At 68.5% G+C, this 57,671-nt stretch carries 44 protein-coding genes (2 of these 44 cut by a window edge); 25 read left to right on the top strand and 19 right to left on the bottom strand.

Going from position 1 to position 57,671, the window contains the following annotated elements:
* From AB8P05_RS29770 to AB8P05_RS29755, 4 genes are all read left to right on the top strand, one after another.
* Nucleotides 1–1,676 carry the 3' portion of a methyl-accepting chemotaxis protein gene (locus tag AB8P05_RS29770; RefSeq protein WP_472761991.1) on the top strand. 13 nt of this gene lie to the left of the window's left edge, so only the last 1,676 of its 1,689 coding nucleotides appear in the window; its start codon lies off the left edge, out of view; the stop codon is at nt 1,674–1,676.
* Nucleotides 1,677–1,778: 102 nt separating this feature from the next.
* The gene (locus AB8P05_RS29765) at nt 1,779–1,934 is read left to right on the top strand and encodes a MerR family DNA-binding transcriptional regulator (protein ID WP_472761990.1); all 156 of its coding nucleotides are present in this window, start codon (nt 1,779–1,781) and stop codon (nt 1,932–1,934) included.
* Nucleotides 1,931–2,239 (top strand): MerR family DNA-binding protein, encoded by a 309-nt coding sequence (locus tag AB8P05_RS29760; RefSeq protein WP_472762008.1) that lies wholly within the window; start codon nt 1,931–1,933, stop codon nt 2,237–2,239. Before AB8P05_RS29765 ends, AB8P05_RS29760 begins: the two co-directional genes overlap by 4 nt.
* Nucleotides 2,224–3,849, top strand: a complete 1,626-nt coding sequence (locus AB8P05_RS29755) for a 3-(methylthio)propionyl-CoA ligase (protein WP_455175764.1) — start codon at nt 2,224–2,226, stop codon at nt 3,847–3,849. Before AB8P05_RS29760 ends, AB8P05_RS29755 begins: the two co-directional genes overlap by 16 nt.
* A gap of 53 nt (nt 3,850–3,902) precedes the next feature.
* Here the strand turns inward: AB8P05_RS29755 and AB8P05_RS29750 are convergent, their stop codons facing one another.
* The 10 genes from AB8P05_RS29750 to AB8P05_RS29705 all read right to left on the bottom strand — a co-directional run bounded on the left by AB8P05_RS29750 (nt 3,903) and on the right by AB8P05_RS29705 (nt 16,834).
* Nucleotides 3,903–4,418, bottom strand: a complete 516-nt coding sequence (locus AB8P05_RS29750; protein WP_472761989.1) for a hypothetical protein — start codon at nt 4,416–4,418, stop codon at nt 3,903–3,905.
* A gap of 588 nt (nt 4,419–5,006) precedes the next feature.
* Entirely contained in the window at nt 5,007–6,500 is a 1,494-nt protein-coding gene (glpK, locus tag AB8P05_RS29745; RefSeq protein WP_472761988.1) for a glycerol kinase GlpK, read from the bottom strand.
* Nucleotides 6,501–6,785: 285 nt separating this feature from the next.
* Nucleotides 6,786–8,549, bottom strand: a complete 1,764-nt coding sequence (locus AB8P05_RS29740) for an ABC transporter substrate-binding protein (RefSeq protein ID WP_472761987.1) — start codon at nt 8,547–8,549, stop codon at nt 6,786–6,788.
* Between the two features lie 107 nt (nt 8,550–8,656).
* Nucleotides 8,657–8,929, bottom strand: coding sequence for a DUF2160 domain-containing protein (locus AB8P05_RS29735; RefSeq protein ID WP_455176064.1), 273 nt, complete (start codon nt 8,927–8,929; stop codon nt 8,657–8,659).
* A gap of 21 nt (nt 8,930–8,950) precedes the next feature.
* Nucleotides 8,951–9,703 (bottom strand): carbohydrate ABC transporter permease, encoded by a 753-nt coding sequence (locus AB8P05_RS29730; RefSeq protein WP_149201473.1) that lies wholly within the window; start codon nt 9,701–9,703, stop codon nt 8,951–8,953.
* A 113-nt stretch (nt 9,704–9,816) separates the two neighbouring features.
* The gene (locus AB8P05_RS29725) at nt 9,817–10,692 is read right to left on the bottom strand and encodes a carbohydrate ABC transporter permease (protein ID WP_310119221.1); all 876 of its coding nucleotides are present in this window, start codon (nt 10,690–10,692) and stop codon (nt 9,817–9,819) included.
* Nucleotides 10,693–10,705: 13 nt separating this feature from the next.
* Complete coding sequence (locus tag AB8P05_RS29720; RefSeq protein ID WP_472761986.1) at nt 10,706–11,782, bottom strand: ABC transporter ATP-binding protein; 1,077 nt, start codon at nt 11,780–11,782, stop codon at nt 10,706–10,708.
* 13 nt (nt 11,783–11,795) lie between these two features.
* Nucleotides 11,796–12,899 (bottom strand): ABC transporter ATP-binding protein, encoded by a 1,104-nt coding sequence (locus tag AB8P05_RS29715; protein ID WP_455175768.1) that lies wholly within the window; start codon nt 12,897–12,899, stop codon nt 11,796–11,798.
* The gene (gene glpD / locus AB8P05_RS29710; RefSeq protein ID WP_472761985.1) at nt 12,896–14,467 is read right to left on the bottom strand and encodes a glycerol-3-phosphate dehydrogenase; all 1,572 of its coding nucleotides are present in this window, start codon (nt 14,465–14,467) and stop codon (nt 12,896–12,898) included. The genes AB8P05_RS29715 and glpD overlap by 4 nt, the downstream gene beginning before the upstream one ends.
* 186 nt (nt 14,468–14,653) lie before the next feature.
* The gene (locus AB8P05_RS29705) at nt 14,654–16,834 is read right to left on the bottom strand and encodes a methyl-accepting chemotaxis protein (protein WP_472761984.1); all 2,181 of its coding nucleotides are present in this window, start codon (nt 16,832–16,834) and stop codon (nt 14,654–14,656) included.
* Nucleotides 16,835–17,187: 353 nt separating this feature from the next.
* Here AB8P05_RS29705 and AB8P05_RS29700 point away from each other — a divergent pair, with 353 nt between their 5' ends.
* The 4 genes from AB8P05_RS29700 (at nt 17,188) to AB8P05_RS29685 (ending at nt 23,182) form a co-directional block, all read left to right on the top strand.
* Nucleotides 17,188–18,003 (top strand): DeoR family transcriptional regulator, encoded by an 816-nt coding sequence (locus AB8P05_RS29700; protein WP_472761983.1) that lies wholly within the window; start codon nt 17,188–17,190, stop codon nt 18,001–18,003.
* A gap of 154 nt (nt 18,004–18,157) precedes the next feature.
* Complete coding sequence (locus AB8P05_RS29695) at nt 18,158–19,213, top strand: GMP reductase (protein WP_455175772.1); 1,056 nt, start codon at nt 18,158–18,160, stop codon at nt 19,211–19,213.
* 124 nt (nt 19,214–19,337) lie between these two features.
* Nucleotides 19,338–21,224 carry an excinuclease ABC subunit UvrC gene (gene uvrC, locus AB8P05_RS29690; RefSeq protein ID WP_472761982.1) on the top strand — a complete coding sequence of 629 codons (1,887 nt, stop codon included), beginning with the start codon at nt 19,338–19,340 and terminating at the stop codon, nt 21,222–21,224.
* Nucleotides 21,225–21,490: 266 nt separating this feature from the next.
* Complete coding sequence (locus AB8P05_RS29685; protein ID WP_472761981.1) at nt 21,491–23,182, top strand: methyl-accepting chemotaxis protein; 1,692 nt, start codon at nt 21,491–21,493, stop codon at nt 23,180–23,182.
* A gap of 25 nt (nt 23,183–23,207) precedes the next feature.
* Here AB8P05_RS29685 and AB8P05_RS29680 read toward each other — a convergent pair whose 3' ends face one another.
* The 5 genes from AB8P05_RS29680 to AB8P05_RS29660 all read right to left on the bottom strand — a co-directional run bounded on the left by AB8P05_RS29680 (nt 23,208) and on the right by AB8P05_RS29660 (nt 28,228).
* Nucleotides 23,208–24,497 (bottom strand): hypothetical protein, encoded by a 1,290-nt coding sequence (locus AB8P05_RS29680; protein ID WP_472761980.1) that lies wholly within the window; start codon nt 24,495–24,497, stop codon nt 23,208–23,210.
* A 92-nt stretch (nt 24,498–24,589) separates the two neighbouring features.
* Entirely contained in the window at nt 24,590–25,060 is a 471-nt protein-coding gene (locus tag AB8P05_RS29675; protein WP_455175776.1) for a hemerythrin domain-containing protein, read from the bottom strand.
* Between the two features lie 127 nt (nt 25,061–25,187).
* A complete protein-coding gene (locus AB8P05_RS29670) occupies nt 25,188–25,448 on the bottom strand; it encodes a hypothetical protein (protein WP_472761979.1) in 261 nt (86 codons plus the stop codon).
* A gap of 149 nt (nt 25,449–25,597) precedes the next feature.
* The gene (locus AB8P05_RS29665) at nt 25,598–26,464 is read right to left on the bottom strand and encodes a universal stress protein (RefSeq protein WP_472761978.1); all 867 of its coding nucleotides are present in this window, start codon (nt 26,462–26,464) and stop codon (nt 25,598–25,600) included.
* 186 nt (nt 26,465–26,650) lie between these two features.
* Complete coding sequence (locus AB8P05_RS29660) at nt 26,651–28,228, bottom strand: bifunctional aminoglycoside phosphotransferase/ATP-binding protein (RefSeq protein WP_472761977.1); 1,578 nt, start codon at nt 28,226–28,228, stop codon at nt 26,651–26,653.
* Nucleotides 28,229–28,428: 200 nt separating this feature from the next.
* Here AB8P05_RS29660 and AB8P05_RS29655 point away from each other — a divergent pair, with 200 nt between their 5' ends.
* The 4 genes from AB8P05_RS29655 to AB8P05_RS29640 all read left to right on the top strand — a co-directional run bounded on the left by AB8P05_RS29655 (nt 28,429) and on the right by AB8P05_RS29640 (nt 33,760).
* Nucleotides 28,429–29,082 (top strand): hypothetical protein, encoded by a 654-nt coding sequence (locus AB8P05_RS29655; RefSeq protein ID WP_472761976.1) that lies wholly within the window; start codon nt 28,429–28,431, stop codon nt 29,080–29,082.
* A 135-nt stretch (nt 29,083–29,217) separates the two neighbouring features.
* Complete coding sequence (locus tag AB8P05_RS29650; protein ID WP_455175781.1) at nt 29,218–29,772, top strand: DUF2934 domain-containing protein; 555 nt, start codon at nt 29,218–29,220, stop codon at nt 29,770–29,772.
* 124 nt (nt 29,773–29,896) lie between these two features.
* Entirely contained in the window at nt 29,897–30,835 is a 939-nt protein-coding gene (locus AB8P05_RS29645) for a DMT family transporter (RefSeq protein ID WP_472761975.1), read from the top strand.
* A gap of 180 nt (nt 30,836–31,015) precedes the next feature.
* A complete protein-coding gene (locus AB8P05_RS29640) occupies nt 31,016–33,760 on the top strand; it encodes a TIGR02302 family protein (RefSeq protein WP_472761974.1) in 2,745 nt (914 codons plus the stop codon).
* 90 nt (nt 33,761–33,850) lie between these two features.
* On the opposite strand, the gene AB8P05_RS29635 is transcribed toward AB8P05_RS29640, so the two are convergent.
* The 4 genes from AB8P05_RS29635 to AB8P05_RS29620 all read right to left on the bottom strand — a co-directional run bounded on the left by AB8P05_RS29635 (nt 33,851) and on the right by AB8P05_RS29620 (nt 36,225).
* The gene (locus AB8P05_RS29635) at nt 33,851–34,975 is read right to left on the bottom strand and encodes a DUF3616 domain-containing protein (protein ID WP_472761973.1); all 1,125 of its coding nucleotides are present in this window, start codon (nt 34,973–34,975) and stop codon (nt 33,851–33,853) included.
* Between the two features lie 213 nt (nt 34,976–35,188).
* Complete coding sequence (vapC, locus tag AB8P05_RS29630) at nt 35,189–35,605, bottom strand: type II toxin-antitoxin system tRNA(fMet)-specific endonuclease VapC (RefSeq protein WP_472761972.1); 417 nt, start codon at nt 35,603–35,605, stop codon at nt 35,189–35,191.
* On the bottom strand, nt 35,605–35,829 hold the full coding sequence (vapB, locus tag AB8P05_RS29625; protein WP_472761971.1) for a type II toxin-antitoxin system VapB family antitoxin: 225 nt from the start codon (nt 35,827–35,829) through the stop codon (nt 35,605–35,607). Before vapB ends, vapC begins: the two co-directional genes overlap by 1 nt.
* Nucleotides 35,830–35,832: 3 nt before the next feature.
* Nucleotides 35,833–36,225, bottom strand: coding sequence for a hypothetical protein (locus AB8P05_RS29620; protein WP_472761970.1), 393 nt, complete (start codon nt 36,223–36,225; stop codon nt 35,833–35,835).
* A 218-nt stretch (nt 36,226–36,443) separates the two neighbouring features.
* Between AB8P05_RS29620 and AB8P05_RS29615 the strand changes: the two genes are divergently transcribed.
* The 13 genes from AB8P05_RS29615 to AB8P05_RS29555 form a co-directional block, all read left to right on the top strand.
* Nucleotides 36,444–36,959, top strand: a complete 516-nt coding sequence (locus AB8P05_RS29615) for a Pvc16 family protein (protein ID WP_472761969.1) — start codon at nt 36,444–36,446, stop codon at nt 36,957–36,959.
* Entirely contained in the window at nt 36,956–38,182 is a 1,227-nt protein-coding gene (locus tag AB8P05_RS29610; protein WP_472761968.1) for a hypothetical protein, read from the top strand. Before AB8P05_RS29615 ends, AB8P05_RS29610 begins: the two co-directional genes overlap by 4 nt.
* Nucleotides 38,183–38,236: 54 nt before the next feature.
* The gene (locus AB8P05_RS29605; protein WP_472761967.1) at nt 38,237–40,087 is read left to right on the top strand and encodes a phage tail sheath family protein; all 1,851 of its coding nucleotides are present in this window, start codon (nt 38,237–38,239) and stop codon (nt 40,085–40,087) included.
* A gap of 71 nt (nt 40,088–40,158) precedes the next feature.
* Complete coding sequence (locus AB8P05_RS29600) at nt 40,159–40,608, top strand: phage tail protein (RefSeq protein ID WP_455176298.1); 450 nt, start codon at nt 40,159–40,161, stop codon at nt 40,606–40,608.
* A 9-nt stretch (nt 40,609–40,617) separates the two neighbouring features.
* Nucleotides 40,618–41,130, top strand: a complete 513-nt coding sequence (locus AB8P05_RS29595; protein WP_472761966.1) for a phage tail protein — start codon at nt 40,618–40,620, stop codon at nt 41,128–41,130.
* A gap of 252 nt (nt 41,131–41,382) precedes the next feature.
* On the top strand, nt 41,383–42,084 hold the full coding sequence (locus AB8P05_RS29590; RefSeq protein WP_455176295.1) for a CIS tube protein: 702 nt from the start codon (nt 41,383–41,385) through the stop codon (nt 42,082–42,084).
* Nucleotides 42,081–43,820, top strand: a complete 1,740-nt coding sequence (gene vgrG, locus AB8P05_RS29585; protein ID WP_455176294.1) for a type VI secretion system tip protein VgrG — start codon at nt 42,081–42,083, stop codon at nt 43,818–43,820. Before AB8P05_RS29590 ends, vgrG begins: the two co-directional genes overlap by 4 nt.
* Before the next feature lie 25 nt (nt 43,821–43,845).
* Nucleotides 43,846–44,415 (top strand): GPW/gp25 family protein, encoded by a 570-nt coding sequence (locus tag AB8P05_RS29580; RefSeq protein ID WP_472761965.1) that lies wholly within the window; start codon nt 43,846–43,848, stop codon nt 44,413–44,415.
* Complete coding sequence (locus AB8P05_RS29575; protein ID WP_472761964.1) at nt 44,412–47,375, top strand: hypothetical protein; 2,964 nt, start codon at nt 44,412–44,414, stop codon at nt 47,373–47,375. The genes AB8P05_RS29580 and AB8P05_RS29575 overlap by 4 nt, the downstream gene beginning before the upstream one ends.
* 1,317 nt (nt 47,376–48,692) lie before the next feature.
* Nucleotides 48,693–52,586, top strand: coding sequence for a glycoside hydrolase domain-containing protein (locus tag AB8P05_RS29570; protein WP_472761963.1), 3,894 nt, complete (start codon nt 48,693–48,695; stop codon nt 52,584–52,586).
* Between the two features lie 37 nt (nt 52,587–52,623).
* On the top strand, nt 52,624–53,868 hold the full coding sequence (locus tag AB8P05_RS29565; RefSeq protein ID WP_472761962.1) for a GlcNAc-transferase family protein: 1,245 nt from the start codon (nt 52,624–52,626) through the stop codon (nt 53,866–53,868).
* A complete protein-coding gene (locus AB8P05_RS29560; protein ID WP_472761961.1) occupies nt 53,865–57,023 on the top strand; it encodes a contractile injection system tape measure protein in 3,159 nt (1,052 codons plus the stop codon). The genes AB8P05_RS29565 and AB8P05_RS29560 overlap by 4 nt, the downstream gene beginning before the upstream one ends.
* A protein-coding gene (locus AB8P05_RS29555; protein WP_472761960.1) for an ATP-binding protein crosses the window boundary here: on the top strand, nt 57,010–57,671 show its 5' portion. It continues 763 nt past the right edge of the window; only the first 662 of its 1,425 coding nucleotides appear in the window; its start codon is at nt 57,010–57,012; the stop codon falls past the right edge of the window. The genes AB8P05_RS29560 and AB8P05_RS29555 overlap by 14 nt, the downstream gene beginning before the upstream one ends.

The following is a 57,671-nucleotide window of genomic DNA, read 5'->3' as shown; positions in this document are numbered from 1 at the left end:
CTCTTTCTATCCGCGCGAAGCTGCTGATGCTGGTGGCGACAGCCAGCCTGGCCTGCATGGCAATCGCAGGCGCCGGGCTTTATCTCAGCTACAACCGCATGTACCAGGACCGCGTCGATGCCCTGCGCTTCATGGTCGAGGCCGGGCACAGCATGGCGGCCCGATTCGAAAACGAGGTCGCGGCAGGACGCCTGTCCCGCGACGAGGCGCAGGCCCGCTTCAAGGATGCCTTCCTCGCCATCCGCTACAGCGGCGACGAGTATCTGTTCGCGCACACCTACGACAATGTCGGCTTCGCCCACGTCAACAAGGCACTAATGGGCAAGGACGTGTCGGGGATCAAGGACGCGGCGGGCGTGCCGGTCATCCCGGCGCTGATCGGCATCGTCAGGGCCAGGGGCGAAGGAACCTACGCCTACGACTGGCCGCGCACGGTCGGCGGCAGCGAGACGGCGGTGAAGCTGGCCTATGTGAAGGGGTTCCAGCCCTGGCGGATCTTCATCGGCACCGGCGTCTTCATCGACGACCTGTGGACCGAGTTCCTGTCGCAGCTCTGGACCCTTCTCGGCGTCATCGCGGTGCTGGCCCTGCCGGCCATCGTCCTGCTGGCGCTGGTCGGGCACAACATCAGCGCCACCATCCGCTCCCTGGCCGACCGCATGCGGTCTATGGCCGACGGCGACCTGACCGTCACCTTCCCGGAAATCGGCCGCGGCGACGAGCTTGGCGACATGAGCCGGGCCACGCAGGTGTTCAAGGAGAACGCGCTGGCCAAGCAGCGGCTCGAAGCCGAACAGGCCGAGCAGGCCCGCCGCGCCGAAGCGGACAAGCAGCGCGCCATCGCCGATCTGGCCGACCGGTTCGAGCAGGCGGTGGGCGGCGTCATCCATGCGGTGGTCGAGGAAACAGCGGGCATGGAAAGCCGGGTCGGCGCGGTGACCCAGGCGGCGGACCAGACCGGCCGGCTGGCCAGCGACGTCGCCGTGACGACGGAACAGACCTCCGCCAACGTCCAGACCGTCGCCGCCGCGACGGAGGAGCTGACCAGTTCCATCGGCGAGATCAGCAGGCAGGTCGGCCAGTCGTCCGAGATCGCCCGCGAGGCGGTCGGCATCGCCGAGCGCGCCAACGGCAAGGTCGACGGGCTGGCCCAGGCCGTCCAGCGGATCGGCGCGGTGGTGGAACTGATCAACTCCATCGCCAGCCAGACCAACCTGCTGGCGCTGAACGCCACCATCGAGGCCGCCCGCGCCGGCGATGCCGGCAAGGGATTCGCCGTGGTCGCCAGCGAGGTGAAGGCGCTCGCCAACCAGACGGCGAAGGCCACCGACGACATCGCGGTCCAGGTCGCCGACATCCAGTCGATGACCGGCGAGGCGGTGGGAGAACTGCAGGAGGTGGTCCGGGTCATCGGCCACATCAACGAGGTCGCCACCTCCATCGCGTCCGCCGTCGAGGAGCAGGGGGCCGCGACCCGCGAGATCAGCCGCAACATCCAGCAGGCAGCCCAGGGCACGCAGACCGTCTCCGACAGCATCGGCGGCGTCAACCAGGCCGCCGGCCGGAGCGGCAAGGTCGCCTACGAGGTTCTGACCTCCGTCCGTCAGCTGTCCGGCCACACCGACACGCTGAGCCGCGAGGTGGACCGCTTCCTTTCCCAGGTGCGCGCCGGGTGACGCCCGGTGTGACGCCCGAAACGATCTAAAGCCCGCTTTAGCTCATTGACGTTGACTTCCCCCTGCGCCCGTGGCGAAATCCGCTGGCGCAGGGGATTGTCCATGTCCGAACGGGATCGGGTTTACGGCGTGACGGAACTGGCGGCGGAGTTCGACCTCACGCCGCAGGCGTTGCGCTTTTACGAGGAGAAGGGACTGCTGACGCCGCAGCGGGCGGGGGACGCCGTGTATTCACCTACCGCGACCGCGCGCGGCTGATCCTGATCCTGAAGTTCCGGCGGGTGGGATTCTCGCTGGAGCAGATCGCCGAATATCTCGCCCATTACCGCTCGGGCCGGCCCAGCGCCGGGCAGTACCGCGACGGGCTGAACAAGATCCGGACCCGGCTGGCCGAGCTTGAACGGATGCAATCGGAAATCGCCGAGGTGATCGTCGAGTTGAAGGCGATGGAGGCCGACGCCGAACGGCGGCTCGCCACCTGCGCGCATGACGAAGACCCGAGGCGGAAGACGCCCACACAGAAGAGAAGCGAACCGGGAGTGAAACGATGCTGCGTGGAATGATGATGAACGAGCCGCTGCTGGTGACGTCGATCCTGCGTCATGCGGCGCTCTACCACGCCGACACCGAGATCGTGTCGCGCACCACCGAGGGGCCGATCCACCGCTACACCTATGCCGACGCCTGGGTCCGCGCGCAGAAGCTGGCCAACGCGCTGGCGGCGCTGGGAATGAAGCCGGGCGACCGCATCGGCACGCTGGCCTGGAACGGCTACCGCCACCTGGAATGCTATTACGGCATCGGCGGCTCGGGCATGGTCTGCCACACCATCAACCCGCGCCTGTTCCCGGAACAGATCGCCTACATCGTCAACCACGCCGAAGACCGGCTGCTGTTCACCGACCTGACCTTCGTTCCGCTGCTGGAGGGCATCGCCCATGAGCTGACCGGGCTGAAGGGCATCGTCGTGATGACCGACCGGGCCAACATGCCGCAATCCTCGCTGCCCGGCCTACTGTGCTACGAGGATCTGCTGGCCGACCAGCCCGGCAGCTTCGACTGGCCGGAGTTGGACGAGACCACCGCCTGCGGCATGTGCTACACCTCCGGGACCACGGGCAACCCGAAGGGCGTGCTGTACAGCCACCGCTCCTCCTACCTGCACGCGATGGCCGCCTGCATGCCGGACGTGTTCGGCCTGTCGGCGGCGGACGTGGTTCTGCCGGTGGTGCCGATGTTCCACGTCAACGCCTGGGGCGTTCCCTATGCCGCGCCGATGGTCGGTGCCAAGCTGGTCTTCCCCGGCGGCAAGCTGGACGGCGCCAGCCTGTACGAGCTGTTCGAGGCCGAGAAGGTCACCAACACCGCCGGCGTGCCGACGGTCTGGCTCGCCCTGCTGAACTGGCTGGATGCGAACAAGAAGAAGCTGACCAGCATGCGACGGATCGCCATCGGCGGCTCCGCCTGCCCGCCGGTGATGATCCAGCGCTTCCGCGAGATGGGGGTGGAGGTTCTGCATGCCTGGGGCATGACGGAAACCAGCCCGCTCGGCCTCGCCAACATGCCCAAGGGCAAGCATGCGGGGCTGAGCGCCGACGACGCCCTGGCGCTGGCCTCCAAGCAGGGGCGGCCGATCTGCGGCGTGCAGTTCCGCGTCGTCGACGGCTCCGGCAACGACGTGCCGCGCGACGGGACCAGCTTCGGCCGCCTGCTGGTGCGCGGCTCCACCGTCTGCTCCGGCTATTTCGGCGTGACCGAAAGCCCGGCGCACCAGATGGTGCCGGGATGGTTCGAGACCGGCGACGTGGTGACGATGGACGCCGACGGTTATGTCCAGATCGTCGACCGCACCAAGGACGTCATCAAGTCCGGCGGCGAGTGGATCAGCTCCATCGACCTGGAGAACATCGCCGTCGGCCATCCGGGCGTCCAGGAAGCCGCCGCCGTCGCCGTCCCCGACGAGAAGTGGGGCGAGCGCCCGGTCCTGGTCGTGGTGCGCAAGCCGGACTCGGCCGTCACCCGCGAGGAGCTGCTGGCGGTCTTCGAGGGCAAGGTCGCGAAATGGTGCATCCCCGACGACGTCCGCTTCGTCGACAGCCTGCCCCACACCGCCACCGGCAAGCTGCTGAAGAGCGAGATTCGCCACATGGTGACCAGCCCCGAGGGGGTGTGAGGATAGGCCGGCCGGGAGGGCGGATCCCGTTCCGCCCTCTCCACTCGACCTCTTCACTCGGCGGCGATCAGTCCGGCAAGCCGCCGACGCTGGATTTCGGCGCCGACCTCCGATGCGACGCGCGCAAGCTCGATCATCCGGGGGTCGGGATGAAGGTCGCTGTTGCGCTCGAACCAGACCAGCACCTCGGCCAAGCGCCACAGGCTGGGATTGCCGGTATAGACCGGGTCGGGGAATGCGGCCGTCACCGTCCTGATCTCGCCGGCCGCATATTTCCGGATGTTCTGGCGCGAACAGCCGACGATCTCGGCCAGATCCGCGAGATTCACCAGATCCGGCGCGATTTCGGCCAGTCGGGCACCGGGGATCGCCGACAGCACGTCCGCGATGGCGGAACGGACCGCCGCTTCTGCGGAATCCGCCTCCCGCGAGAAATCCAGCGCGATGGACCCGCGCCGGCCGGTGCCGACCGTGGCGTCGTCGCAGCCCGCTTCGAACAAGGGATCGAGCCATGCCGTCGGCTCTTCCCGGCCCGGCGGCAGGCTGAATTTCAGGACGAATTCCCACATCCTACACCCACTCCCTACGGCTTGCCTGCGACCTGACGGCCCGCATAGATACAGCCATCGACCGCCCTGCGGATCTTGCGCGCCTCGTTCTCCGGCACTCTCGGCGTGCTCCACACCGAGATCTGGCAGAATTCCCCGCACCGGCAGTCGCTCTCGTTGTTCGGGCAGCGCAGCAAGCCCCAGCAGTGCCCATGCCCCTTGAGACAGGTCCAGCCCCGGCTCTCCGCATAGAGGACGGCGTCTTCGATCTCCTTCTTCGGATGCCTGCTCCGCGTCACTGCGATCTCCAACGCATGAGTATGGGACCGCAAAATCAGTTGTCAACCGACAACCCGGTTGTTTCCGCGGCACGTCTCTTCTCTCATTCCATGCCGGGCGGTCATCCTGCAAGCGTATGGTGTTTCAGGCCGTCCGAAAAGAAAACGGGCCGGACGGCATGAACCGTCCGGCCCAGTGTCCTCGCTGGACCGGCGAGGACGACGCACCCGAGGGAGGAGCGCGCAACCGAAATCAGATTAGCGGCGGACGGATGGCTCGACCTGTCCGTCTGCGTCAAAATCTTTGCGAATTCCCACCATCGCGTCCGCCTCAGCGGTCCGACCGCACTCGCGCCACGGCGTCGCGCCAGCCGCCATAGAGGCGGTCGCGCTTGCCCTGCTCCATGCGCGGGTCGAAGCGGCGCTCGCTGCCCCAGGCGGCGGAGACAGACTCCAGCCCGTCGAACACGCCGACCCGCAAGGCCGCAAGGCAGGCGGCGCCCAGCGCCGTGGTCTCGATCACCTTCGGGCGCTCGACCGGCATGTCCAGCAGGTCGGCCAGGAACTGGCAGAGCCAGTCGTTGGCGGCCATGCCGCCGTCGACGCGGAGCGCGTTGATGGTACCGCCCCAGTCGCCGCCCATCGCCTCCATCAAATCGCGGGTCTGGTAGGCGACGGCCTCCAGCGCAGCGCGGGCGATGTGAGCGGGGCCGACGTCCAGCGTCATGCCGAAGATCGCGGCGCGGGCGTCCGAATCCCAGTGCGGCGCGCCCAGGCCGACGAAGGCGGGGACGAAATAGACGCCGTGGCTGTCGGGCACGCGGGTCGCCATGTCGTCGGTCTGGCTGGCATGGGTGATGATGCCGATGCCGTCGCGCAGCCACTTGATCGCGGCACCCGCCACGAAGATCGAACCTTCCTGAGCGTAGGAGGTCTTGCCGTTCAGCCGGTAGGCGACGGTGGTCAGCAGCCGGTTCTTGGACACGACCGGCGTCTCGCCGGTGTTGATCAGCGCGAAGCAGCCGGTGCCATAGGTGGATTTCGCCATGCCCGGCGTCAGGCAGGCCTGCCCGAAGGCCGCCGCCTGCTGGTCGCCCGCCACGCCGGCGATGGGGATCGGCCGGCCGAGCAACTCCGGATCCGTAGCGCCGAAGTCGTCGGAGCTGTCGAGGACCCGCGGCAGCATGGCGCGCGGCACGCGGAACAGCGCCAGCAGCTCGTCGTCCCAATCCTGGGCGTGGATGTCGAACAGCATGGTGCGCGAGGCGTTGGTCGCGTCGGTCGCATGCACCTGCCGGCCGGTCAGGTGGTAGATCAGGAAACTGTCGATGGTGCCGAAGCACAGCTCGCCACGCTCGGCCCGCGCACGGGCGCCCGGCACGTGATCGAGGATCCAGGCGATCTTGGTGGCGGAGAAATAGGCGTCGATCAGCAGGCCGGTCTTGGAGCGCACCAGCTCGGCATGGCCGGCGGCGACCAGATCGTGGCAGAGCGCGGCGGTGCGGCGGTCCTGCCAGACGATGGCGCGGTGGATCGGCTCGCCGGTGGCGCGGTCCCACACCACCGCGGTCTCGCGCTGGTTGGTGATGCCGATGGCGGCGATGGAAGCGACGTCGATCCCCGCCTTCTCCACCGCCTCGCGGGCCACGGTGCGGACGTCGCGCAGGATGTCGGCCGGATCATGCTCCACCCAGCCGTCGCCGGGATAATGTTGGAGAAACTCGCGCCGCGCCTCGGCCAGCGGAGTCCCCCGGCCGTCGAACAGGATCGCCCGCGACGAGGTGGTGCCCTGGTCGATGGCGAGGATGTAGCCGGCCTTGCTCATGGTGCGTGTCCCCCGTGGATTCTCGGACTTTATGCCCTCCCCCGCTCCGGAAGAGGGAGGGACCCGCCGAAGGCGGGAGGGTGAGGGGCGATCCGGACATGGATTTCCGATCCCTGGATCAGCCCTCACCCTTCCCAAGCTTCGCTTGGGCCCCTTCCCTCTCCCGGGACGGGAGAGGGGACCTTCACTGAATAAGAGAGGGGCGACGGCGTGCCGCCGCCCCGAGGTTAACCCCCGACCCAACCAGGACGAAGTGCCGGGAGGAAGAACCGTCCTGCCGGCCCGTTACTGGGCGCGGCCTTCCTTCCAGGCCTTCAGCAGGTCGTCATAGGCGATGGTCTGGCCCTTGGGCTTCTCGTTCTCGAGCTTGGCCTTCGGGGCGCCGGGGGCGGCGAACCACTCCTTGGCGTCCTTCTTCGGGTTCAGCTTGGGCGCGCACTCGCCACCGATGTTGGCGCGCTCCATGCGGGCCAGCACCTGCTCCATCTGCTCGGCCAGATTGTCCATCGCCTGCTGCGGGGTGCGCTCACCCGTCACGGCCTCGGCGATGTTCTGCCACCACAGCGGGGCCAGCTTCGGATAGTCCGGCACGTTGGTGCCGGTCGGGGTCCAGGAAACGCGGGCCGGGCTGCGGTAGAACTCGACCAGACCGCCCAGCTTCGGGGCCACCTGGGTCATCGCCTCGGACCTGATGTCGCTGTCGCGGATCGGCGTCAGGCCGACCAGCGTCTTCTTCAGCGACGCGGTCTTCGACACGGTGAACTGGGCGTAGAGCCAGGCGGCCTTGCGGCGTTCGGCCGGGGTGGACTTCAGCAGCGTCCAGGACCCGACGTCCTGGTAGCCGAGCTTCATGCCCTGTTCCCAGTACGGACCGCGCGGCGAGGGGGCCATGCGCCACTTCGGCGTGCCGTCGGCATTGACCACCGGCAGGCCCGGCTTGGTCATGTCGGCGGTGAAGGCGGTGTACCAGAAGATCTGCTGGGCGACGTTGCCCTGGGCCGGCACCGGGCCGGCTTCGGAGAAGGTCATGCCGGCGGCTTCGGGTGGGGCGTACTTCTTCAGCCAGTCGATGTACTTGGTCAGCGAATAGACGGCGGCCGGACCGTTGGTGTCGCCGCCGCGCGCGACCGAGGCGCCGGACGGACGGCAGCCCTCGACGCGGAGGCCCCACTCGTCCACCGGCTTGCCGTTCGGCAGGCCCTTGTCGCCGGCGCCGGCCATCGACAGCCACGCGTCGGTGAAGCGCCAGCCGAGCGACGGGTCCTTCTTGCCGTAGTCCATGTGGCCGTAGACGCGGACGCCGTCGACTTCCTTCACGTCGTTGGTGAAGAAGTCGGCGATGTCCTCATAGGCCGACCAGTCGAGCGGGACGCCCAGCTCGTACCCGTACTTGGCCTTGAACTTCTCCTTCAGGTCGGGACGGGCGAACCAGTCGGCGCGGAACCAGTAGAGGTTGGCGAACTGCTGGTCGGGCAGCTGGTAGAGCTTGCCGTCCGGGCCGGTGGTGAAGCTGGTGCCGATGAAGTCCTTGATGTCCAGCGTCGGCAGGGTGACGTCCTTGCCCTCGCCCGTCATGAAGTCGGACAGCGGGACCGCCTGGCCGTAGCGCACATGGGTGCCGATCAGGTCGCTGTCGTTGACGTAGGCGTCGTAGACGTTGCGTCCCGACTGCATCTGCGTCTGCAGCTTCTCGATGACGTCGCCTTCCTGGATCAGGTCGTGCTTCAGCTTGATGCCGGTCAGCTCGCTGAACAGGCGGGCCAGCGTCTTCGATTCATATTCGTGCGTGGTGATGGTTTCGGAGACGACGTTGATCTCCATGCCCTTGAAGGGCTCGGCCGCCTTCACGAACCATTCCAGCTCCTTCATCTGCTCGTCCTTGGACAGCGTGGAGGGCTGGAGTTCCTCGATGATCCGCTTGGCGACGGCTTCCTGCTCCGGCGTCATGGCGGCGGACGGCGCGGCCGATCCCATCGCCAGCAGAACGCCGATGCCGCCGGCCATCACCGCGCCGGTCAGACGGCGCCGCAGAGTCTGGTGCTGAAGCATGGTTCCTCCCACTTGATCGACTTGATGTCGGGTTGACGTTTCGTATTGCTCTTACCGCAGTCCCCCGGCTTGGCGGAGGCGGCGGATCCCTTGAAAAGCTGACCTTCTCAGCCGAAGCGGATCACGATCGCGATCCACGCCAGCGAGACTGCGAAGGCGCCCCACAGCGACACGTCGGTCGCGGCGAGCCAGCCGAGATGGATGAAGGCGCTGCCCAGCAGGCCGATGAACAGGCGGTCGCCGCGGGTGGTGCGCATCGGCAGGAAGCCCTTGGCCTCCACCGTCGGCGACACCACCTCCCACACCGTCATGCCGGCCAGCATCAGGGCGATGCAGAGGAAGAAGATCGCGGTCGGCGTGGTCCACGCCATCCATTCCATATCCATGACGCGCGGCCTCCCTTAGACGCGGCCCAGGGCGAAGCCCTTGGCGATGTAGTTGCGGACGAACCAGATCACGAGCGCGCCCGGCAGGATGGTCAGCACGCCGGCCGCGGCCAGCAGGCCCCAGTCCATGCCCGACGCGCTGACGGTGCGGGTCATGGTGGCGGCGATCGGCTTGGCGTCGACCGAGGTCAGCGTGCGGGCCAGCAGCAGCTCCACCCAGCTGAACATGAAGCAGAAGAAGGCGGTGACGCCGACGCCGGCCCGGATCATCGGCAGGAACACCGTGCCGAAGAAGCGCGGGAAGCTGTAGCCGTCGATGTAGGCCATCTCGTCGATCTCGCGCGGCACGCCGGACATGAAGCCTTCCAGGATCCAGACCGCCAGCGGCACGTTGAACAGGCAGTGGGCCAGCGCTACGGCGATGTGCGTGTCGAACAGCCCGACCGTCTGGTAGAGCTGGAAGAAGGGCAGCAGGAACACGGCCGGCGGCGCCATCTTGTTGGTCAGCAGCCAGAAGAAGACGTGCTTGTCACCGATGAAGCGGTAACGCGAGAAGGCGTAGGCCGCCGGCAGCGCCACCGTCAGCGAGATGATGGTGTTCAGCGTCACATAATAGATCGAGTTGATGTAGCCGCTGTACCAGCTGGGATCAGTGAAGATGACGGCATAATTGCGCAGCGTCGGGTTGTGCGGATAGAGCGTCAGCCCCGACAGGATCTCCTCGTTCGTCTTGAAGGACATGTTGACCATCCAGTAGATGGGCAGCATGAGGAAGACGATGTAGCAGACGAGGACAATTGTCCTTTTGGACACCCCTGCGGTGGAGCGGCGGATGTTTGCCGGTGCTGCCAACGAACCGGGGGCGAGAACAGCGGCCTTGCTCATTTCTTCTCTCCCTCGCCGGTGCGGGTGATGATGGTGTAGAAGATGAAGCTGAACAGCAGCACGATCAGGAAGTAGACGATGGAGAAGGCCGCGGCCTTGCCGATGTCGAACTGACCAACTGCCATCTGCGTCAGATACTGGCTGAGGAAGGTGGTGGAGTTGCCGGGACCGCCGCCGGTCAGCACGAAGGGCTCGGTGTAGATCATGAAGCTGTCCATGAAGCGCAGCAGCACCGCGATGATGAGGACGCCGCGCATCTTCGGCAGCTGGATGTAGCGGAACACCGCCCATTTCGACGCGCCGTCGATCTTGGCCGCCTGATAGAAGGCCGGCGGTATCGACTGCAGGCCGGCGTAGCAGAGCAGCGCCACCAGGCTGGTCCAGTGCCAGACGTCCATCACCAGCACGGTCAGCCAGGCATGGACCGAGTTGTTGGTGTAGTTGTAATCGATGCCGATGGCGCGGAAGGTGGCGCCCAGCAGGCCGATGTCGCCGCGGCCGAAGATCTGCCAGATGGTGCCGACCACGTTGAACGGGATCAGCAGCGGCAGTGCCAGCAGCACCAGCGTCAGCGACGTCTTAGCGCTGCGACCGCCGGGCATGCCGAGCGCGATCAGGATGCCGAGCGGGATCTCGATCGCCAGCACCGCCAGCGAATAGATGATCTGGCGGATCAGCGCATCGTGCAGCCGCTCGTCGGCCAGCACCGCGGAGAACCATTCGGTGCCGACGAAGAAGGTCTGGCCGGGGCCGAAGATCTCCTGCACCGAATAATTGACCACCGTCATCAGCGGGATCACCGCGCTGAAGGCGACGATCAGAAAGACCGGGATGATGAGGAACCAAGCCCGGTTGTCCTGGACCTTATCCATGGCTCTTGGCTCCTTAACCGACCAGATGGCTGTCGCGGTAGAGCTTGGTCCACCGGGTGGGGAAACGGATGGCGGCGTCCAGCGCCGGGATTTCCTGCTCCTCGCTCAGCCGGGCCTTCAGCGTATGGCTGCCCAGCCGCACCGTCGCCAGCTTGGAGGTGCCGAGATCGTCCACGCCGGTGACCTGCACCGGGATGGATCCTGCACTGCCGCTGCGCGTCAGCTCCAGGAATTCCGGCCGGATGCCCAGCTCGAACTTGCCACCCACAGCGGGGACGGCGCGGTCGGGCAGCGGGATGGGGATCCCGTCCACCAGCGCATGGTCGTTGCCCAGCGTGCAGGGCATCAGGTTGATGCCGGGGCTGCCGATGAAATAGCCGACGAAGGTGTGCAGCGGGTTCTCGAACAGCTCCTGCGGGGTGCCGAGCTGGACCATGGCGCCTTCGTACATCACCGCGACCTTGTCGGCGAAGGTCAGCGCCTCCACCTGGTCGTGGGTCACGTAGATCATGGTCAGGCGGTATTCCTCATGGATCTGGCGCAGCTTGCGCCGCAGGATCCACTTGGTGTGCGGGTCGATGACGGTCAGCGGCTCGTCGAACAGGATGGCCGCCACGTCGGAGCGCACGAGGCCCCGGCCCATGGAAATCTTCTGCTTGGCGTCCGGCGTCAGCCGCTGGGCGCGCTTCTTCAGGTCGGCGGTCAGGTCCAGCGCCTCGGCCACCTGCCGCACGCGGCGGTCGACGTCGGCAGCCGGAACCTTGCGGTTGCGCAGCGGGAAGGCGAGATTCTCGTACACCGTCATGGTGTCGTAGATCACCGGGAACTGGAACACCTGGGCGATGTTGCGCTCTTCCGGGGTGCAGCGGGTCACGTCCAGCCCGTCGAACAGCACCCGCCCCTCGCTGGGCACCAGCAGGCCGGAGATGATGTTCAGCAGCGTGGACTTGCCGCAGCCAGACGGACCCAGCAGCGCATAGGCCTTGCCGTCCTCCCACTCCTGCGACAGGCGGCGCAGGGCGTAGTCCTCAGGCTTGGACGGGTGCGGGTGATAGGAGTGGCCGAGATTGTCGAATTGGATGGTCGCCATCGCTCCCGCCCCCTTAAGCGATGTTGCGCAGCGCGCCGCGCCGCCAGTTGGGTGCCGCCACCAGTTGCCCGGCGGTGGAGAAGACGAAGATGCGGTCGGGATCGGCATAGACCTGGATCTCGCTGCCGATGGGATGGCTGTGCACCCCGTCCTCGCGCGCGATCAGCGTGGTTCCGCCATGGTGCAGGTGGATGAAGGTCTCCGACCCGCTGATCTCCGACAGCTCCACCCTGCCCTTGATCGGCACCAGCCGTTCGTTCCGGCGCAACACCGTCAGGTGGTTGGCGCGGATGCCGACCTTGCAGGGGCCGGCCGGCAGGTTGCGGTCATGGGCCGACAGCGGCAGGCTGGTGCCGTCGGACAGCGCCACCCGGTCGTTGGTCAGGATCGCGTCCACCACGTTCATCGGCGGGTCGCTGAACACCTCGGCGCAGTCCAGCGTGGCGGGGGCGTGGAACACGTCGCCGGTCGGCCCGGTCTGCAGCATCCGCCCCTCGTGCAGGACCGTGACGTTGCCGCCGAGGATCAGCGCCTCCTGCGGTTCGGTGGTGGCGTAGACGACGGTGGTCTTGCCGTCCGCGAAGATGTCGCGCAGCTCGGCGCGCAGTTCCTCGCGCAGCTTGTAGTCCAGGTTGACCAGCGGCTCGTCCAGCAGAAGCAGGCCGGCGCCCTTCACCAGCGCGCGGGCGATGGCGCAGCGCTGCTGCTGGCCGCCCGACAGTTCGGCCGGAAGCCGCTGTAGATAGGGCTCGATCCGCAGCATGGCGGCGGTGCGGCGCACCTTGGCGTCGATCTCCGCCTTGTCCTTGCCCTGGCGGCGCAGCGGCGAGGCGATGTTCTCGTACACCGTCATCGCCGGGTAGTTGATGAACTGCTGATAGACCATCGCCACGTCGCGATGGCGCACCGACGTGCCGGTGACGTCCTTGCCGTTCTCCAGCACCCGGCCGGCATTGGGCGCGTCCAGCCCGGCCATCAGCCGCATCAGCGTCGTCTTGCCGGCCAGCGTCCGCCCCAGCAGGACATTGAAGCTGCCGGGTTGCAGCTCCAGCGACAGCGGGTGGAGATGCTGCTCGGCGCCGACGCGCTTCGCCACGCCTTCCAGTGTGAGTGTCACCGTAGTCCTCCCATCGACCGCAGGCCGGCGGTATCACCGCTCGTATCCCTGTTGGCCGTAGCTTCGCGGCGCCGGTCGAACCAGCCACCGATGGCGTCCCGGATCGCAGCGTCCAGGTGCAGCCCAAGTTTGGAGCGCCGCCACAGGAAGTCGTCGCCGGTCATGGCGAACTCCTCCCGCATGGCGTAGTCGAGTTCGGCTTCAAAGACGCCGCCCCCGAAATCGATGCCCAGGTCGCCCAGCCCCTTGGCGTCGCCCAGCAGCCGCTCGACCCGCGTGCCGTAGGCGCGCGCCAGCCGATGGGCCATCGCATCGGGCAGCCAGGGCCGGCTGCGCTTCAGCCCGGCCAGGAAGCCGGCGAAATCGGCGTCGGCGATGTCGCCGCCGGGCAGCGGCGCGTCGGCAGTCCAGGTGGCGCCGCCCTTGCCGAGCGCCTTGCCCAGCTTCTCCGTCGCCTCCTCCGCCAGCCGGCGGAAGGTGGTGATCTTGCCGCCGAAGATCGACAGCATCGGCGCCTCGCCGGCCGGCTCGTCCATCTCCAGCACATAGTCGCGGGTGACGGCCGAGGCGTTGCCGCTGGCGTCGTCGAACAGCGGGCGGACGCCGCTGTAGGTCCACACCACGTCGCTCTCGCGCACGGGCTTCGCGAAATAGCGCGAGACCGCCCGGCACATGTAGGTGATTTCCTCAGGAGCGATCGCCACCGCGCCGGGATCGCCAGAATAATCGAGGTCGGTGGTGCCGATCAGGGTGAAATCGCGCTCGTACGGGATGGCGAAGACGATGCGGCGGTCGTCGTTCTGGAAGATGTAGGCGTGGTCGCCGTCGAACATCTTCGGAACGACGATGTGGCTGCCCTTCACCAGACGCACCGACTTGTCGACGGTGACGCCGGTGCGCTTGGCGATCATCTCGCGCACCCAGGGGCCGGCGGCATTCACCAGCGCGCGGGCGCGGACGGTGCGGGTGGCGCCGGTGTTCACGTCGACCAGCGTCGCTTCCCACAGCCCGTCGCGGCGGACCGCCCTGTCGCAGCGGGTGCGGGTCAGGATCTCCGCCCCGCGGGCCCGCGCGTCCATCGCGTTCAGCACGACCAGCCGGCTGTCCTCCACCCAGCAGTCCGAATATTCAAACGCCTTGGTGAAACCGCCCGACAGCGGCCTTCCGGCCGGCGAGCTGGTCAGGTCGACGCCGTGCGAACCCGGCAGAAGCTTGCGCTTTCCCAGATGGTCGTAAAGGAACAGTCCGATGCGCACCATCCAGGCCGGGCGCATGCTGCTGTCATGGGGCAGGACGAAGCGCATCGGCCAGATGATGTGCGGGGCCGCGCGCAGCAGCACCTCGCGCTCCTGCAGCGCCTCGCGCACCAGACGGAATTCGTAATATTCGAGATAGCGCAGGCCGCCATGAATCAGCTTGGTGCTGGCCGACGAGGTGGCGCCCGCAAGGTCGCCCTGTTCGCACAGCACCACCGACATCCCGCGCCCGACCGCGTCGCGGGCGATACCCGCCCCGTTCACGCCGCCGCCGACGATCAGCAGGTCGGTAACCGCGGACTCGTTTGCCATGAGTTCCTCTCCGTACCGCGCCGGTTCCTTGCGAACCCGGCCGCTTTCGTTTCGGAACATATGATGTTCGTTCGCGTTTGAAAAGGAAAATGTTTGTTCAGCGGACCATGTTTCCGAGGCTACGCCGGATCGAGCATCTTTCCTATCGGAAATATGGCCGATCCGGCGCTTTGCGACCCCGGCGGCTCACGCCGCACGAATGCGGCCCAGCAGGCGGTCGATATCGTCGCTCAGGCTTTCGGATCGTTGCGAAAGCGCGCGGGTGGCGTCCACCACCTGGGCGGCGGCGCTGCCGGTGCGGTTCACCGCCTCATCCACTGAAACCACCGTGTCGGCGATGCTGCGCACCGCGTCGGACGCATGGCCGATGCTGCGCGCGATCTCGTCGGTGGCGGCCGACTGCTCCTCCACCGCGGCGGCGACCATGGCGGTGATCTCGTCGATGCGGCCGATGGTGCGGCCGATGTCGTCGATGGCCGAAACCGCCCCCTGCGCCGTCGTCCGCACCGCCTGCACCTGCTGGGCGATCTCCTCCGTCGCCTTGGCGGTCTGGCCGGCGAGGCTGCGCACCTCCTCCGCCACCACGGCGAATCCGCGGCCCGCCTCCCCCGCCCGCGCCGCCTCGATGGTGGCGTTCAAGGCCAGCAGGTTGGTCTGGCCGGCAATGGCGTTGATCATGCCGACCACGTCGCCGATCTTCTGTGCGGCGGTGGCCAGCGCCACCATCAGCTCGTTGGTGCTGCGCGCCTCGTCCACCGCGCTGCGGGCGATCTGGCTGGAATCGCCGACCCGCCGGGTGATCTCGCCGATGGAGGCCGACAGCTGGGTGGCGGTGGCGGCGACGGTCTGCACGTTGGACGCGGTGTCGGCGACCGCGGCGCGCACGTCGGTCATGCGGCGGCAGGTCTGCTCGGCTGTGGCGGACATGCCTTCCGAGGCCGCGCGCATGTCGGCCGACGCGGCGGCGATGTGGCGCGAGGCCTCTTTCACGCTGGCCTCGATGCTGGCGGTGATGGTCTGGACGGTGCGCGACCGCTCGGCATCGGCCGCCTGCTTCATCGCGTCCTGCTCCTCCTGCAGGCGGGCGATCTCGGCGTTCCTGTCGCGGAAGAGGCCGACGATCCCCGCCATCTCGGCGATCTCGTCGCGTCCGCCGACCCTGGCATCGGCCGTCAGGTCGCCGGCGGCGACCGCGCGCATGGCGTCGATCACCCGCAGCAGGCGCCGGGTCAGCCGGTTGCGGACATAGAACCAGGCGATCAGCAGGCTGGACAGCACCACCACCGCCGCGGCACTTCCCTGGACGGCGACGGCCCCGGCAATCGCGGTTTCGGTCCGCGCCACGTCGGCGCCGGTGCGGTCCTGCTGATGGGCGACCACCGCCTCGATGGTGCCGTTCAGGTCCGTGGTCAGCCGCACCGTCTCGGCCAGCGCGCTTTCGATGTCGGCGGTGATGCGCGCCTGCTCGTCGCGCAGGCGGAAGACGCTGCCGGCCCCGCTGCCGAAGGCGGCCAGCCCGTCACGCGCCTTGACCAGCGCCGGCCGGTCCGGACTGTCCTTTGGCATGGCGTTGATGGCGTTGTCGACGCGCAGCAGCGCCCAATTGTACTTGGACCGGATGTTGTTCAGCGTCGCCCCGTGCGGCACGCTGGAGGCGGCGGCGATCATGCCGAAGGCAAGGTTGCCGTTGGCCTGCACGCCCATCAGCTGGGTGATGACCGGCAACTCCTCCTGGGCCAGCCGGCGGCCCAGGCTGGTGGCGGTGTCGACCGCCTGCGCCGCCGCCAGATCGCCCACCACATTGTTCACCGACAGGGTCGACACCTCCAGCAGCGGCGCCACCAGATCGGTGAAGTCCTCATGCGCCATCACCGCGTCGGCGACCAGGGCGTTGAGCTTCTCCTCCATCGCCAGCCGTTCGGCCGTGCGCTTGCCCAGCGTGTCCAGCGCCGCCCCCATGCGCTCCGCCAGACCGGCAACCGCGTCAGCTTCGGCGGACAGGCCGCCCGCATCGCCCCGCATCGCCGCGATGCGGTCGCGCAGGCCCACCAGCCGCCGGGTCAGCCCGGCCATCCGTTCCTCCAGCTCCGCCGCATCGCGCGAGGCGGCCACCGCGGGCGCATCGGCGGCGATGGCCGTGCTGTCCTTCGCCAGATTGAGCGAGCGCACGATGGCCGGCACGCTGCTGCGGCCGATCTGGTCCATCGACCGCCCGGTCTCGGTCAGCGACCACCAGGCCATCAGGCTGGCGAAGGCGGCCAGCAGCGCCACCCCGCCGAAGGCCAGGAACAGACGCCCCTGAATGCCAAGCCGTGTCCGGCCGCCCTGTCCCGGACGGCCGTCCCCTTGCACAGACACCTGCGTCATGTTCCTCTCCCATAGGTTATCTTCTTGTCGGCGGACCGGGCTTCTTGAAAATCCCGGCAATGGTACTGAATGGCGTTGTCGGTGGTGACTCGCGGCAAACCCTGAATTGCCCGCCGACCGGCGGGACGGCAGCGAAACCACGGCTTCATCTCATAGCATGCGCGTTCATTTTCGTAAAGAAACATGCTTGTGTTGCGAACAATATCCAGCGTACGGTGCCGCAGGGTCGCCGAAGCGCGGAATCGGCCGGCTTGCACCGGGTGCACGGCAGGGACGGACGGTTTTCGCTTTGACCCATTCCGCGCATCTGATCCACTGATGCCCCTCACTCAACGACCGGAGACAGCCCCCCGATGGATGCGCGCCTCGACGCCGAACGCCGCCAGCAGGAGATCGTTGCTCTGGTCCATGCCAAGGGCATGGTGCAGATCCAGTGGCTGGCCGAGCATTTCGACGTCACCCCGCAGACCATCCGCCGCGACATCGAATATCTGGCCGGCCAGTCCGCCGTGCGCCGGTTCCGCGGCGGCGTCACCGTGCCGTCCAGCGTGGAGAACATCGCCTACTCCACCCGCCAGACCCTGATGGCGGAGGAAAAGCGCCGCATCGCCGAACTGGTCGCCCGCCATGTGCCGGAGGACGCCTCTCTCTTCCTCAACATCGGCACGACGACGGAGGCGGTGGCCCAGGCCCTGCTCGGCCACAAGCGGCTGCGGGTGCTGACCAACAACCTGAACGTCGCCACCATCCTGCACAAGAACACGAACTTCGCGCTCTCCATCGCCGGCGGCCTCGTGCGCGAGCGCGACGGCGGCATCATTGGCGAGGCGACGGTGGAGTTCATCCGCCGCTACAAGGTCGACATCGGCATCATCGGCATCAGCGGCATCGACTCGGAAGGCGACCTGCTGGATTACGACGAGCAGGAGGTGCGCGTCGCCCGCGCCATCATCGAAAGCTCGCGCCGGGTTTTCCTGGTCACCGACCACACCAAGTTCGGCCGCAACGCCATGATCCGCATGGCCGATGTCAGCGTGCTCGACGCGCTCTTCACCGATCGCCTGCCGCCGTCGGAACTGATGGAGGTGCTGAACAACGCCGACTGCCAGGTGCATGTCGCCGACGGCAGCGAACCCGCCAACGGCGACGGCGAGGATGCGGAGGACTGAGGCGATCCCCCTCGTTTCGGCGAAACAGCTTCAAACGCCGCACCCCTCACCGCGACCCCGATGCCGCTTGCCGAAGCGGGGCATCGCCTCCACTCTGTGTTGTTGGGCCTGATGAAAGCGGTTGGCCCGGCAAACAGAGATGAGTAGGTGTGCGGTGATCATCGAAAGCGACCTCAAGCTCGACTTCAAGGATGTGCTGATCCGGCCGAAACGCAGCACGCTGCAGAGCCGCAACGACGTGGACGTCAACCGGACCTTCACCTTCCTGCACACCAAGCGCGACTGGACCGGCTTCCCGCTGATCGCCGCGAACATGGACGTGACCGGCAGCATGGGCATGGCCCGCGCCCTGTCGCGCTTCGGCGCCATGACCGCCCTGCACAAGCATTACAAGGCGGACGAGCTGGCCGCCTTCTTCCGGGCGGAGGCGGAATCGGCAGTCCTGTCCAACGTCTTCTATTCGATGGGCATCGCCGACGCCGACCATGACAAGTTCCGGGCGGTGAAGGCGCAGGCGCCGGTGGGGAAGATCTGTCTGGACGTCGCCAACGGCTATACCGAGCGCTTCGTCGAGGTGATCGCGCGCCTGCGCGAGGAGAACCCGGACACCGTCATCATGGCCGGCAACGTCGTCACCGGCGACATGACGGAGGCGCTGCTGCTGGCCGGCGCCGACATCGTCAAGGTCGGCATCGGGCCGGGATCGGTCTGCACCACCCGCAAGATGACCGGCGTCGGCTATCCCCAGCTGTCGGCCATCATCGAATGCGCCGACGCGGCGCACGGGCTGAAGGGGCAGGTCTGCGGAGACGGCGGCTGCACCGTGCCGGGCGACATCTCCAAGGCCTATGGCGCCGGCGCCGACTTCGTCATGCTCGGCGGCATGCTGGCCGGCCATGACGAGTGCGAGGGCGAGATCCGCTATGAGGACCGCGACGGCAACCGCGTGCCGGTCGCCATGACCTTCTACGGCATGTCGTCTGACACGGCGATGCACAAGTACTCCGGCGGCGTCGCCTCCTACCGCGCGTCGGAAGGCAAGACGGTCGAGGTCCCCTACCGCGGCCCGGTGGAGAACACGATGCAGGAGATCATGGGCGGCGTGCGCAGCATGATGACCTACATCGGCGCCACCCGGCTGAAGGAAGTGCCGAAGCGCACCACCTTCGTCCGCGTCGGCGCCCAGTTGAACACCGTGTTCGGGGGCTGATCCGCGCCGGTGCCGCATGGCAGATCCCTGCCGTGCACCTCGTCCGATTCTTGTCTCTTGGTCCCGTTCCGTTCTACTGCTTGGGTGAGCGGCGAATCGGATCTTTGCGGGAACGAGAGTGCTTATGGACGGGGTGCCCGGCAGCGGAGCGGACGTCATCCGCGCGCAGTTGCCGACCCTGCCGGACACGCCCGGCGTCTATCGGATGCTGGCGGCCGACGGGTCGGTCCTTTATGTCGGCAAGGCGAAGAACCTGAAGCGCCGGGTGGCCAGCTACACCCGGACCGACGGGCTGCCCAACCGCACCCGGCGGATGGTGGCGCTGACCCGCGCCATGGAATTCGTCACCACCCACACCGAGGCCGAGGCGCTGCTGCTGGAAGCGAACCTGATCCGCAGCCTGCTGCCGCCCTTCAACATCCTGGTGAAGGACGACCGCTCCTTCTCCTACATCGTCATCGGGAAAGGGCACGACTTCCCCCGCCTGATGCATCATCGCGGCAGCGCCGAGCGGCGCGGCACGTCGGGCAAGGGAAACCGCCGGGAGTCCGACCTGTTCGGCCCCTATGCCTCGCCGCATCTGGTCGGCATGACCATCGCCGCCCTGCAGCGCGCCTTCCTGCTGCGGACCTGCGACGACGGCGTGTTCGCCTCGCGCACCCGGCCCTGCCTGCAGCACCAGATCAAGCGCTGCTCCGCCCCCTGCGTCGGCCGCGTCGACGAGGAGGAGTACGCGGCCCAGGTCCAGGGCGTGCGCGACGTGCTGTCCGGCCGCAGTGCCGAAGTGCAGGCGGAGTTCGCCCGCCACATGACCGATTGTTCCGACCGGCTGGAGTATGAGGATGCCGCCCGCTGGCGCGACCGCATCCGCGCGCTGACCGCCCTGCAGAGCCGCCAGGACATCAATCTGGAAGATACGCTGGGCGATGCCGACGTGCTGGCCCTGCATCGCGAGGGGGCGGCGGCCTGCGTCCAGGCCTTCTTCTTCCGTGGCGGGCGCAACCAGGGCACCCGCGCCTTCTTCCCGCGCATCGACGCCGACGAGGAACCGGGCGACATCCTGTCCGCTTTCGCCGCCCAGCTCTATGCCGACACCCCGCCGCCGGCCCTGCTGCTGCTGAGCGACCCGGTCGAGTCACCGGAGCTGCTCGAGGAGGCGCTGGGCCTGTCCGCCGGCCGCCGCGTCATCGTCGAATGCCCGAAGCGCGGGCCGAAGCGCCGTGCGGTGGAGCATGCGCAGACCAATGCCCGCGACGCTCTCGGCCGTCGGCTGGCCGAGCGCTCCACCCAGGCGACCCTGCTGGAGGGGGTGGCGCGTGTCTTCGGCCTGCCCGCCGCCCCGCGCCGCATCGAGATCTACGACACCTCGCACATCCAGGGCTCCTTCCCCGTCGGCGCCATGGTGGTGGCCGGGCCGGAGGGGTTCCAACGAAACGCCTACCGCCGCTTCTACATCCGCGATCCGGAGGCTGCCGGCGACGATTACGCCATGCTGCGCGAGACCTTCACCCGCCGCTTCCACCGCAGCAGCGACGCCGGCCGCGATTCCGGACCCGATTCTGCCCAGCGGCCCGACCTTGTGCTGATCGACGGCGGGCTGGGGCAGTTGAACGCGGTGAAGGACGAACTGGCGATGCTGCAGATCACCGACATCCCGCTGGTCGCCATCGCCAAGGGGCCGGACCGCAATGCCGGACGCGAGCGCTTCTTCCGACCCGGCCAGCCGCCGCTGACGCTGGCGCCCAACGATCCGGTGCTGCATTTCCTGCAAAGGCTGCGCGACGAGGCCCACCGCACCGCCATCGACAGCCATCGCGCCCGGCGCATGAAGGCAATGTCCCACAGCCGGATCGACGGCATTCCCGGCATCGGCCCGGCGCGCAAGAAGGCGCTGCTCCACCATTTCGGCAGCGCCACCGCCGTCGCCTCCGCCGGGCTGAAGGATCTGGAAGCCGCCCCGGGCATCAGCGAGGCCATCGCGCGAAAACTCTACGAACATTTCCACGGTTAAGTGGCGGCGCCGGAACAACCTCCATCCTTGCTTGAGGTAAATCCAAAAGCCCCGCACCCTGGCGCTGATTTTGTTTTCAAAAACATTACATTGCATCGCCGGGATACCGGGAAAGCATCAAGCCGCCTTTTTATAAAAAATAAACTATGCTGTGCTTGGATAATCTTCCGGCGAGCGCCCGGATTCCCGGTGCGCGTGCGTCCACCCTTTCCTATTTCCACTCCCCACCCAGATCTCATTCCCAGATCTCATTTGAGGTGCAGGACATGCTGGCCGACTGGCAAATCCAAACGAAGACAGCGGCGGCCGCCGCGGTGGTCGGGCTCTTTTCCGTGGTCACCGCCGCCGCCGGATTCTATGCGCTGGACCGCACGGAACGGGCCATCGGCGATCTGGTCCGCACCCAGAAGGAACAGCTCAGCGCCTTCGACATGCGCATCGACATCATCGCGCTGAGCCGGATGGAATATGAGCTGGGCAACGATCCCGCCCAGGCCGACAAATTCACAGCGCAGGCAGACAAGCGCATCGGCGAGATGAAGGAACGGCTGGCCGCGATGGCCTCCCCCACCGACAGCGAGCGGACGGCGAAGGTCGATGCGATCCGCTCCGGCTTCGGTCTCTATGAGACGAAGGTCCGCGCCATGCTCGACACCGCCAAGGCGGCGGCGGCCAAGGGCGGCGACGAGGGGCGGCAGATGGTGATCGGCGGGCTGAAGGCCAGCCGCGACGGCCAGATGGCGCTGACCGATGCGGTCAAGGCCTACAACGTCGACGTCTCCAAACGCACCGACGCCGCGGTGCAGGAGGCGACGAAGCTGGCGGAGACGATGAAGATCACGCTGGCGGTCGCCGCGGCGCTGGCGCTCGGCGCCGGGCTTCTGGTCTCCATCCTGATCTCCCGCGCCGGTCTGGTCCTGCCGCTCCGCGCCCTGATGCAGGAGGTCCGGCGGATGACCGGCGGCGCGCTCGACAAGACGGTCGAGGGCATCGGCCGCAAGGACGAGATCGGCGAACTGGCCCGCTCGGTGGAAGGCTTCCGCCTGGAGCTGGTCAAGGGCCGCGAGGTCCAGGCGGAGGTCGACCGCCAGCGCGAACAGGCGCTTGCCCTGGCCAACCGGCGCGAGGGGCTGCTGCGCGCCTTCGACAGCGCCATTTCCGGCATCCTGCGCGGTGTCGCCGCCGCTGCCACGGAACTGGAAAGCACCGCCCGCAGCATGAGCGGCATCTCGCAGAAGTCGATGCAGCAGGCCACCAGCTCCGCCGCCGCGTCGGAGCAGACCTCCTCCAACGTCCAGGCGGTCGCCGCCGCGACGGAGGAGATGAACGCCTCCATCGCCGAGATCGCCCGCCAGGTGAACCAGAGCACCGACGTGGCCGGCGCCGCCATGCGGGAGGCCGAACAGACCAACGCCGTGGTCGGCGACCTTGCCCAGACCGCCCAGCGCATCGGCGAGGTGGTGTCGCTGATCAGCGACATCGCCGCCCAGACCAACCTTCTGGCCCTGAACGCCACCATCGAGGCCGCGCGGGCTGGCGAGGCGGGCAAGGGCTTCGCCGTCGTCGCCAGCGAGGTGAAGAGCCTCGCCAGCCAGACCGCCCGCGCCACCGACGAAATCTCCGCCCAGATCCAGGCGATGCAGACGGTGACCGGCACGGCGGTGAAGGCGATCCAGGGCATCGGCATCACCATCGCCCGCATGAACGAGATCGCCACCGCCATCTCCAGCGCCATCACCGAACAGAACGCGACGACCGAGGAGATCAGCCGCGCCATCCAACAGGCCTCCCACGCCACCGCCAGCGTGTCGGCCAGCCTGTCGGAACTGACGGAGGTCGCAGCCCAGACGGAAAACGCCGGCGGTCAGGTCCTGTCGGCCGCCCGTGAGCTGTCGCAGCAGTCCGAAGCGATGCACCGCGAGGTGGAAGGCTTCCTGTCGCAGATCCGCGTCGGCTGACCCGGCCGGGGGAAGGCGGCGCCCGTTACGGCACCGTCTTCCCCGTGAACGGGTTCCAGCCCAGCGCTGCCAGCGCCGCCCAGGCGGTGGCGCCCAGATGGGGGCGGCGGTAATAGAGGAAGTCGTCGGTCTTGCTGTCCGGCCCGATGGCGAGCCCGGTGGACAGCACCTGCGGCCGGGTGGCGTAGAGATAGCCGCCCGGACTGATCTCCTTCAGCAGTTCGCCGAACAGCCGGTCGGCATCGGCGCGGCGGCCGACGACGCGGTAGGCGAGTGCCGCCTGCGCCGTGCCCTCCACCCACATGCCGTCGCGATCGTCGTTGAAATCGAAGCCGCCGTCGGCGCCATGCGCCCGCTCGGCATAGGACAGCGCGGACCGCCAGGACTCCGGCGCCTTCGGCAGCATCAGCGGCCAGAGCTGGGCGTCGAGGCCGGAAGTGGAGGTGCTGATCGTCACCCCGTCCGGCGCGGTGCCGATGGGGAAATGGTCGCCGCCGGTCGCCCACAGCCTGTCGAGGAAGGCGCGCGCCTCGCGCTCCGGCCCGGCGAAGTCGCCGGAAAGCCAGCCGAACAGGGCGACCAGATCGGTGTTGTGCTCCGTCGATTTCCAGGTCAGCGGCTGCGGCGCGTCGTCGAAGCCTTGCAGGCCGCCGTTGAAGCCGCCGGGACCGCGCGGATCGCGGGTATGCTCGACCACCCAGCGCGCCAGATCCGCCGCACCGTCGCGGAAGCGCTTTTCGCCGGTCGATTCCGCCAGCGTCAGCAGGGCCAGCCCGGCCCAGGCGACGTTGCCGGTGGCGGTGCCGACCTGATAGGGGTCCTCGCCCCAATGGTTGCCGACGGCATCCCACCAGCCGTTGGGCGGGATCGGCCGCTGTTTCTGCGCGCCGGCCCGGTAGGTGTTGCGCAGCCGCCCCTTCCAGCCGGCGCGATCGAGCGACACGGCATCCAGCAGCGCCTCGCCGATGCGCAGGGCCCGGTCCTGCCGGCCGCAGGCGGTCAGCGCCATGATCGCCAGCGCGTTGTCGTAGGTGAAGGCGGCATTGGACAGCGCCGGCTCCGAGGTCGGGCCGGGGGCATAGGCGTTGTCGTAGCTGCGCAGGAACAGCGGTCCGCGTCCCGACACCTCGTCCACGCGGGAGGACAGCGTGGCACAGGTCTTCTGTGCCAGTTCCTTTGCCGGTGCGGGCGGCGCGGCGGAGGCCGGAGCGGTCATGACGGCGGACATCCCGAAAACGACCGCCGCCAGCAGGGTGCCGCGAAACCTTGCGGCCCGCCGCGGGGGCACTCGCTTGACGCAGACACGCTTTGACATCGACACCGCCGGCCAGTTCAAGGAAGCCCCAGATATGGCTCCTTTGCCGGCCGGCGGCAACCGAACGGGAGTGTGTAAGCCCTCTCCCGCCCTTACAGCGGCGCCAGCCCGGCCATGATGTGCTGCTTGCGGTCGGCGTAGACGCTGCCCAGTTCGGCGGCGCGGGAGTCGTCCAGGACGTCCTTGGCTTCCTCGAACAGCTCTTCCTCCTCCTCGTCCAGGTGGTGGCGGACCAGTTCGCCCAGGACCTGCAGCTTTTCCTTCCAGCCGCTGTCGCTGGTCTTCATCGCGTTCAGCTCGTCCAGCAGGCCGTTGATCAGGTGATGTTCGTTCAGCCCCTCGATGGTTTCCGACTTCGCCTCCTTGGCCTTCTTCAGCGAGGCGTAGAACACGCCCTCCTCGACCTTGGAGTGGGCCCACAGCTCGCGCTGCAGTTCCTCGAACACGGCGCGGCCGCTGCCGTTGGCCTTCTCGGTCTGATCGAGAAGGCTGCGGATGGTGTCGTGGTCGGTCTTGATGCGGGCGAAGATGTCGGCCTGGGTACCGGTGGTCTTGCTGGCCATCGTCGGGGTCCTTGGCAATTGTCGGGGGCGGCCGCCGGAGGGCGGCCGCGAAAAGCTTGCCAATAGAACCCCGCCGCGGCCCGACTGTTCCCGGGACCGGTCCCGCCCGCTCGGCCCTGCGGCCCTTTCAGCCCTGCGGATGCGTTTCCACGAACTCCCTCAGGGTGTGCATCAGCTCCACCGCATGATCCACATGCCCGTGGGCACAGGCCTCCGCGATGTCGTCGGCAATGATATGGGCGATGCGGTCGGGGCCGCCGGGGCAGTGGGCAAGGCAATGGCCCAGTTCCACCGCCACCATTTCCGGCAGATGCTCGTGTTCGGCGATCGCGTCGACCTCGGCTTCGGTGAGATCGCTCAGCGCGATGCAGTCCTTGATCGTCAACATGGCGCGTTCCTCCCAGGAACGGCCGGGCCTCCCTGCGGGCAGGGGCGGATCGGTTCGGCTGGAACGCCCGCCTTGAAACGGCCATCGCCGCAGGGCATCCCCGCCCGTATGGGCGGCGGGGATGCCGCACGGCCGAAGACCGGCAAAGATCAGTGAGCCATCAGAACCGGCAGCCCGGCGTGGTTCAGCACGTAGCGCGTGACACCGCCCAGGATCATTTCCCGCATCCGGCTGTGGCCATATCCGCCCATCACAAGCAGGTCGGCGCCCAGCTCCACGGCTTTCTTGGTGACCGTCTCCCCAACGGGTTCCGATCCCGGATGCAATATAGTTAACTCAGGGTTAACACCTTGCCAAGCGAGATAATCGGTGATGCGGCGTCCTGTCGCGGCCTCCGTCACCGAGGTCTCGGCGGTCAGCACGACGGCGCGCTCGGCACTGCGCAGGAAGGGCAGCGCCGCGGCGACGGCGCGGGTCGCCTCCGGCTTGCCGTTCCAGGCGACGGCGACGGTGCGGCCGATCTCCGCCGGCAGGTCCTTCGGCACCAGCAGCACCGGCCGGGCAGAGCCGAGCAGCGCCGTTTCCATGGTGGTGTAGCCCTGGGTATCCGCCTCGATGGAGGTGTGGGCGCAGACGATCAGGTCGGACAGGCGGCCTTCCGCCGGCACCACATCCTCCACCCGGCCGACGACTTCGCGCCAGGCGGCGGACGGCGCCTCGACCCCGCCGGGGACGTCGCGCAGCTCGATTCCCGCTTCGGCGATCACCGTGTCGAAGTGGCGGCGGGCGGCGGCGCGGTGGTTGTTCGATTCCGTCTCCGCCGCGCGCATGATCTCGTCCACCATGGCGCCGGACATGCCCTCGCCCAGCATCGGCACGGCATCGCGCGGGTCAAGGCGGACGAACAGGGCGACCAGATGCGCGTCGAAATCCTTCGCAACCGCGACCGCACCCTTCAGGGCCACCGGATCGTTGTCACTGCCGCACAGCGGCACAAGGATGGTCTTGTAGGTCATGGACTCCTCCCGGACCGGTTCGAGCGGCCCTTCCCGGACGGCTGCGGTCCGCCCGCCGGTGCGGCGGGGCATTCACCGTGCCGTCGTTCGCCCCATCATCATACCGGTATCGCCAGAGCGGTCCACGGCCCGGGGCGGAACCGTCGACCTGCGACATTCGTCCCATAACATGTTGTTCGCCCTGGATTAGGCCAAGCTTGCGCGGGCGTCGTCCAGCACATCCGCTGCAACCCTGCCAGCATCCAGGCGCGTCCAATCGATTGTACCCAAATCATAGCGTTCCTGCCGCTCCGCCACGTCGGCTGTGGCGTCGGACGCGTCGTTGCGACGATTGGCCACACGCTCCACCCGTGCCGACAGCGGCGCGTCCAGCCAGATCCCGTCGAATCGGACGCCGGCCTCCGCGGCTATCGAGGCGAGGCGGCGGCGCTCCTCCGGCCGGGCGCTGACCGCGTCGACCACCACCGCCTGTCCGGCCGACAGCACGGCGGCGGCCTGCCGGTACAGCTCGGCATAGACCCGCTCCGTCACGGCGGGGGCATAGCCGTCGTCCGGCAGCCGATCGGTGTCGGCCACGCCGCACAGCCGCTTGCGCAGGACGTCCGTGCGCAGCACCACCGCGCCGGGCGCCGGTCCCAGACCGGGGGCGAGCCCTTCGGCAAGGCGCGTCTTGCCGGTGCCGGACAGGCCGCCGACCGCGACCAGCCGCGCCGGCACCGGGGAGAGCGCCACCAGCGCATGGTCCAGATAGCGCCGCGCCTCCTCCGCCAGACCGGACGCGCTTCCTCCCAGCCGCAACGCCGCGGCCAGCACCTTGGCCCGCACGGCGGCGCGGACCGACAGGAACAGCGGCAGCGCCGCCAGCCCACCGTAATCCCCCGTCTCCTCCAGATAGCGGTTCAGCACCACGGCGCCGAGCGGCCGCAAGTCCCGGTGATCTAGGTCCATCAGCAGGAAGGCGAGGTCGTAGAAGACGTCGGCGACCGCCAGCGCCTCGTCGAACTCGATGGCGTCGAACAGGGTCGGCTCGCCGTCCAGCAGGACGATGTTGCGCAGATGCAGGTCGCCATGCCCGTGCCGGACGAAGCCGGTCCGCCGCCGCTCCTCCAGCAGCGGCGCCAGCCGGTCGAGCGCCGCGGCGGTGCGCTCCGCCAGCCGTGCCACCGGGGTATCGGGGAACAGGTCCGGGGCCGCACGCAGATCCTCCAGATTGCCGTCGGCGACCGCCCGCATCGCCTCCGCGCCGCCGCCATCGGTCCTGGGAGCGGCTTCGCCATGGAAGGCGGCGATCCGTTCGGCCAGCCGGCGCATCAGGCCGGGGGTCAGCCGGTGCCGCTCCGCCATGCGGTCGAACAGCGCGTCGTCCGGGAAGCGCGCCATAGACACCAGCCAGTCGATGGCCTCCCCCGCGCTTTCGCCGGCATCCAGGAACAGCCGCCCGTCGGTGCCCCGGCGCAGCGCCATCACCTCCAGGTAAAGAGCTGGCGCAGTGCGCCGGTTGATCGCCAGTTCCGCCAGACAGGCGGCGTGGCGCTTCTCCACCGTCGAATAGTCCAGATAGGGATAGCGCACCGCCCGCTTCAGCTTCAGCGCGCGGTCGCCGGCCAGGAAGACCAGGGCGGCGTGGGTGTCGATCCGCTCCACCGCCTGCCCGCCATGGGTGCGCGGATCGCCCAGGAAGGCGATGGCCTCCTCCTGCTGGCCCTCCTGCTGCGTGGGAGCCTTCGGCGTGTCCGGCCGCCGATCGACGGGATGCGCGGTCATGACGCGATGGTAACAGAGCAGGGTCCCGCCCCGCTCCTGCTTTCGTGGTTGAAACCCCGATGCCAATCACGACATCCTAGGGGTAGCACAGATACGCCATGCGACGAACGCCACGCCCCTTCGTTATAGTGGCCGGACCGCATGGCCCGGACGCCTGTGGAGAATTTCTGGTCGAGCCGACGCGTCACCGGAGGGTGCCCGTGAACCGCCTGTTCAGCCGCCTGACGCACAGCATCCCCGCCGCGGCGCGGGCCGGCTTCCTCGCCGGTGCGCTGGCCTGCGCCCTCGCGGGACCGGCCGGAGCGGAGACGATCGATGCCGACGGGCGTTTCGGCAACTGGGCGCTGGGCGGCCTCGCCTACAGCCTGCAGCCGCCGGCGGACAGCAGCCTCACCGTCCTGAACAGCAAGATGCGGCTCGGCGGTTCGCTGATCCCGCAGATCGAACCCTTTGCCAGTGTGCAGCCCTGGATCGGTCCCGGCACCGGAAGCAGCCTGACCCCGCGCGGCGCCGTGACCGGACTGACCGGCGGGTTGCCCGGCACCGCCACGGGAGGCGCCGGCCTCTCCGGCGGGCTGGCCGGCATCATGGGCGGCGTGCTGATCGACGTTCCGCTCGGCTCCTTCGTCTTCACCCCCAGTGTCGGCGCCGGCACCCTGCCCACCGTGCGGCGGGAGGGCGCCCCCACCACCGAATTCCGCTCGCAGCTGGAACTCGGATACCAGTTCGACAACAACTCTCGCTTCAGCCTGGGCTACAGCCGCATCGTCAACGATGCCGCCGCAGGCGATCCGGCGGCCGGCACCAACAACGTCTTCGGCTTTTATTACCGCTTGCCTTTCGGCGGCCCCTGAACCGGTCCGCGCGACAGGACATCGTGTCGCGGCGTCTGACGGCGGGAAAACGCGCGCGTCGGTAGCGTCTTAACCGCATTTTAAACATGGTTGGCTCAAGTGGACGCGGACCGAACGCTCCCCGGGGAACCCACCATGGCCACCAAGCGCAAGACCGCCGCCTCCGCCGCTCCCGCAACCGCTCCCGCCGCCACGGCTGCTGCCGCGCCCGTGTTCGAGGCCCCGGTGGAAAGCTGGGCCGACACCATCCTGCGGACGAACTTCGCGTCGGTGGAGCAGGACAGCATCGTCCTGCTGCAGGCGGCCGGCAGCCTTCTGGAATCGGATTCGCCGGACAAGGTGAGCATCGCGCTGGACCAGAACCTGAAGCTGTGGATCGCGATCAAGACCGTCCTCTTGAACGACGACTGCCCGGTCGAGCCGGAGGTGAAGGCCAACCTGCGCAATCTGGCGCAGTTCGTCGTCTCCACCACCATGCTGGCGACCCAGGGCGCCATCGAAACCCGCAAGCTGGTCTCGCTGGCCCGCCTGAACATGAACATCGCCGAGGGGCTGCTGAGCGGCCAGCGCAACCGGATGATCCAGGAACGCGCCTACCAGATCTGGGAAGAGGAAGGCCGTCCGGAAGGCCGCGAGCAGGAGCACTGGCTGCGTGCCGAGGCCGAGGTCTCCGGCCTGTTCAAAGTTTAATCGCATCAATCGCTTATAGAAGCGGCCGGACGGGTTTTCGCAACGCCGCCATACCCCCTCGACATGACCGCCCGCGTCGCGACACCGTGACGCGGGCGGTTTCGCTTGGTAGGCTCGGGGCACCGTGACAGTCCCGCCGCAATCCCTCACCAAGCCGCACGAGCGCATCGACAACACCCCGCTCGGCATCGGGTCGATGCTGGCGTCGGTGTTGTTCTTCTCGCTGATGAATGTCCTGGCGAAGCTCCTGATGGACCGCTTCCCGGTGACCGAGGTGATGTTCTTCCGCAGCCTGTTCGCGCTGATCCCGGTCTGCCTGTCGATCCATCTGGGCAAGGGCTTCGCGGCGACCCTGTATACCCGCCATCCCTGGGGCCATATGGGGCGGTCGCTGATCGGGCTGACCACCATGGTCGCGATGTTCTGGTCGTTCCACCTGCTGCCGTTGGGCGACGCCATCGCGCTGAACTTCGCCGCCCCACTGTTCCTCACCGCGCTGTCGGTGCCGCTGCTGAGCGAGAAGGTCGGCATCCACCGCTGGACCGCGGTGCTGGTCGGCTTCGCCGGCGTGCTGATCATCGTGCGGCCGAGCGGCGACGTGCTGAATCTGGGCGCCATCATCGCGCTGGCCGGGGCGCTGACCAACGCGCTTGCGATGATCGCCATCCGCCAGCTGAGCCGGACGGAGCCGCCGGACACCATCGTCTTCTACTTCACCCTGCTGACCACCGTCCTGCTGGGGCTGACCCTGCCCTTCTCCTGGGTCACGCCGGACCCGATGGACTGGCTGTTGCTGGTGGCGACCGGCCTGCTGGGCGGCTGCGGGCAGCTGATGCTGACGCGGGCCTATTCGCTGGCGCCGGCCGCGGTGGTGGCGCCGCTGAACTACACCTCGCTTCTGCTGGCGGTCGGCTTCGGCTGGCTGATGTGGGGGGAGGTGCCGACCGGCACCATGGTGATCGGTGCCGCGGTGGTGATGGCCAGCGGCCTGTACATCCTGCATCGCGAGACCCGGCGCCGCGTCACCCCGTCCAAGCCGCTTCCGCCCGGCGACGGCGACTGAGGGTCCAACCACCTGTTCCGGCTCCAGATTTTCGCGCCATAGTTTCGCCACTGCGCAATGATGGGCTGTACCATCGCGCCGGTGGGCAAAATCCATCGGCGGCGCCTATATGATTGGGACGCGCAGCAGTATTCGGTCGGCGGCGGCGGACCGGCTGCATTCCGGCGCGGAGGGGGCGGCATGAAGCAGAACGAGCGACGCGGCGACTCCAGACCCGGGCCGAACCGGCCTGTCATCAGCGATCGGGGCGGCGACCGGTTGGACGACGACGTGAGGGAGCCGGGCTTCCGGCTGGCCCAGGCGCGCGCGGCGCTCTTATGGGAAAGGCTGGGACCGGCGCTGTGGGCGCCGCTGTCCGTGCTGGGCGCCTTCCTGGCGCTGGCCCTGCTGAATCTGCTGATCCTGCTGCCGGGCTGGCTGCATGCGCTGGCCCTGCTGGCGCTCGCCGCGGCTTTCCTGCTGTCGCTGGTCGTCGGCGTCCGGCGCTTCCGCGCCCCGGCGGCGGATGAGGCGCGGCGGCGGCTGGAACGCGACAGCGGCCTGAGCCACCGTCCGCTGCATGCCCTGCGCGACCGCCCGGCCGGCAACGACCCGATGGCCCAGGCCCTGTGGCGCCTGCACCAGGAGCGCGCCCGCGCCGCCATGCGCGGCCTGCGCGTCGCCTGGCCGGGGACGGAGGTGCCGTCGCACGACCGCTACGCCTTACGGGCGTTGGTGATCCTGACGCTGGTGGTGGCCGGCGCCGTCGCCTGGGGCGACTGGCGCCCGCGGGTGGCCGCCGCCCTGACCCCGCGGCTGGACGGCGGCACCGCCACCGCCGCGGCGACACTCGATCTCTGGATCAACCCGCCCGAATATACCGGCCTGCCGCCGGTCTTCCTGAAGTCCGGCTCCACCGCCACCCCTGGCCCGACACCGGCCGCCGCCGCTCAGGGCACCGCCACTCAGGGCGCGGGCCAACCTTCGGCCGACCAGCCGGTCCAGGTCCCGCAGGGCAGCCTCGTGCTGGCCCGCGTCACCGGCGGCAACGGCACGCCCAGCCTGGAGGCCGGCGACCGGAGCGGCACCTTCGAAGCGGTGGATTCCGCCAATTTCCAGGTGCAGAGCCCGGTGACCGGCGGCACCCGCATCTCCGTCACCCAGGGCGGGCGCACGCTCGGCTCCTGGCCGATCCAGGTGGTGCCGGACCGCGCGCCCATCGTCGCCCATGCCAACCCGCCCTCGGCCGCGGAACGCGGCGCCCTGAAGCTGGACTATGCCGCCCGCGACGATTACGGCCTGACCGAGGTGAAGGCGCAGATCCGCCTCGCCCCCGCCGTTCCGCCGGCGACCGCCACCGCGAAGGATGTGCCCGCGCAGGATGGGGCCGCGAAGAAGGCCGAGGACGCGAAGGCGGACAATGCCGAAATGCTGGAGCTTGCGCTGTCGCTGCCCGGCGTCCGCCCGAAGGAGGCGCACAGCACCGCCTTCCAGGACCTGACCGCCCATCCCTGGGCCGGCATGCCGGTGACCGTTCGCCTGACCGCCACCGACGGCGCCGGCCAGACCGGCCGGTCGGAGGACGCGGCCATCACCCTGCCGGAACGGACCTTCAACCACCCGGTCGCCCGCGCCATCGTGAATCAGCGCAAGATCCTGACCCGCAATCCCCAGGGCTCGCGGGTGCAGGTCGCCCGCGCGCTGGCGGAGATCTCCGCCCGGCCCGGCACCTATGGCGACGACATCGTCGCCTTCCTGGCGATGCGCACCGCCATCGCCCGGCTGATGCTGGACGAGAGCGCCGAGGCCATCCCCCCGCTGCAGCAGCTGATGTGGGAAACCGCGCTGCGCATCGAGGACGGCGGCCTGTCGCTGGCCGAGAAGGACCTGCGCGACGCCGAGAAGCGGCTGTCCGAGGCGCTGGACAGGAACGCCTCCGACGAGGAGCTGAACCGCCTGATGGACGAGTTGCAGGCAGCGCTCGACAAGTTCCTGGACGCCATGGAACAGCGGATGATGGAGGCGCTGCAGCGCGGCGAGCAGCTTCCCATGGTCCCGCCGGAAATGGCCGACCAGATGACCGACCGCAACGACCTGCAGCAGATGCTCGACCGGATGCGCGAGATGGCGCAGACGGGATCGCGCGACGCCGCGCGCCAGATGCTGTCCCAGCTGCAGCAGATGCTGGAGAACATGCGCTCTGGCGCCATGGCCCAGATGAACCAGCAGAACGGCCAGCAGCAGAACCAGACCTGGGAGATGATGCAGCAGCTGCAGAAGCTGGCCCAGCAGCAGCAGCAGCTTCTGGACCAGAGCTTCCGCCAGTCGCAGGAATCGATGGATCAGCAGGGGCAGCAGGGCGAGCAGCCGCGCAACCGGCAGCCCAGCCAGCGCCGCAACCAGAACGGCCAGCAGCAGAACGGCCAGCAGAATCCCGGCAGCCCGACCCTGCAGAAGCAGGCCGAACAGCAGGAGGCGCTGCGCCGCCAATTGGGCGAGCTGATGCGCCGCATGGGCGAGCAGCAGGGCGGCGAGATCCCCCAGCCGCTGGGCCGCGCCGAACGCGCGATGCGCGACGCCGCCCAGGCCCTGCAGCAGGGCGCCCCCGGCGCCGCCGTGCCATCGCAGACCGAGGCGATGGAGCAGCTGCAGCAGGGGATGCAGGGCATGGCCGAGCAGATGGCCCAGCAGATGATGATGGGCCAGGGTCCGGCGATGATGGGGCAGCAGGGTCAGATGCCCGGCCAGAACGGCCGCGGCCGCGACCCGCTGGGCCGCCGTCCGTCGGGTTACGGCATGCAGGATTCCAACGACGTGAAGATCCCGGAACAGTCGGAACTCCAGCGCGCCCGCGAAATCCTGGACGAACTCCGCCGCCGCTCCGGGCAATACGGCCGCCCACAGGAGGAACGCAACTACATCGACCGCCTGCTGAAGCAGTTCTGAGATGATGTGGTGGACGGCCCTTCCACCACATCATCTCACCCGCGTCCGGAACCGGAACGCCGCCAAGCCGGTGCAAGACGCGGTTCGGACCTATGCTCGGCGGGGAGATGCATCAGCCGTAATGGCGAAGATATCGGCGTCGACCCCGGTACCGTCGGGATGCAGCCGGTCACGTCCCGGGTTGTCGTAGACGACGATCAGCCTCCGCTCCGATTTGCCGGTGCCGCTCGGCAGCCATGCGATTCCTTCGGCATGGTCGAAGCCGGTGCCGAAGGGCACGTCCAGCACGCGGGTCAGGCGGTCGCGCGGAATCACCGTGGGGGCGTCCGCGTCCAGGCAACCGGACCAGCGCCAGACATGGGCCGGCCCGTCCAGATCCATCGTAGGTCCGGCAAGGATGAGCAGATCGTCGCCGTCGAAGACCAGTTCGCGAATGCCCAGCCCGTCCAGATCGATGAAGCGCTTGCGATAAGCCGGGGCCTTGCCGTCCGGTGTCCGGAGCTTCAGCCGGCCGGAGCCGCTTCCGGCAAGGCGCAGGTCCAGGATGCAGGCCCAGCCGCGCAGCACCGGTCCACGCAGGCCGAGGAACACGCGGTCTCCGCGCACTGCAATGCCTTCGATGTCCAGCCCGTTCTCCTTGGCCGGTATGTGAACGAAACGCCCGATATGCTCGTCGTCCTTCAGCGCCTTCGCCAAGGCGTTGCGCTTGCGGCCCATCTTCACACAGGCAGCCTGGCGGTCTTCATGCCGGCACACCGGATCGAACACGCCATCGCCGATGGCGGCGAGCGGGATGCGGCCGAGCAGGCAGCGATTCGCCTCGCGCTTCACCTCGGTCAGCCGCTTCAGGCAGTCGTCGCCGCTGTGTTCCTGCGGTTTGGGCTTGCGGCGGGCGAGGCTGTGCGAACCGACCACCCACAGCCAGCCGTCATCGACCGCCAGCCCTTCGATGTCCGCTTCACCTTCGGAACCGGCGGGCAGATCGAAGAAGTCGGTCAGGGCGAAGGATCGGTGGTCGGCGTAATGCCCGTCGGGGCCGGCGATCAGCCTTTCGACCCGCGCGCCCTCGTCGGAGCCGACGAACAGGCAGCGCCCGATTGCCACCGCAACCGAGATGTTGTTGCGGACAGGCTTGTCCAACGCCGGGTCGACCGCGTCATGCGGATGGAAGGTGAGGGGCAGGCGGGCGTCCGGCGTGGCGGCTGTATGGATCATGGTGGTACAACGCGCGACGCGCCGGAATGGACCGGGCAACCTGTCGGCTCGCACTGCCGCGCGATAGCGCCTCCCCTCATGGGCTCCGCCCTTCCCCTCCCGGGTGAACCAGAGTTGGCGGACCATCCGGAAAAACGGGACCCAGTTCACCCCATCCGTGCCCGATGCCATCCCCGGGAGGCGTTCGACACCCCCGACCGGCGCGGGGCGTGGTCAGTGCCCGCGCGCCTCGTCCAGCCAGTCCTCGCAGCGCAGGCCGGACACACGGCTGAACTCACCGAGATTCCCGGTCACCACGGCGAGGCCGCGGCTGCGGGCGTGGGCGGCGATCATCAGATCGTACGGCCCGATCACACGGCCCTGGCGCTCCAACTCGGCCCGGATGTCGCCGAAGTGCCCGGCGGCCTCGCCGTCGAAGGGCAGCACGTCGAGACGGGCGGTCAACCGCTCGACCTCGTGGCGCTTCTCGGCCGGACGGTCGGATTTGGCGGCACCGTGCAGCAGCTCGGCCAGCGTCACCGCCGAGATGCACAAGCCGCCCGCTTCCGCATTGAACCGGGCGCGGGCACTCGGCGGGCGGTCGCGCAGGACGCGGATGCAGACGTTGGTATCCAGCATATAGCGCAGCATCACCACGCCTCGCGCTCTTGCGGAGCGGGCTGGTCACGGTCGGGAAAGGCGATGCCGGGGGAGTCGAAGAAATCGTCCCAGACGCTGTCGGCCGGAACGATGATCCGGCGCGGTCCTTCGCGCAGGATGACGACCTCGCGGACATGCGCGGGGAACGACACATCCTTCGGAAGCCGAACGGCTTGGCTGCGGTTGGACTGAAACAAGGTCGTGCGGACCGTCATGGATCATCCCTCCCGTACGTATATCCTTAATGTATATCCCGCGTTGCGGGGCGTCAATGCCCGGAGCGTTCCCGGGGTGCACAACAGCACCTCCAGCACGACCAGAGCGGTGTAGGCATCGGCGTCGGGCCGCCTGGCGATGCGCAGCGCCTTTGTCTCGGTGATGCGGCCGGTCAGACCGACGCGGTCCATGGCGGTCCGGCGCAGTCGGCCGACCTCGTCGCCGGTCAGGTTGCGCGGCAGGCGCTTGGGCAGGCGGATGCGTGCGTCCAGCCGGTGGAAGGGGCTGATCGAAATCACCTCGTCCAGTTCCAGCCAGCGGACCATCACATTCCGGCAGACGATGCAGGGCTTGCCGATGGTCTCCTTCAGGCGGCGGGCTCGAACGGTTCGCACGCCGGGGCATGACTGCCGATCCGCCCTCACCGGAACGTGATTCCCTTATTAAGAGAAGCATGTTGTTTTATTATCGTATTTGTCGATTTTATCCGATTGACTCTCGACGTGAGATATGTGACCCAGGATGTATGACTCTCATCAAGAGCGCCTGTCAGGTCATTTGCAGCCAAGCCAATGCTTTCCTGGGAAACATTGAGCGGCGCCCTGATCCGTGGGTGGTGTTGACCAGTCTGGTGAACCATGACGGCTCGATGAACGAGGCGGCGCGCGACAGCGTGGTGATGACCGTCTACAACATCACCCGCGAGAGCTTTGCCAGCAGTTATCAGCCGGCCTCCCCCATGCAGCCGGGCGCGCCGGCATCGGGGCTCGCGGTGGTCAACCCGCCGCTCTACATCGACCTGCACATCATGTTCATGGCGAACTTCACGGAAAAGACCTACGTGGAGGGCTTGTCAGCGCTGTCGCAGGTGATTTCCTGCTTTCAGATGACGCCCTACCTGACCGCGCAGAACACGCCCGGCCTGCCGCCCCAGATCACCAAGCTGTCGATGGAGCTTGAGAACCTGTCGATCACGGACGTGAACTACGTCATGGGTGTGCTGGGCACCAAATATCTGCCGAGCGTGTTCTACAAGGTGCGGATGCTGCCCTTCGCGTCCCAGGCGATGGTGGCGCGCACCTATCCCGTCACGGCCCCGGAGGCCGGCCAGACGCCGGAGGCTTCGTGAGAGGCCGTCCGCTCTCCGGCAGCGCCGGGGCGCCGCAGCCGGCCTCCCCATCGCGTTCCACCTCCAAAGCGGCCCCGCCGGGCACCGCGGTCCTGTTCACGGTCCAGATCCGGCACAGCTTCTACAACCTTCAAGACAAGCGCTGCCCGGATTTCACCGTGGTGCCGACGTCCGACTGCGCCGCACTGGCCAACCGGCTCGGCATCTTCATCCAGGTTGCGGCCGACGGCTTTCGTGTCTGCGCCCCGCAATCCCGCATTCCGGCGATCACCGACGCGATCCGGCGCGGGGCGGCGGATGGGAAGGGCTGCTGGACCCGCCTGACCTATAGCCTGCTTCTGCGCAACCCGGCCTTCTACGGCTTCACCGCACTTCCGCTGGAGACCAGCCCGACCAGCCAGGGTCTCTACGCCAGCAACCTGCAGACGACGACCGTGCGCGGCGACCTGCTGTTCGGCGGGCGCAACGGCCTGGGCGCCGGGGCGCTGGTTCCGGTCACCGGCGCGACACTGTCGTTTCAGGCCCCGGCCGGCACGACCGTCACCGCGTCCGACATCGCCGGCCAGCCGGTGCGTTCCGTCACGGTGGCGGCCGGCCAGCCACCGGAGTTGAGCCTGTTGGGCCTTCCCTGCGATGTCTACACCCTCACGGCCAATCCGGCCGACGCCTATGCCGGCCCCTCGCGCGTCCTCTACACACCCGCCCGCCCGCTGTCGGCCGGCCTGATGGATCTGCTGCTGGCGCAACCTGAGGACGGAGCCGGCAACCCGGCGGCCTTCCCCTTCGGCCGATTGCCGGATGCCGCCGGCACAGATGCCGCCGTCAAGGATGGAGCCAAGCCCGCCGTCCAGCCCGTCACCATCACCCTGTCCTTCGAAGCGCGCCGGACGGTCTGGAAATATTACGTCGTGGCGCTCAGCCCCAACGGCCGACGCGCCGGCGACCTGTCGATCAGCGGCGAGGGGGCGACCTTCAAACAGGCCTCGACCCCCGTCACCCTGCCCAACGGCGAGACCGCGACCCTGTTTCAGTCCACCGGCACGCTGGAGTTGCGCCAAGGATCGCCCTTCCGCTTCGCGCTCAGCGGGCAGAGCCAGGGCTCCGACGGCAGCCGCGACCGCATTTCCATCAACCCGCTTCCGGTCGCGCCGGACCATCCGGTTTGGCCGGCGTCCACCGGCAACGGCCTGTCCGGCACCTCGGAAATCTTCGTCTATGTCTAGGCACCGCCCCGCCCCACAGCCCATCAACGACCCAATCCGGCGAAGGATCGTCCCATGAGCACAACCGTCACCAACTTTTCGAGTGGTTCCTATCTGAATCGCAAGACGCCGGGCGTCTACGTCACGGAGATCGCGGCCTTCGGGACCTCGATCGTCGGCGTCCCGACGGCGGTTCCCGTGTTCATCGGCTACACCGAATTCGCCGGCGACCCGAACACCGGCGCCGCGCTCTACAACACGCCGGTGCAGATCTCCTCGCTGGCCGACTACACGCAGTATTTCGGCGGGGCGGCCCCGGCGCCCTACACGGTGGAGCCGACCCCCAACCCGACCCAGTCGGGCAGCGGCAGCGGGAGCGGCGGCAGCGGCGGGCAGGCGGCGGCCATCCCGTCTTCCTTCTACGCCTATTCCATCGGCAGCGACCTTCAGATCCCCTCGACCATGACGGGCTACACCCTGGCCCCGGCTTCGCTGGCCGCGGCGGCAGCCGGTGGCGAGTCGCAGCCGAACCAGTTCAACCTCTATTGGAGCATGCTGGCCTTCTTCAACAACGGCGGCAGCAACTGCTACGTCGTGTCGGTCGGCAGCTATTGGAGCCAGGAATATCCGGTGACGCCGCCGTCCGACCCGGTGCCGTCCAGCTGGATTGCGAACACCATCAGCGCCAACGATCTGATCAAAGGCTTGAACGCCGCCGGCTTCGTCATCGGCCCGACGATGACCGTCATCCCCGAAGCCTGCCAGCTCGCCACCGTCACCGATTCCGCCTGGACCGACACCGGCGGCAATTACGCCGCGGTCGTGCAGGGCATGCTGAGCCAGTCGGGACAGCTGCAGGACCGCGTCGCCATCATCGACCTGCCCGGCTGCCTGGGCGCGTCGACCATCGACGCCCTGACGACCAGCCAGCAGTATCTGTCGATCGCCATCGCTCCGCAGGTCGCCTATGTCAGTTATGGCGCCGCCTATGCACCCGCGCTGATCTCGACCATCATCGGCACCAGCGACATCCTCTACACGAACCTGCAAAGCTCCGACAATTCGGTCATCAACAACATTCTCTCCTCGCAAGCCTACATGCTGTATCAGACCAGCGCCGCGCTGGGCAGCATCCAGGCCGCCATCGCCCAGGCCTATCCGCTGTCGTCGGACGTCACCGGGAACACCGCCCAATACTGCAACGACCCGAGCGCCTACGACGCCACGCTGAACGACGGCACGACCAAGGGCTGGACCGGCAGCGCCCAGCAGCAGGCCAACCTGGACAACTACCTGCTGGCCGCCCTGCCGATCTTCGCGCAGATCCAGCAGTTGATCGCCAACAGCATGAACGTGCTGCCGCCCAGCGGCTATCTGGCCGGCATCTGGGCGAAGAGCGACACGCTGAACGGCGTGTGGAACGCTCCCGCGAACATCGCGCTGGCCGGGGTGACCTCGCCGCTCTACGCGATGAACGACAGCCAGCAGGCCAGCTTCAACATGCCGACCAACGGCCAGTCGATCTGCATCATCCGGTCCCAGCCCAGCCGGGGCAACGTGGTGTGGGGCGCGCGCACGCTGGACGGCAACAGCAACGACTACCGCTACATCCAGGTGCGGCGGACGCTGATCTATGTCGAGCAGTCGATCAAGCAGGCGCTCCAGACCTATGTTTTCGCCGCCAACGACGCGACCACATGGTCGGCGGTGACCGCGTCGATCTCCAGCTTCCTGACCGGGCTGTGGCAGCAGGGTGGCCTGATGGGCTCCAAATCCAGCGACGCCTTCACCGTGCAGTGCGGCTTGGGATCGACCATGACGTCCCAGAACATTCTGGACGGCTACATGATCGTCGCGGTGACCCTGCAGATGATCCATCCGGCCGAATTCATCGAGCTGACCTTCACCCAGACCATGGGCAGCTGATCCCCCTCGTGTGGTGAGCCGCGAAAACGGGCCGTCCGGCCCAACCCGACATTCAGGACAAGGAAAGTGACATGAGCGGAGAAACACAGAACTCGACATGGCCGTTGCCGAAGTTCTACTTCCAGGTCACCGGCATTCCCGGAAATCCGGTGTTCCAGGAAGTCACCGGTCTGGAGACCGAAGCGCAGGTCATCGAATACCGCGCCGGCAACAGCAAGATCTTCTCGCCCATCAAGATGCCCGGCTTGCAGAAGGTCGGCAACGTCACGATGAAGAAGGGGATTTTCGTCAACGACGATGCCCTGTGGACCTGGTTCAACACGATCGCAATGAACACGATCGCCCGCTCGACGATCGTGGTCAGCCTGCTCGACCAGACCGGGGCACCGCAATATTCCTGGACGCTCAACAACGCCTTTCCGGTCAAGCTGACCGGGACGGAGCTGAAGTCCGATGGAAACGAGGTCGCGGTGGAGAGTATCGAGATCGCGTTCGAAACGATGTCGATCTCGGTCGGGTAACGGTCCGCGATGTCCCCGCCCGCCGCCACGTCCACTGCCACGTCCACCGCCACCCAGTATCCGCCGCCCGCTTTCGCCTTCTCTGTCGCCGTCCTGTCCGGCGGCTCCGAGACGACGGACGTGGATGCGGCCTTCATGGAAGTGTCGGGCATCGATCCCAAGGTCGAGATCGAGGAGGTGATCGAGGGCGGTCTCAACAGCTACGCCCACCAGTTGCCCGGAGTGACCAAGCATTCCAACCTGGTGCTGAAGCGCGGCTATGTGACCCAGCCCTCGTCCCTGTCGCAATGGGCGTCCCAAACGGTGGGCAGTTCGCTGGGCAGCCCGATCCAGACGGCGACGATCAACGTCTACCTGCTGGACGCCACCGGCCAGCCGCAGGTGACCTGGACCTTCACCAACGCGTGGCCGGTGAAATGGCAGACCGGAACGCTCGACGCCTCCGCGTCGAGCGTCCTGACCCAGACGCTGGAAATCGCCTACGCCACGGTCACCGAAACGGTGCGCCAAAGCACGAGCTGAACGGATGAGGAGCGGTTGCGGGATGGCGTTGGAAATCAGCGAGATCGCGGTTCGGTTGGCAGTGGGAACCCCTGGGGCCGCGCCCGGGGGGAGGCGCAGCAGGCGGGAGCGGCCGGGCGGGCGCCGGGTCCTGCGGAGCCGACGCAACGGACGGCCAACCGGCCGCGATGGCACCGCAGCAGTACGAGGATCTGGTTCGCGCCTGCGTGCAGGATGTCCTGGCCAGCCTGCGCATGAGCGGGGAGCGGTGACATGGCGAGCGGCCAGCCGACCAAGCTGACGATCACTGCCTATTCCGACCCCAACTTCACCACCAAGGTGACGGGCACCACCAATCCGTTCACCGCCTGGATCAACCCCTCCAGCTACAGCTACAACAAGCAGATCTGCTACAACGACCGTCAGGCGCAGGGCAGTCCGGGGCCGTCGCCGGAGTTCAACCGCGTCTCGGCCGAAGAGGTGTCGTTCGAGTTGATCTTCGACGCGACCGGGGTGATTCCGGTGCCGACGGGGCAGAGCTACACCAACGGGGTTTCCGATATCCTCCAGCAGTTCACGACGCTGACCGCGACGGTGAACGGCAACATCCACAGCCCCAACTACCTCATCATCGGCTGGGCGCAGCTTCAGTTCAACTGTGTGCTGTCCAGCGTCAAGATCGACTACACGCTGTTCATGCCCGACGGCACGCCGCTGCGGGCGAAGGTGTCGGTGTCGTTCAAGTCCTACACCAGCGAAACCAAGCTGTCGCAGACCACCAAGAACTCCTCGCCCGACATGACGCACATGGTCACCGTGATCGCGGGCGACACGCTGCCCAATCTGTGCCACCGAATCTATGGCGACAGCGGCTATTACAAGGGAATTGCCAAGCTGAACGGATTGATCGGCTTCCGCGACCTGCCGCCGGGAACGCGGCTGCTCTTCCCGCCCCTGGACGGGGGGCCGACATGACCGCCCCCTCGCCGGTCACGCTGGCCACGTCCATCGCCAGCTGGACCATCACCTGCAACGGGTCGGCGCTTGACAGCTCCATCCAGGTCGTCTCCATCGACGTCTGGTCGGGGGTCAACCGCATCCCCAAGGCCCGCCTCGTGGTGTCCGACGGCAGCGCCGCCGACCAGGATTTCCCGATCAGCGAGGGATCCAGCCTGATCCCCGGCGTGACGCTGACCATCGCGCTCGGCTATGGCGGCAGCGAGACCACCGTGTTTACCGGCGTCATCCATCGCCAGGGGCTGGAGGTGTCGATCAACGGCCCGTCCCGGCTGGTGGTGGAGGCGGCCGACACGGCGATGACGATGACGCTGGCCCGCCAGAACGCGGTTTTCCAGAACGTCACCGACAGCCAGGTGTGCCAGACGCTGATCACCGCCGCCGGGCTGACCGCCTCGGTCACCGCGACCAGCGTGACGCACGAGACCATCGTCCAATATTATGCCACCTCCTGGGACACCATGGTGCTGCGCGCACAGGCCAGCGGCATGGTGGTCACGGCGGCGGCCGGCACCGTGACGGTGGCGCCGCCCGACACCGGGAAGGCGCCGGTGCTGACGCTGACCTACGGCGAATCCATCCTGGATTTCCGCGCGGCGATGGACGCCTCCACCCAATACACCGCGTCGGCGATCCAGAGCGTCGCCTGGGATCCGGGCACCCAGGCGCTGGCCAAGTCGGGGCAGGCCCAGTCCTCCGTCACCACGCCCGGCAACATCAGCTCCGCCCAACTGGCCGCGGTGTTCAACGTAAAGACCTATCTTCAGCAGTCGGCCGGCGATCTCACCTCCAGCGAACTGACGCAATGGTCCTCGGCCGAGCTGGTGCGCACCCAGATGGCGAAGATCCGGGGCGAGGTCCGGTTCCAGGGCAACGCGCTGCCCGTACCCGGCTGCATGGTGACGCTGGCCGGTCTCGGCCAGCGCTTCAACGGCAACGGCTATGTCGCCGGCGTGCATCACCGGCTGTCGGAGGGGCTGTGGCGGACCAGCCTGGAACTCGGTCTGTCGCCCGACTGGTTCGCCGCCACCGCACCGCAACTGGCGGCGCCCGGTGCATCGGGCCAGTTGCCGCCGGCCAACAACGTGCAGAGCGGCACCGTCCAGCAGATCATCCAGGATCCCGACGGCGAATACCGCGTGCTGGTCGTCCTGCCGTTGCTGCAGGCGGCGCAAGGGGTGGGCGTGTGGGCGCGGTTCGGGTCCTTCTACGCCTCGAACGGGGCGGGAGCCGCCTTCTTCCCCGAGATCGGCGACGAGGTGGTGGTCGCCTTCCTCAGCGGCGATCCTCGCTATCCGGTGATCCTGGGGTCGCTCTACAGCAAGAAGAACCCGCCGCCGATCCAGCCCGCCAACCCGAACAACGTGAAGACGATCACGAGCAAGTCGGGAATGCACATCGATTTCGTCGAAGACGCGAAGGAGATCACCCTCGTCACTCCCGGAAACCAGAGTGTGACCATCAACGATCAGGCGAAGTCGATCACCCTGACCGACATGAACGGCAACAGCGTCACGCTGAACTCCGGCGGAATCACGCTGAACAGCGCGGCGGAGATCAAGCTGACCGCAAAGACCGGCATCACCCTGTCGGCCGGCACGTCGCTGTCCCTGACGGGCAAGACGGGGGCGACGCTCAGCGCCACGTCCGGCATGGTGCAGGTCAAAGGCACCACGGTGGCGCTGAACCCATGACGGCATCCGGCAGCATGGTGACCGCATGAGCGGCCATACCCGTTCCGGCCGTCCCAACTCCGGACGTCCGGTCCGCCATGACCCCGGCCGCCTTTCCGGTGGCGCGTCTCCCGGCCACAGCACCGGAACGGCGGCGGGAAGCGGTGCGTCCGCCACGATAGGCACGGGCCGGACGCAATCCCTGAACAGTTACCCCGGCTTCCTCGGCCGGGGCTGGAGCTTTCCGCCCAGCTTCAACCGCAACACCGCGTCGGTGGACATGGCCAGCGGCGATCTCGATATCCGGGAAAGCCTGTGGATCATCCTGTCCACGCGGCTGGGCGAGCGCATCATGCTGCCGACCTTCGGCTGCACCCTGCCGGTCTTCAGCACCCTGACCACCACCACCGCCAACGCGATGGCGGCCATGGTCTCCGACGCCATCATCCAGTGGGAACCGCGCGTCGACGTGGAAGCGGTCGCCGTGACCCAGCAGGAGCTGGCCGGCTGGGTGGAGATCTCCATCGACTATCTCGTGCGCCAGACCAACACGCGCAGCAATCTCGTCTTCCCCTATTACCTCATCGAAGCCACGCTGGCCCCGCCGACCGGATGACGATGCGCAGCCCGGCCGCCCTCCCCCACTCCAGGACCCTGAACGACGCCGCCAGCCAGCTCGACCGGCTTCGCGGCGCGCCGTCGCCCGACGACGTCCAGGTGGACGGACGCTCGCTCGCCCAGCTTCTGGCCTTTGCCGCCCGGTTCGGCAGCCTGGTGACCTTCTACGATCTGACCAACCGGCCGCTGGGCGACTGGTCCGTCTTCTTCCTGTCCGATCCCGCGGTCGCCGGCGCGCTGCACGGATCGCTGGATTTGCCGGACATCGCGACCGGGCTGCGCGGCCTGCTGGACGAGCTGCGGCGGGCGGAGGACCATCGCGGCAGCGGTCCGTCGCTGGTCCGCATCGCCGCCGCAATCGTCCATCTGATCCAAATTCACGACAAGGATGCGGCGTCCGACCTGCCGGCGCCGACACGGCTGACCGGGCTGGCCGGACGCGACCGGCGCGACCCGCTGGGCGAGCCGATGCGGCGGCTGCGCCGCACCCTGTCGGGGCGCGACCTGACGCTGTGGATCGCCGAGATCGGCGATGGCCGGCATGGCGACTGGCTGGACGGCCTGCTCGACATTCTGGAGGAGCTGATCGCCATTCTGATCGAGGAGCTGGAACGCGGCGCCGAGCAGGCTTTGGCGCAGGCCGAGGCGTCGCTTGCGGCGCCCGGCCACGCGCCGCAAGCGGCGCTCTACAACGCCTTCGCGCTCCTGTTCGACGAAGCGCGCCATGCGATGAACCGGCTGCCGCGCCGCCTGCTGGATTTCTATTACGGCGACATACTGAAGCAGTGCAGCCGCAAGGCCGTGCCCGATCAATTGTATCTGGTCTTCACGCTTGCCACCGGCGTCACCCAGGCATCGGTGCCGAAGGGCACGCGCTTTTCCGCCGGCACCGACCCGCGGGGCCTTGCGATCGACTATGCCGCCGAGGAGTCGCTGGAGGTGACGGCCGCCGCCGTGTCCTCACTGGCGGTGCAGCGGGTGCTGTTCCAGGACGCGGACGGGTGGGGCGACCTGTCGGAGGCAACCGGCATTCTCACCGGCACGGTCGCCGCCGGCGACAATGGCAGCCTGCCTGCGGCCCCCTTCCCGGCCTTCGGCGGCTCCGCGGCGACGGCGACCGATTCCCTGACCATGCAGCCGGCCAGCATCGGCTTCGCCGTGATGGCGAACGCGCTGATGCTCTGCGGCGGCGACCGTTCGGTCTCGCTCAGCCTGCAGTTCAAGACCAGCGGCGATGACCAGGAGGGCGACCAGGAGGGCGGCCAGGACGGCGACGGATCGGACGTCGGTATCGCCGACGCCATCGCCCAGTCTTTCAGCTTCTATTATTCGACCGCCGGCGGCTGGATGCTGATCGACGCCTCGACCCTGTCCATCGTCCAGCAGACGGCGGACACGGTCGTGATCGACTTCGCGCTGCCGGCGGACGCGCCGCCGCTGGTGACGCTGTCCACCGAACCGGCCGCCGACGCCCTGCCGCCGACGCTGCCCGACACCGTCTTTCCCGGCGTCGGCACTCTGCCGACGGTGTTGGCGCAGTTGCGTTCCGTCTCTGCCGATCAGGGCACCCAAAGCTCGGTGGCCGGCTATTTCCTGCTGTCGCGGATCAGCGTTTCGACCGTGTCCATCGCCGTTCAGGTGACGGGCCTGCCGCCCGACGCACTGTCGTCGCCCAGTGGGCCGCTCGATCCCACCCAGACCTTCGGGCTGTTCGGGTCGCCGCCGGTGCAGAACGCGACCCTCTCCATCACGGCGGCCGAACTGTTCGTGAAGCAGGTGACGGCGCTGTCGCTGTCGGTGGACTGGTCGGGCCTGCCGGTCACCACCACCGGCTTTCTCGGCTATTACAGGGGCTATGTGCTGGACGCCGACGGGAACCGCTCGGTGCAGCCGCTGTTCGACAACGGCAGCTTCCGCGTGACCGTGGGCGTGGCGTCGCCCGGTGGCTGGACCTTGCCGGCCGGGACGCCGCTCTACCTGTTCCAGACCGCGCAGCCGGCCGCGACGGACACGGCGGACGGCGGCTCCGCCGATGGTTCTGCCTCTGCAGATGCCTCTGCCGATGGGGGCCGGCACCGCGCCCGCTGCCGGGACGGCGGTGCTGCCGACCTCGATGTTGACTGCGCCGTCGGTCCAGGCCGTGGAGACGCCTCCCTATTACAATCCCTCCTCCAGCGCGCTGCTGCTGACCCTGGTCGAGCCGAGCTACGCCTTCGGCGACGTGCTCTATTCCAGCAACCTGACCGCCGCCGCCGATGCGAACATCGCGACCGTCCAGGCGCGCTCGCAGCAATCGCTGTTCTCCACCCTCGGCGGGTCGTCCGGCCAGATCGCCAAGGCGTCGAAGGTGAATGCCTCGGCCAGCGGCAAGGACTACGCCAAAAGCGTGGGCGACGCGGTGAGCAACGCGGTGTCGGCGCTGAACGGCGACGCGCTGGCCGCGTTGCAGCAGGCGGTGGCGCAAAGCGGCACGGATGCCGACGGCCAATCCGCGCTGCTCCAGAGCCTGCAAGCCGCCCTGGAGGGGCGCGGCACATCGGGATCCTCATCCAAACGCAGCCGGTGGTCCGGTGGCGGCGGCAACTCGGCGGCGGGTTCGGTCACCGCAGGGCTCAGCGCGTGGCTCGCCGACCATCAGGGCGATCTGGCCCAGGCCGATGGCGCACTTCTGCAGAAGGCGCAGTCGGCCCTGGCGGCGGCGGGTTCGCTCGACGGCAGCCTGACCGCGGCCAAGGGCCAGTCGGACTCCGTGGCGCGCCCGAGCATCGCCGCCGCCCTGCAGAACGCCCTGGTCAAGATCCAATCCGGCAATCCGCCGGCCACCCAGTCCGCAGCCCAATCCGCAACCCCGTCCGGCGGAACCGGCGGCACGACCGCCCAGGCGACGAGCGGCACGCGGATCAGCGTGCCGAATCCGCCGTGGCAGCCGAACGCGACCGCGCTCACCATTTCCTATAGCGCCACGGAGGTCACGCCGCTGATTACCGTGGAGGAAACGGTGAGCGGCGATTCGGCGGACGGGGATACGGTGGTGGGGGATACGGCGGCCGGGGATACGGCGGCCGGCACCCAATCGGCGCTGAACGGTGATGGACCGTTCTGGCATCTGGATCTGTTCCATCAGACCAACCCGGCCCATGACGGCCGCTCCGTCCCGCTGCTGCCGAGCATCCCTCCCCGCGCGGCGCTTTACATCGACCTGTCGGCGGCGGTGTCCACCGCGTCGCTGCTGATCGTGCTGCAGGCCAGCAGCGGCGGCTGGACGACGGAACAGCCGCGCGTGCTGTGGGAACAGAAGGTGGGCCGTAACTGGCGCCCGGCCCGGCTGTTGTCCGACAGCACCAACGACCTGATGAACACCGGCATCGTCAGCCTTCAGCTTTTTCCGCCCCTACCCTCGCAGGAAACCACTTCGCTGCGCGTCACGCTGGTCGCGGGGATGGACCGGATTCCCTATGTGAAGAGCGTCACAACCAATGCGCTGACGGCGCGCTGGATCGGGCCGGGAGGGGCGGACCAGCTCGGCACCCCCCTGCCGGCCGGCACCGTCACCCAGAGCGTGGAGACCATCGACGGCATCGGCGGCATCGACCAGCCGGAGGATTCCGAAGGCGGGTCGCCGCTGGCGGTGGGGCCCGAATTCGACCTGTGGATGGCGGAGCGGCTGCGCCACAAGGGCTTCGCCATCGACGGCTGGGATTATGCCCGGCTGGTGCTGGCCGATTTTCCGTCACTCTGGCAGGTGGCGGTGGTGCCCGCGACCGATGGCGCCAGCGGACGTCCGGCACCCGGCCATGTCTGGGTCGTCGCCGTCGCCGGACCGTCGACTCCCAACGTCAGCGACAAGACCGAGCCGATGGTGAGCCCGTCGCTGCTGGCGGACATCGGCGAACTTCTGGAGACGGTGACAAGCCCCTTCGTGACGATCAGGGTGACCAACCCGCCCTATGTCCGGTTGACCGTGGTCGCCAACCTCGTGTTCAGCGGCGACGACACCGCCACCGCCTATGAGGAAAAGCTGTCGGGCGAGCTGGTCGAATGGCTGTCGCCTTGGCCGTCGCCGGGGCTGGGTTTGCGTCCCCCCGACTATTACAGCCGTGAGGCCATCGCCGATTTCGTGCGCAACCGCCCCTATGTGCGTGCGGTCCTGTCGTTGTGCATCGAAACGGACGGCGGCAATGGACCGGGTGGGTGGAGCTATCTGACGTCGGCGACGTCTCACAAGCTGCGCGGGGTGACGGACGAAGCGCCGACGGCAGCCGGAAGGGTGCGTCGATGACCGGCGATTCCACCTCCGCAGCGGGCAGCCTTGCGGCCGGCATCGTCGCGCAGGGCGAAAGCGCGCTCGACGCGCTGAAGCCGGCCACGCTCGATACCGCCGCCTGGACCGAACCGGGCGCCGAATACGCCGCGTTGCGGGCCGAGGCCATCGCGCTGGTCCAGGCCATGTCGGGGGACATCTGGACCGACTATAATTTCTCCGATCCGGGCGTCACCATCATCGAGCAGCTCTGTTACGCGCTGACCGAGCTGCCCTACCGCGCCACGCTGCCGATGACGCAGATCCTCAGCCCGCCCGACCGGGCGCAGCTGCCGCTGCGCCGCCAGGGGCTGTTGCCGGTGCGCGCGGTCATGCCCTGCAATCCGGTGACGGCGAACGACCTGCGGCGGCTGGTGATCGACCGTGTGCCGGGGGTCGCGAACGTCTGGTTCACCCCCGACACCTCCCGGACCGACGGCATCGGCGGCCTCTATCGGGTGCAGGTTCTGCCGAGCCGAGGAGACGACCCCCGCGCCGGCCGCCACGACCGCTGCCGCTGCGATGACGCGGGCGATGAAGGCGGCGGCGATGAAGGCGGCGGAAATGCCGGGGACGGCAGCCGGGATGTCGACAGGCGCCGCGATCTGGCGGATCAGGTGACGCGTTGCTACGCCGCCCATCGCGGCCTGTGCGAGGACATCCTGCGTCCCGTCGTCCTGCGCGACCTCGACTTGCGGGTCGATGCGGTGGTCGTCATCTCGGAAAAGGCCGACCCGTCGGACACGCTGGCGCAGATCCTGTTCGCGCTCGACCTTCTGCTGGCGCCGGAACCGCGCCGCTGTTCGCTGGACGAGATGCTGACGGGCGACAGCCGGACGACGGACGTGTTCGTCGGCCCGCTGATGCTGCGCGGCTTCATCCGCGACAGTCAGCTGGAACCCTTCCCCGCCTCCGTGACGCTGGACCAGATTCGCAAGGCGATCGCGGAGGCGCCGGGCGTGTCGGCGGTCGACGGAGTGTCGGCGACGGTCGTCGGCCCAAACGGCGAAGGCCCGAATGGCGAAGGCCAAAATGGCGAAGGCCCGAATGGCGGGCCGGTGCGGCATGGCCGCATCGAAACGGCGCCGGGAACGATCTTCCGCCTGAAAGCCACCTCGTCCGAAGGACATCCCACCATCCGCATGATCCGCGACCGCGCGATCTGCCAGCCGGAGGAGGGGCGCACCCGCCGCCGCCTTGCCGAGCTGTGGCGGGCGCAGCGGCGCACCTATCCGTTGTGGCAATCCTACCCCGGCCACTATCCGACGCCCCGATCCGATTACCGGCCTCTGGCGTCCTACATGTCGGTGCAGAACCAGTTTCCGGCGACCTACGGCATCGGCCAGAACTCGCTGGGCGATCGTGCCCCCGCCGTCCGGCTGGCACAGGCCAACCAGTTGAAGGGGTATCTGATGCCCTTCGACCAGATGCTGGCCGATGGTTTCGCCCAACTGGCCTTCGCACGCGATCTGCTGTCGGTACGGGCCGGGGGTGACCGGACCTATGCCGTGCAGTCGTTGCGGGGCATTGCGGCCGGAGCCGACATCCTGCTCGCCCCCGGCTATGAGGAGGGGTTGGAGGATCTGTCGGCCCAAACCGATCCGGTCGCCCTCCGGCAGAACGCCGTCCTCGATCTGCTGCTGTCCTTCTACGGCTTCGGACTCGATCCGCTGCGGAAGGACGCGCGGCGGACCGATTCCGACTCTCCGGCCACCGCCCGGCTGCTCCATGCCAAGCGCGCGATCCTTCGGAAGGTGGACAGTCTGACCCGCGACCGCGGCAAGGGACTCGATTACCGCCGCCCGGCCTTGTCCCGCAGCGCCACGGGCGTGGAACGGAACAGCCGGACGCCCCTGGACCTGCTCTGGGCCGAAGGGTCCCGAACCGATGATTCCGGCCAGGGAACGGACCGGAGCGAGGATGGCGGGCAGAGCCGGCGGGACGGCCCTGTCGAGGTCCGCCGGCCGTCCGAGGCAACCTTCGGCAAGCTGTTGCCGGCGGAAGTCATCCAGGGCGTCCAGCATCTCTTTCAGCCGGTCGGAGCGGAAGAGGACGGGGAGGCGATTCCGTGGGACGGGCCGTCGCCGCTGTCCGGGCACCGGGTGGCGTCGAGCCTGCTGGCGGCGCTGCACGACCGCCGCAACTACCGCGTCGTGCGGCTGGAATCCTCGCGCAGCGTGGTGCTCGTCTGCATCGATGCGGACGGGCGCTGGTGGCTGATCGGCGAGAGCCGCAGCGAGGAGGAGATCGCCGTCGTCATGGGCGGCGTGATCCGCGCCGCCGGTGACCGGCAGTGGCGCGGCCGGCGCGGCCCCGACCTGCACATCGTCGAGTGGCTTCTGCTGCGCGACGCCACCGGGCATGATGTGGGCAACGGACGCCGCTACAGCTTCCGCGTCACCGCCGTGCTGTCGGCCGACCCGCGCGCGGATAGCGCGGACAGCTGGCGCAGCGACAGCCGGAACATCCTGCGCGCCAACACCCCGGCCCATGTGGCGCTGGAGTGCCTCTACCTCGATCCGCCCGCGATGGAGGAGTTCCAGCGGCTCTACGACGCCTGGATCGAGGCCTTGCGCGACGGACGGCGCCAGCGCCGCAGCACGGCCAGCCGCCGTCTGGAACGCTTCCTGATCGACCATGGCGCCCTAGCCGACGATGACGCCACCGGCGATGCCGCCGGCAATGCGGGTGTTCCGTCACCCGCCACGCCGCAACCGAATCCCGACCGGCCATCGGGCGGGAGCACCGAGCCGGACCAACCGCCGATTTCCGCCCCATCCCCTGCCATACCCCCCATCCCTGCCCCACCCCCTGCCCCACCCCCTGCCCCACCCCCTCCTCCACCCCCTCTTCCACCGGCGCCTCCCGACGATGCGACCACGGCGGACGGCGAGGCGGACGGCAACGCCACCCGCCTGCGGGACCGGATCCACCGTCCCTCCGAACGCGGCGGATCGTCTCCGCCTGCACCCCCTCCTCCCCCGCCGCCGCCTGCATCGCCCTCGCCTTCGTCGAGCGGCACGACGCCATCGGACGGATCGGCGCGACGCTCGTCCTGGCTCGGCCGTCTGCTGGCCGGTCTGCGTGGACGCGCGAAATCCAATGAGGACGGCCAAGGCGGCGGCGGCGGGACCGGAACCGACACGCCAACACCGTCACCTCCTCCCGCTCCTCCTCCATCGCCGCCCCCGCCTCCGGTCAAGCCGTCGTCGCAGACCCGCGCCGCGCCGCCGGGGGCGGTCGGCTTCGACACCGACACGGCACTCACCGCCTCCACGGCGGCGGCCTTCGTGGCGGCGGGGTTCACCTTCGCCATCCGCTACCTGTCGCGCGGCACGCCGGAGGAGGCGGGCGACCTGGACGCGCAGGAGGTTTCCGACATCCTCGGCGCCGGGTTGGCCCTGATGGCGGTGCAGCATGTGCAGAACGCCGGCTGGGTGCCGAGCCAGGAGTTGGGCGCGCAATACGGACAGGCGGCGGCGACCAACGCCCAGGCAGCCGGGCTGGCCCCGGGCGTCACGCTTTGGCTCGACCTGGAGGGCGTGGCGTCGGACACACCGGCCGACACCATCGGCCAATACTGCAACGCTTGGTTCCAGGCCGTCTCGGCGGGCGGATACCGGCCCGGTCTGTATGTCGGGGCGGATTGCGGCCTGACCGGCGACCAGTTGGGCGCCCTGCAATGCGACGGCTTCTGGCGGTCGGGCAGCACGGTGCCGGAGGTGGAACCGGCGGGCTATTGCCTGGTGCAGACCATCGACGACGGATTCGCGGTCGATGGCGTCGCCTATGACCGGGACGTGGTGCAGGCGGACAACGGCGGCGGGACACCGGTCTGGATGGTGCCGACCGCCCGGCGCACGTCGTGAAGCAGCGGACGGATTTGGGCGGGGGAGGAGAGTAAGCATGGCTATATTCGTTTCGGTCGCGGCCTATCGGGATCTGGATCTGGGGGCGACGCTGCTCGACTGCGTCGCCAAGGCCCGGCACCCGGCCGATCTGCATTTCGGCGTCGTCTGGCAATACGAGGATGGCGAGCCGGAACCGCCGGACGTGGCGCCGGCGACCCTCTCGCTGCTGAAGGTTCACTGGCGCGACAGCGGCGGCGCCTGCTGGGCGCGGGCCGAGGCGATGAAGCTGTGGAACGGCGAGGAGTTCTTCCTCCAGATCGACTCCCACCACCGCTTCATCGAAGGCTGGGACGCGACGCTGATGGAGCAGGCGGAACGCACCGGTGCGTCGATGCCGATCCTGTCCAACTACGGCACACCCTTCACCCCCGGCGAACCGCTGACGCCGCAGAAATGCCTGTCCACCCTGCGGGTCGAGGGCTTCATGCGCGAAGGCGTGCTGACCTACGGCTGGGCGGATCGGCCGGACTGGCGGCCGGAGGATGGGCCCAAGCGCACCCGCGGCGTCTCCGGCCACCTGCTGTTCACGCTCGGGCGCTTCGTGTCCGACGTGCCCTACGACCCCGAACTCTATTTCCTGGGCGAGGAGGTGCATCTGGCCGTCCGCGCCTTCACCTGGGGCTATTCGCTCTACAGCCCGTCGATCCCGGTGCTGTGGCACCAGTTTCCCCGCCGCAAGACCTCCAGCCATTGGGACGACCACCAGACCCGCAACAAGGTGGCGCGAACCGGGCGTGAACGTGACGCCGCCAGCCTTGAACGGGTGCGCCGCTTCCTGGTCGATCCCCATATCGGCCCGCTCGGCTGCGGCACCGCCCGCACGGTCGCGGAATACGAGCGTTTCGCCGGTGTCGATTTCCGCCGCCGCTGGACCAGCCCGGAGGCCTTGCGCGGCGACGAACCGCCGCCGCCGCCTTCCCCAATCGAGGGACCGGGCGGATTGCGGAGCTGGACGGTGCGCTGCGAACTGGACAGGGCGTCGATGCCAGACGCCGCCTTCGACCGGCCGGCGTTCTGGTACGTCGTCTTCCACGATTGCGACGGGACGGAGATCGCACGCCTCGACGCCAATCGGCCGGAGCTGCACGAACTGCTGAAGCGGCCGGGAGACTCCGTCGTCCTGGAACGTCAGGTGCGGTCGCACCGGCCGCCGGTGCGCTGGACGATCCAGCCGACCGATTGCCGGCGCAACTGGCTTCCGCGCGTGTCGGGCACGATCACGCCACCGCTGGCGCCATGACGCCGGCAGCGGGACGAAGGGCGCCGGAACGGAGGACGGCCGATGGCCGGCGAGGGCCGATCGCCGACGGGACTGCCGGCGAGACGCATCGGCTCGGCCGGCTGACGGTCGAGGCGGCGGTTGCCGACCTCGACATGGCGATGGCTCTGCGTCCCCGGCTGGAGGCGCTGTGCCGGGACCGGCTGCCCGGCGTGGTGGAGCGCGTCTGCGCGGCGCTGGCCCCGCCCGACCTCGATATGCGGATCGGCCGCATCGAACTGGATCTGGGCGTGCTGCTCCCCGATCATATCGAGGAGGATCTGATCGCCGCTTTGGAAGCCGCCCTGTCGGAGCGTCTGGCCGCAGCCATCCTGTCGGCCCGCCGGAACGAAACGCCGGAGGCGCGGTCCATGACCAAGCCGGAAGCGCGGCTGCGGCGGTTCGAGGCCTATCTTGTTGACGGCACCCTGCCGCTCCCGGCGCGCGGCGAGCCGTTCAATCCGCTGGAACGCCTGCTGGACCTTGCCGAGGAACAGCCCGACGCGCTGATCGCCATGCTGCGCAGCCACGCCACCGCCCCGCTCGTCCTGGAGCGGCTGGTCCGCCAGTTGGGGGAGCGAGGGCTGCAATCGTTGCTGACGCTGCTGGCGCCGGCCGACGCGGTGGTGATCGCCGGGCTGTTGCACGACGTAATCACCGTCCGCCAGACCGTCCGTCCACCCGATTTCGAGCATGTGGGGGAAGCGGAGTTGCGGCGCCGGGTCTGGGTCACCAGCCTGGAGTTCCTGCTGCGCGACCAGGGGTCGCAGTTCAACCGCCGCCGCTTCCTGCGCCATCTTCTGGAACGCGAGGCGCGCCGCGCCGGCATCGGCTACGCCGCCTTTCTGCGCCTGATGGCGGAAGCGGCGGAACGCGCGGCGCGGCGGTCTTCCCTGCGCTCCTCCCTGCCGCGCACGCTGGCCGAACTGGTGGCGGAGTTCGACGAGGACGCGGAGCCTGGGGAGGACGCAAAGCCTGGGGAGAACGGGACCGATGTCGAACGGGACCGGGCCGATTTGCGGCGGCGGGACCGTTCGCGCATCGACGCCTTCCTGTCGGGCGTCGGGTCGCCCGGGGCAGGCGATGCGCTGGTGGCGATGGCGTCGGAGGATCCGGAATGGCTGGCCGAACGGCTGCGCCAGCGGGCACGCGAGGCGCCGGATCGTGTCCCGGCGCTGATCCGGCGGCTGCTCGACCGGCTCGCGCCTTCGCAAGCGCTGGACCTGCTGGAGCCGGGGCGGGGCGAGGACATCGCGCGGCAGTTGGCCAACGGCTTCGGATCCGGTTCCGAAGCGGAGGCCGCCCATTCGGCCCTGACCATGGCATTGCTCGGCGATGGTGGGCAGGTGGGCGGGGAGTCTGCGTCGCGGGCGACATTGCCAGACGGTCATCGGGAGGGTCATTCGAACGGACTGGGCGACCGCCTCGACCGCGAGGCCCGCCTGGAACGCTGGCTGGCCGGGGACGGTCCCGACATCTTGTCGGACACCGCCGCCCCGGATGCAGCCATGCCGGAGGACGTGCCCGTCGTCCTCGCTAAACTGAGCGTCGCGCGCCTGAGCGGTCTGCTGCTGGCAGGCGAGGCGGAAGACAGCCTGCGCCGTCTCTCCCGCGTCTTCCGGGCGCTCGGCCCCCGGCGTGCCGCCGCGCTGGCCCGGCGGCTGATGCCGTGGATGGCCCACCGGGGCGGGGCGCTGGCACCGCTGCTGTCCGGCCGGGACCGGACGGCGCGCGTGCGGACCCTGCTGCGCCTCACCGCCGCGATGGACACCGCTGTCGAAACCACTGTGGAGGCCGTTGCGAAGAGCGTCGTGGGAGTGCCGGAGGGTTCCGGCCATGAACTCGCCCGCGAGCTTGACCGGGGATTGGGCCGGCCGCTGCCCGAGATCGTGCGCGAACTGGCCGCCATGGCCGATCATGCCCGATCCGCAACCGTCATGGGCCCGGCCGGCTCCCCCGATGCCGTTCGCCCACGCCTGTCCGATCAGGCCGGCATCGACACGGACCGGCTGTTCGCGTGGCTGGACGGGATGGGCGGACGGCCCGGCGACGGCGTGGAGTTGGCACGGCACTTCGCCCTGCTGGCCGACCGCGACGATCCGGCGCTGCGCGCCTACCTTGCCGCAAATCGCATGCGCCCGGCGGCGCGGGCGCGCTGGGCGGCGCTTTTGCCGTTGCCGGCGATGGGGAGGCTGGTCGGGCTGCTGGTGCCGGCGGGGTCGCGCGAATTGATCGATTCGGTGATGCTGATCGGTGCCGCGTGGCGTCACACCGCCCCTTTCGGCGCCCGTCGTCCGGATCCGCGATTCCTGTGGTCGACACTGCTGGACCGCATCGCCGAACCGCGTCCGGTCGATCTGGCCGCGGTGCTGGACGGTCTGATGGACAGCCTGACCGGCGGGGAGGACCGGCTGCGCTCCAAGCTGGCGCTGCGGGCGCGCCATCTGGCGCGGGAGGGCGGTTATGTCTCCATCGGCGTGGCGCTGCGCCGCGCGTCCCGGCTGCCGCCGGGCAAGCGTCCGGCGCCACCGGCCAAACCTTCGGCCGCCAAGCCGCCCCCCGCCGCCGCGAAGCCGCCCACCGCCGCGCCCGGCTGGCCGTTCGAGGATCGCTCCGGCGACGGAAGCGGCCTGCCGCTCTACATCGCCAACGCCGGTCTCGTGCTGTTCAACCCCTATCTGCCGGTCCTGTTCGAGCGGCTGGGGTTGCTGGCACCCACGGCGCCGGCGGAACGGTCGGGCATCGCCGACCTGTCGCGCGGCGTTCATCTGCTGCAATATCTGGCCGACGGCCGCCTCGACGCGCCGGAACCCGATCTGGTGATCAACAAGCTGTTGTGCGGGCGGCTTCCGGCCAGTCCGGTCGAACGGTCGCTGGATCCCTCCCCTGCGGATCTGGAGCTTTGCGACGGACTGATCCGGGCGGTGCTCGACGGCTGGCCGCCGCTGCGCAACAGCACGCCCGCCGCCCTGCGCGAAACCTTCCTTCAGCGCGAAGGGCGCCTGCGCCACAAGGACGGCGCGTGGCATCTGCAGGTGCAGCGCAAGACGCTGGACGTGCTGGTCGATCAACTGCCCTGGGGAGTCTCGGTGATCTATCACCGCTGGATGAAGGAGCCGATGCATGTTGCATGGTGATCCTGTCGGATTGGACGGTGGCGGATTGGACGGTGGCGGATCGGACGGCAACGAGTCCTCCGGCCGCATCGCCAACGCGCGGACGCTGTCGCGCGAACTGGACTGGCTGTCGGCGGTGATCGAGTGGCGCTTCGCGGACTATGGCAGCGGGACCGCCGTCCAGGACGATCCCGTGCCGACCCGCCCACCCGACCTGCGCCACGCGGGCGGCCCCTACGGCGCGCTGATCCGGGAACTGTCGCTGGGCCCGACAGAGCGGCTGGTGCTGGCGCTCGCGCTGGCTCCCACGCTGGCGCCGCAGCGGCTCGACCCCTTCCTGATCCAGAACCAGGCGACCGGACGCCGCTTTACCGAGTTCGGCGGCCTGACCGGCCGCGCGCATGCCGGTTTCCTGCCCACCGTCGAGACCGCGCTGTTCCTGCTGGCCGGCACCGACGAGGCCCGGCGCATCGCGCTGGAGCCGCTGTTCTGGCACGAACATCCTTTGATGCGGCGCGGTTTGCTGATTCTCGACCACAGCGAGCCGGGCGAGCCGCCGACCACGGCCGCCCTTCGCCCGTCGCCGTCCTGTCTGCATCGGGTGCTGCGCGGGGCGCACTACGCGCCGCCGCCCGGCGCCGGCTTTCCGGCGGTCCCGATCGCCACGCC

Source organism: Azospirillum sp. VT-I1 (genome assembly GCF_055698305.1).
This window is presented reverse-complemented; position numbering and strand designations above follow the sequence as displayed.

Bases quoted from the DNA above. Each gene is read 5' to 3' on its own strand.
- glpD (WP_472761985.1), bottom strand. From the start codon at position 14,467: ATGGCAAACGAGTCCGCGGTTACCGACCTGCTGATCGTCGGCGGCGGC.
- AB8P05_RS29700 (WP_472761983.1), top strand. From the start codon at position 17,188: ATGGATGCGCGCCTCGACGCCGAACGCCGCCAGCAGGAGATCGTTGCT.
- AB8P05_RS29640 (WP_472761974.1), top strand. From the start codon at position 31,016: ATGAAGCAGAACGAGCGACGCGGCGACTCCAGACCCGGGCCGAACCGG.
- AB8P05_RS29635 (WP_472761973.1), bottom strand. From the start codon at position 34,975: ATGATCCATACAGCCGCCACGCCGGACGCCCGCCTGCCCCTCACCTTC.
- AB8P05_RS29765 (WP_472761990.1), top strand. From the start codon at position 1,779: ATGTCCGAACGGGATCGGGTTTACGGCGTGACGGAACTGGCGGCGGAG.
- AB8P05_RS29755 (WP_455175764.1), top strand. From the start codon at position 2,224: ATGCTGCGTGGAATGATGATGAACGAGCCGCTGCTGGTGACGTCGATC.
- AB8P05_RS29660 (WP_472761977.1), bottom strand. From the start codon at position 28,228: ATGACCGCGCATCCCGTCGATCGGCGGCCGGACACGCCGAAGGCTCCC.
- AB8P05_RS29605 (WP_472761967.1), top strand. From the start codon at position 38,237: ATGAGCACAACCGTCACCAACTTTTCGAGTGGTTCCTATCTGAATCGC.
- AB8P05_RS29600 (WP_455176298.1), top strand. From the start codon at position 40,159: ATGAGCGGAGAAACACAGAACTCGACATGGCCGTTGCCGAAGTTCTAC.
- AB8P05_RS29740 (WP_472761987.1), bottom strand. From the start codon at position 8,549: ATGCTTCAGCACCAGACTCTGCGGCGCCGTCTGACCGGCGCGGTGATG.
- AB8P05_RS29595 (WP_472761966.1), top strand. From the start codon at position 40,618: ATGTCCCCGCCCGCCGCCACGTCCACTGCCACGTCCACCGCCACCCAG.
- uvrC (WP_472761982.1), top strand. From the start codon at position 19,338: ATGGACGGGGTGCCCGGCAGCGGAGCGGACGTCATCCGCGCGCAGTTG.
- AB8P05_RS29725 (WP_310119221.1), bottom strand. From the start codon at position 10,692: ATGGATAAGGTCCAGGACAACCGGGCTTGGTTCCTCATCATCCCGGTC.
- AB8P05_RS29720 (WP_472761986.1), bottom strand. From the start codon at position 11,782: ATGGCGACCATCCAATTCGACAATCTCGGCCACTCCTATCACCCGCAC.
- AB8P05_RS29580 (WP_472761965.1), top strand. From the start codon at position 43,846: ATGAGCGGCCATACCCGTTCCGGCCGTCCCAACTCCGGACGTCCGGTC.
- AB8P05_RS29650 (WP_455175781.1), top strand. From the start codon at position 29,218: ATGGCCACCAAGCGCAAGACCGCCGCCTCCGCCGCTCCCGCAACCGCT.
- AB8P05_RS29570 (WP_472761963.1), top strand. From the start codon at position 48,693: ATGACCGGCGATTCCACCTCCGCAGCGGGCAGCCTTGCGGCCGGCATC.
- AB8P05_RS29735 (WP_455176064.1), bottom strand. From the start codon at position 8,929: ATGGAATGGATGGCGTGGACCACGCCGACCGCGATCTTCTTCCTCTGC.
- AB8P05_RS29705 (WP_472761984.1), bottom strand. From the start codon at position 16,834: ATGACGCAGGTGTCTGTGCAAGGGGACGGCCGTCCGGGACAGGGCGGC.
- AB8P05_RS29675 (WP_455175776.1), bottom strand. From the start codon at position 25,060: ATGGCCAGCAAGACCACCGGTACCCAGGCCGACATCTTCGCCCGCATC.
- AB8P05_RS29750 (WP_472761989.1), bottom strand. From the start codon at position 4,418: ATGTGGGAATTCGTCCTGAAATTCAGCCTGCCGCCGGGCCGGGAAGAG.
- vgrG (WP_455176294.1), top strand. From the start codon at position 42,081: ATGACCGCCCCCTCGCCGGTCACGCTGGCCACGTCCATCGCCAGCTGG.
- glpK (WP_472761988.1), bottom strand. From the start codon at position 6,500: ATGAGCAAGGCCGGCTACATCCTCGCCATCGACCAGGGCACCACCTCG.
- AB8P05_RS29575 (WP_472761964.1), top strand. From the start codon at position 44,412: ATGACGATGCGCAGCCCGGCCGCCCTCCCCCACTCCAGGACCCTGAAC.
- AB8P05_RS29590 (WP_455176295.1), top strand. From the start codon at position 41,383: ATGGCGAGCGGCCAGCCGACCAAGCTGACGATCACTGCCTATTCCGAC.
- AB8P05_RS29665 (WP_472761978.1), bottom strand. From the start codon at position 26,464: ATGACCTACAAGACCATCCTTGTGCCGCTGTGCGGCAGTGACAACGAT.
- vapC (WP_472761972.1), bottom strand. From the start codon at position 35,605: ATGCTGCGCTATATGCTGGATACCAACGTCTGCATCCGCGTCCTGCGC.
- AB8P05_RS29560 (WP_472761961.1), top strand. From the start codon at position 53,865: ATGACGCCGGCAGCGGGACGAAGGGCGCCGGAACGGAGGACGGCCGAT.
- AB8P05_RS29565 (WP_472761962.1), top strand. From the start codon at position 52,624: ATGGCTATATTCGTTTCGGTCGCGGCCTATCGGGATCTGGATCTGGGG.
- AB8P05_RS29685 (WP_472761981.1), top strand. From the start codon at position 21,491: ATGCTGGCCGACTGGCAAATCCAAACGAAGACAGCGGCGGCCGCCGCG.
- AB8P05_RS29680 (WP_472761980.1), bottom strand. From the start codon at position 24,497: ATGTCAAAGCGTGTCTGCGTCAAGCGAGTGCCCCCGCGGCGGGCCGCA.
- vapB (WP_472761971.1), bottom strand. From the start codon at position 35,829: ATGACGGTCCGCACGACCTTGTTTCAGTCCAACCGCAGCCAAGCCGTT.
- AB8P05_RS29670 (WP_472761979.1), bottom strand. From the start codon at position 25,448: ATGTTGACGATCAAGGACTGCATCGCGCTGAGCGATCTCACCGAAGCC.
- AB8P05_RS29730 (WP_149201473.1), bottom strand. From the start codon at position 9,703: ATGCTGCCCATCTACTGGATGGTCAACATGTCCTTCAAGACGAACGAG.